General features: G+C 57.6%; 49 protein-coding genes, 5 tRNA genes and 1 pseudogene (1 of these 55 cut by a window edge). 31 read left to right on the top strand and 24 right to left on the bottom strand.

The annotated features are described in order from the left end of the window. Positions 1–1,466: the 5' portion of a Na+/H+ antiporter NhaC family protein gene (locus ACLEIV_RS09450; protein WP_410456399.1), read on the bottom strand. 16 nt of this gene lie to the left of the window's left edge; the window shows 1,466 of its 1,482 coding nt (coding positions 1–1,466); its start codon is at positions 1,464–1,466; the stop codon falls past the left edge of the window. 152 nt (positions 1,467–1,618) lie between these two features. Next, positions 1,619–3,061: a glutamine synthetase family protein gene (locus tag ACLEIV_RS09445; protein ID WP_410456398.1), complete on the bottom strand. Its 1,443-nt coding sequence runs from the start codon at positions 3,059–3,061 to the stop codon at positions 1,619–1,621. Between the two features lie 189 nt (positions 3,062–3,250). On the opposite strand from ACLEIV_RS09445, the gene puuD reads away from it, so the two are divergent. From puuD to ACLEIV_RS09420, 5 genes are all read left to right on the top strand, one after another. Next, positions 3,251–4,030: a gamma-glutamyl-gamma-aminobutyrate hydrolase gene (gene puuD, locus ACLEIV_RS09440; protein ID WP_410456397.1), complete on the top strand. Its 780-nt coding sequence runs from the start codon at positions 3,251–3,253 to the stop codon at positions 4,028–4,030. Continuing rightward, a complete protein-coding gene (gene puuR / locus ACLEIV_RS09435; protein WP_410456396.1) occupies positions 4,027–4,593 on the top strand; it encodes an HTH-type transcriptional regulator PuuR in 567 nt (188 codons plus the stop codon). Before puuD ends, puuR begins: the two co-directional genes overlap by 4 nt. 17 nt (positions 4,594–4,610) lie before the next feature. Further along, positions 4,611–6,095 (top strand): aldehyde dehydrogenase PuuC, encoded by a 1,485-nt coding sequence (gene puuC / locus ACLEIV_RS09430; protein ID WP_410456395.1) that lies wholly within the window; start codon positions 4,611–4,613, stop codon positions 6,093–6,095. A gap of 15 nt (positions 6,096–6,110) precedes the next feature. Beyond that, a complete protein-coding gene (locus ACLEIV_RS09425) occupies positions 6,111–7,385 on the top strand; it encodes an NAD(P)/FAD-dependent oxidoreductase (protein ID WP_410456394.1) in 1,275 nt (424 codons plus the stop codon). A gap of 509 nt (positions 7,386–7,894) precedes the next feature. Continuing rightward, positions 7,895–8,647, top strand: a complete 753-nt coding sequence (locus ACLEIV_RS09420) for an META domain-containing protein (protein ID WP_410456393.1) — start codon at positions 7,895–7,897, stop codon at positions 8,645–8,647. Between the two features lie 116 nt (positions 8,648–8,763). Here ACLEIV_RS09420 and ACLEIV_RS09415 read toward each other — a convergent pair whose 3' ends face one another. From ACLEIV_RS09415 to ACLEIV_RS09400, 4 genes are all read right to left on the bottom strand, one after another. After that, a complete protein-coding gene (locus tag ACLEIV_RS09415) occupies positions 8,764–9,105 on the bottom strand; it encodes a 4a-hydroxytetrahydrobiopterin dehydratase (protein ID WP_410456392.1) in 342 nt (113 codons plus the stop codon). A gap of 10 nt (positions 9,106–9,115) precedes the next feature. Beyond that, positions 9,116–9,910: a phenylalanine 4-monooxygenase gene (gene phhA, locus ACLEIV_RS09410; protein WP_410456391.1), complete on the bottom strand. Its 795-nt coding sequence runs from the start codon at positions 9,908–9,910 to the stop codon at positions 9,116–9,118. Between the two features lie 340 nt (positions 9,911–10,250). After that, complete coding sequence (gene pncB / locus ACLEIV_RS09405) at positions 10,251–11,441, bottom strand: nicotinate phosphoribosyltransferase (RefSeq protein WP_410456390.1); 1,191 nt, start codon at positions 11,439–11,441, stop codon at positions 10,251–10,253. Continuing rightward, a complete protein-coding gene (locus ACLEIV_RS09400; protein WP_410456389.1) occupies positions 11,434–12,081 on the bottom strand; it encodes an isochorismatase family protein in 648 nt (215 codons plus the stop codon). The genes pncB and ACLEIV_RS09400 overlap by 8 nt, the downstream gene beginning before the upstream one ends. 144 nt (positions 12,082–12,225) lie before the next feature. Here ACLEIV_RS09400 and ACLEIV_RS09395 point away from each other — a divergent pair, with 144 nt between their 5' ends. Then, positions 12,226–12,567, top strand: a complete 342-nt coding sequence (locus tag ACLEIV_RS09395; protein WP_410456388.1) for a DUF2750 domain-containing protein — start codon at positions 12,226–12,228, stop codon at positions 12,565–12,567. A 293-nt stretch (positions 12,568–12,860) separates the two neighbouring features. Here the strand turns inward: ACLEIV_RS09395 and ACLEIV_RS09390 are convergent, their stop codons facing one another. Beyond that, the gene (locus ACLEIV_RS09390) at positions 12,861–13,784 is read right to left on the bottom strand and encodes a LysR substrate-binding domain-containing protein (RefSeq protein ID WP_410456387.1); all 924 of its coding nucleotides are present in this window, start codon (positions 13,782–13,784) and stop codon (positions 12,861–12,863) included. A gap of 212 nt (positions 13,785–13,996) precedes the next feature. Here ACLEIV_RS09390 and ACLEIV_RS09385 point away from each other — a divergent pair, with 212 nt between their 5' ends. From ACLEIV_RS09385 to zapE, 4 genes and pseudogenes are all read left to right on the top strand, one after another. After that, complete coding sequence (locus tag ACLEIV_RS09385; protein WP_410456386.1) at positions 13,997–14,779, top strand: HalD/BesD family halogenase; 783 nt, start codon at positions 13,997–13,999, stop codon at positions 14,777–14,779. A 401-nt stretch (positions 14,780–15,180) separates the two neighbouring features. Next, a complete protein-coding gene (locus ACLEIV_RS09380) occupies positions 15,181–16,773 on the top strand; it encodes a BCCT family transporter (RefSeq protein ID WP_410456385.1) in 1,593 nt (530 codons plus the stop codon). After that, a pseudogene (locus ACLEIV_RS09375) lies at positions 16,712–18,310 on the top strand (HAL/PAL/TAL family ammonia-lyase). The gene ACLEIV_RS09380 and the pseudogene ACLEIV_RS09375 overlap by 62 nt, the downstream one beginning before the upstream one ends. Before the next feature lie 109 nt (positions 18,311–18,419). Beyond that, positions 18,420–19,520 (top strand): cell division protein ZapE, encoded by a 1,101-nt coding sequence (gene zapE, locus ACLEIV_RS09370; protein WP_410456384.1) that lies wholly within the window; start codon positions 18,420–18,422, stop codon positions 19,518–19,520. A 339-nt stretch (positions 19,521–19,859) separates the two neighbouring features. On the opposite strand, the gene ACLEIV_RS09365 is transcribed toward zapE, so the two are convergent. From ACLEIV_RS09365 to rsgA, 4 genes are all read right to left on the bottom strand, one after another. Next, on the bottom strand, positions 19,860–20,360 hold the full coding sequence (locus tag ACLEIV_RS09365; RefSeq protein ID WP_410456383.1) for a DUF4136 domain-containing protein: 501 nt from the start codon (positions 20,358–20,360) through the stop codon (positions 19,860–19,862). A gap of 118 nt (positions 20,361–20,478) precedes the next feature. Next, positions 20,479–23,811, bottom strand: a complete 3,333-nt coding sequence (gene mscM / locus ACLEIV_RS09360; RefSeq protein WP_410456382.1) for a miniconductance mechanosensitive channel MscM — start codon at positions 23,809–23,811, stop codon at positions 20,479–20,481. Between the two features lie 64 nt (positions 23,812–23,875). Then, positions 23,876–24,742 (bottom strand): archaetidylserine decarboxylase, encoded by an 867-nt coding sequence (gene asd / locus ACLEIV_RS09355; RefSeq protein WP_410456505.1) that lies wholly within the window; start codon positions 24,740–24,742, stop codon positions 23,876–23,878. Between the two features lie 21 nt (positions 24,743–24,763). Continuing rightward, entirely contained in the window at positions 24,764–25,798 is a 1,035-nt protein-coding gene (rsgA, locus tag ACLEIV_RS09350; protein ID WP_410456381.1) for a small ribosomal subunit biogenesis GTPase RsgA, read from the bottom strand. Between the two features lie 88 nt (positions 25,799–25,886). On the opposite strand from rsgA, the gene orn reads away from it, so the two are divergent. From orn to ACLEIV_RS09320, 6 genes are all read left to right on the top strand, one after another. Continuing rightward, positions 25,887–26,432: an oligoribonuclease gene (gene orn / locus ACLEIV_RS09345; RefSeq protein WP_410456380.1), complete on the top strand. Its 546-nt coding sequence runs from the start codon at positions 25,887–25,889 to the stop codon at positions 26,430–26,432. A gap of 144 nt (positions 26,433–26,576) precedes the next feature. Continuing rightward, positions 26,577–26,652, top strand: a tRNA-Gly gene (locus ACLEIV_RS09340). 51 nt (positions 26,653–26,703) lie between these two features. Next, positions 26,704–26,779, top strand: a tRNA-Gly gene (locus ACLEIV_RS09335). Positions 26,780–26,830: 51 nt separating this feature from the next. Next, a tRNA-Gly gene (locus ACLEIV_RS09330) sits at positions 26,831–26,906 on the top strand. Between the two features lie 51 nt (positions 26,907–26,957). Further along, positions 26,958–27,033, top strand: a tRNA-Gly gene (locus ACLEIV_RS09325). A 51-nt stretch (positions 27,034–27,084) separates the two neighbouring features. After that, positions 27,085–27,160: transfer RNA gene (locus ACLEIV_RS09320), tRNA-Gly, on the top strand. A gap of 182 nt (positions 27,161–27,342) precedes the next feature. On the opposite strand, the gene queG is transcribed toward ACLEIV_RS09320, so the two are convergent. Next, on the bottom strand, positions 27,343–28,470 hold the full coding sequence (gene queG / locus ACLEIV_RS09315) for a tRNA epoxyqueuosine(34) reductase QueG (RefSeq protein WP_410456379.1): 1,128 nt from the start codon (positions 28,468–28,470) through the stop codon (positions 27,343–27,345). Here queG and ACLEIV_RS09310 point away from each other — a divergent pair. The 10 genes from ACLEIV_RS09310 to ACLEIV_RS09265 all read left to right on the top strand — a co-directional run bounded on the left by ACLEIV_RS09310 (position 28,469) and on the right by ACLEIV_RS09265 (position 39,744). Beyond that, a complete protein-coding gene (locus ACLEIV_RS09310) occupies positions 28,469–30,004 on the top strand; it encodes an NAD(P)H-hydrate dehydratase (RefSeq protein ID WP_410456378.1) in 1,536 nt (511 codons plus the stop codon). The genes queG and ACLEIV_RS09310 overlap by 2 nt on opposite strands. Then, a complete protein-coding gene (gene tsaE, locus ACLEIV_RS09305) occupies positions 29,967–30,434 on the top strand; it encodes a tRNA (adenosine(37)-N6)-threonylcarbamoyltransferase complex ATPase subunit type 1 TsaE (protein ID WP_410456377.1) in 468 nt (155 codons plus the stop codon). Before ACLEIV_RS09310 ends, tsaE begins: the two co-directional genes overlap by 38 nt. Next, complete coding sequence (locus tag ACLEIV_RS09300) at positions 30,431–31,744, top strand: N-acetylmuramoyl-L-alanine amidase (protein WP_410456376.1); 1,314 nt, start codon at positions 30,431–30,433, stop codon at positions 31,742–31,744. Before tsaE ends, ACLEIV_RS09300 begins: the two co-directional genes overlap by 4 nt. A 1-nt stretch (position 31,745) precedes the next feature. Beyond that, entirely contained in the window at positions 31,746–33,587 is a 1,842-nt protein-coding gene (gene mutL / locus ACLEIV_RS09295) for a DNA mismatch repair endonuclease MutL (RefSeq protein WP_410456375.1), read from the top strand. Next, the gene (gene miaA / locus ACLEIV_RS09290) at positions 33,577–34,521 is read left to right on the top strand and encodes a tRNA (adenosine(37)-N6)-dimethylallyltransferase MiaA (protein ID WP_410456374.1); all 945 of its coding nucleotides are present in this window, start codon (positions 33,577–33,579) and stop codon (positions 34,519–34,521) included. Before mutL ends, miaA begins: the two co-directional genes overlap by 11 nt. Before the next feature lie 35 nt (positions 34,522–34,556). After that, positions 34,557–34,823, top strand: coding sequence for an RNA chaperone Hfq (gene hfq, locus ACLEIV_RS09285; RefSeq protein WP_410456373.1), 267 nt, complete (start codon positions 34,557–34,559; stop codon positions 34,821–34,823). Between the two features lie 75 nt (positions 34,824–34,898). Further along, entirely contained in the window at positions 34,899–36,185 is a 1,287-nt protein-coding gene (gene hflX, locus ACLEIV_RS09280; protein ID WP_410456372.1) for a ribosome rescue GTPase HflX, read from the top strand. 46 nt (positions 36,186–36,231) lie between these two features. Further along, positions 36,232–37,401 (top strand): FtsH protease activity modulator HflK, encoded by a 1,170-nt coding sequence (gene hflK / locus ACLEIV_RS09275; protein WP_410456371.1) that lies wholly within the window; start codon positions 36,232–36,234, stop codon positions 37,399–37,401. A 3-nt stretch (positions 37,402–37,404) separates the two neighbouring features. Beyond that, positions 37,405–38,295 (top strand): protease modulator HflC, encoded by an 891-nt coding sequence (gene hflC, locus ACLEIV_RS09270; RefSeq protein ID WP_410456370.1) that lies wholly within the window; start codon positions 37,405–37,407, stop codon positions 38,293–38,295. Positions 38,296–38,427: 132 nt separating this feature from the next. Then, positions 38,428–39,744, top strand: coding sequence for an adenylosuccinate synthase (locus ACLEIV_RS09265; protein WP_410456369.1), 1,317 nt, complete (start codon positions 38,428–38,430; stop codon positions 39,742–39,744). Between the two features lie 158 nt (positions 39,745–39,902). Here ACLEIV_RS09265 and ispB read toward each other — a convergent pair whose 3' ends face one another. Further along, positions 39,903–40,877, bottom strand: coding sequence for an octaprenyl diphosphate synthase (gene ispB / locus ACLEIV_RS09260; protein WP_410456368.1), 975 nt, complete (start codon positions 40,875–40,877; stop codon positions 39,903–39,905). A gap of 234 nt (positions 40,878–41,111) precedes the next feature. On the opposite strand from ispB, the gene rplU reads away from it, so the two are divergent. The 4 genes from rplU to folA all read left to right on the top strand — a co-directional run bounded on the left by rplU (position 41,112) and on the right by folA (position 43,488). Beyond that, positions 41,112–41,423, top strand: coding sequence for a 50S ribosomal protein L21 (gene rplU, locus ACLEIV_RS09255; RefSeq protein WP_188630616.1), 312 nt, complete (start codon positions 41,112–41,114; stop codon positions 41,421–41,423). Between the two features lie 17 nt (positions 41,424–41,440). After that, positions 41,441–41,698, top strand: a complete 258-nt coding sequence (rpmA, locus tag ACLEIV_RS09250) for a 50S ribosomal protein L27 (protein ID WP_104487426.1) — start codon at positions 41,441–41,443, stop codon at positions 41,696–41,698. Positions 41,699–41,817: 119 nt separating this feature from the next. After that, positions 41,818–42,987 (top strand): Obg family GTPase CgtA, encoded by a 1,170-nt coding sequence (cgtA, locus tag ACLEIV_RS09245; RefSeq protein ID WP_410456367.1) that lies wholly within the window; start codon positions 41,818–41,820, stop codon positions 42,985–42,987. 3 nt (positions 42,988–42,990) lie between these two features. Continuing rightward, positions 42,991–43,488 carry a type 3 dihydrofolate reductase gene (folA, locus tag ACLEIV_RS09240; protein WP_410456366.1) on the top strand — a complete coding sequence of 166 codons (498 nt, stop codon included), beginning with the start codon at positions 42,991–42,993 and terminating at the stop codon, positions 43,486–43,488. A gap of 85 nt (positions 43,489–43,573) precedes the next feature. Here the strand turns inward: folA and ACLEIV_RS09235 are convergent, their stop codons facing one another. From ACLEIV_RS09235 to lptD, 6 genes are read right to left on the bottom strand one after another with little or no spacing between them, the layout of a single operon-like run. Beyond that, positions 43,574–44,389: a symmetrical bis(5'-nucleosyl)-tetraphosphatase gene (locus ACLEIV_RS09235; protein ID WP_410456365.1), complete on the bottom strand. Its 816-nt coding sequence runs from the start codon at positions 44,387–44,389 to the stop codon at positions 43,574–43,576. Next, on the bottom strand, positions 44,389–44,763 hold the full coding sequence (gene apaG, locus ACLEIV_RS09230; RefSeq protein ID WP_410456364.1) for a Co2+/Mg2+ efflux protein ApaG: 375 nt from the start codon (positions 44,761–44,763) through the stop codon (positions 44,389–44,391). The genes ACLEIV_RS09235 and apaG overlap by 1 nt, the downstream gene beginning before the upstream one ends. Positions 44,764–44,765: 2 nt before the next feature. Beyond that, positions 44,766–45,572: a 16S rRNA (adenine(1518)-N(6)/adenine(1519)-N(6))-dimethyltransferase RsmA gene (gene rsmA / locus ACLEIV_RS09225; protein ID WP_410456363.1), complete on the bottom strand. Its 807-nt coding sequence runs from the start codon at positions 45,570–45,572 to the stop codon at positions 44,766–44,768. Further along, positions 45,565–46,554, bottom strand: a complete 990-nt coding sequence (pdxA, locus tag ACLEIV_RS09220; protein ID WP_410456362.1) for a 4-hydroxythreonine-4-phosphate dehydrogenase PdxA — start codon at positions 46,552–46,554, stop codon at positions 45,565–45,567. The genes rsmA and pdxA overlap by 8 nt, the downstream gene beginning before the upstream one ends. Continuing rightward, positions 46,551–47,867, bottom strand: a complete 1,317-nt coding sequence (surA, locus tag ACLEIV_RS09215) for a peptidylprolyl isomerase SurA (protein ID WP_410456361.1) — start codon at positions 47,865–47,867, stop codon at positions 46,551–46,553. The genes pdxA and surA overlap by 4 nt, the downstream gene beginning before the upstream one ends. Positions 47,868–47,891: 24 nt before the next feature. Further along, entirely contained in the window at positions 47,892–50,264 is a 2,373-nt protein-coding gene (gene lptD / locus ACLEIV_RS09210; protein ID WP_410456360.1) for an LPS assembly protein LptD, read from the bottom strand. A gap of 252 nt (positions 50,265–50,516) precedes the next feature. Between lptD and djlA the strand changes: the two genes are divergently transcribed. Then, entirely contained in the window at positions 50,517–51,320 is an 804-nt protein-coding gene (djlA, locus tag ACLEIV_RS09205) for a co-chaperone DjlA (RefSeq protein WP_410456359.1), read from the top strand. Positions 51,321–51,527: 207 nt separating this feature from the next. Here djlA and ACLEIV_RS09200 read toward each other — a convergent pair whose 3' ends face one another. The 5 genes from ACLEIV_RS09200 to ACLEIV_RS09180 all read right to left on the bottom strand — a co-directional run. Then, complete coding sequence (locus tag ACLEIV_RS09200; RefSeq protein ID WP_410456358.1) at positions 51,528–52,478, bottom strand: D-2-hydroxyacid dehydrogenase; 951 nt, start codon at positions 52,476–52,478, stop codon at positions 51,528–51,530. Between the two features lie 12 nt (positions 52,479–52,490). Further along, positions 52,491–53,267: a DUF3530 family protein gene (locus ACLEIV_RS09195; protein ID WP_410456357.1), complete on the bottom strand. Its 777-nt coding sequence runs from the start codon at positions 53,265–53,267 to the stop codon at positions 52,491–52,493. A gap of 2 nt (positions 53,268–53,269) precedes the next feature. Next, on the bottom strand, positions 53,270–53,929 hold the full coding sequence (locus ACLEIV_RS09190; RefSeq protein WP_410456504.1) for an RluA family pseudouridine synthase: 660 nt from the start codon (positions 53,927–53,929) through the stop codon (positions 53,270–53,272). 18 nt (positions 53,930–53,947) lie between these two features. Beyond that, complete coding sequence (gene rapA / locus ACLEIV_RS09185) at positions 53,948–56,821, bottom strand: RNA polymerase-associated protein RapA (RefSeq protein WP_410456356.1); 2,874 nt, start codon at positions 56,819–56,821, stop codon at positions 53,948–53,950. 45 nt (positions 56,822–56,866) lie between these two features. Further along, a partial coding sequence (locus ACLEIV_RS09180; protein WP_410456355.1) for a hypothetical protein occupies positions 56,867–57,061 on the bottom strand: 195 nt, incomplete at its 5' end.

Below are 57,061 nucleotides of genomic sequence, written 5' to 3'. Positions count from 1 at the left end.
CCTGCTGCCAGCAGGGCGACCAGGGTGATGGCACCGCCGATCAGGGCGTAGGGCAGCTGGGTCAGGGCGTGATCCATGGTGTCGCACCCGGCACCCTGGGCAGACAGCACGGTCGAGTCGCTGAAGAAGCAGGCGTGACTACCGAAGGCCGAAGCCGACAGCAGCGCGCCGACTACCAGCGGCATGGGGACGTCCATGGACTGGGCCAGGGGAACCACTATCGGCAGTGAAATCACGAACACGCCCCAACTGGAGGCCGTGCTGAACACCACCATCGCCATCACCAGAAACACCACAGCGGGCAACAGTGCCGGGGTGAGAATGGGGGTGACGGTATCGATGATGTAGCCGGTCATGCCCAGCTGGTCGTTCACTTCCTTCAGAACGAAGCCGGCGCAGACGGTAGCCAGCGGATACAGCATCACCTTGAAACCGTCCAGCGTCGCATCTACCTGATCCTTGAATGACAGCAGTTGCTGCACCGAATACAACAGCATGGTGAAGCCCAGCGCCACCAGCACCCCCTTGAGCAGATCAATCTCGTAGTAGACGCTGGCGAACACCAGCACCAGCATCGGCAGCAGAAAGTTCAGCAGCCCCAGCCAGGCGGGAATGGTTTTGTTGGGAACCTGCTCTTGCGGATCTTCCCAGCCATCGGGTACCGGTTGACCGGACCGGGCTCGGGCTTCGGCTTTTTTCATGGCGCCGAGATCGGGCAGACGATTGGCCGCCACCAGCGCGACCACCAGCAGGGCGGCCCAGCCGTAGAGCATGTAGGGAATGCTGTCGATATAGAGCGACATGCCCTTTCCGGCATCGGTGGCGCCCGAGTCTTCGAGCAAGGAGGCGAAGAACACCGCCCAGGTGGACACCGGCACCAGAATACAGATGGGGGCGGCGGTAGAGTCGACGATATAAGCCAGTTTTTCCCGCGAGATTTTATAGGTGTCGGTGATCTTCTTCATCGACGAAGACACGGCGAGGGAGTTGAGGTAGTCGTCGATAAACACCACCAGCCCCAGGCCGACGGTGCCGAGCATGGCGCCTTTGGGCGATTTGATGATACGGGTCATGAAGTTGCCGAAGCTGAAGACGCCGCCGCCCCGCGCCAGCAGGTTGATAAGACCGCCCATGATGCCGCACACCAGGATCAGCCAGGCGATGGTTTCGTCCATCATGACCGCCAGGGTGACATCTGCCAGCGGTGTTACCAGATTGGTGGGGTCGATCAGCAGCAGACCGAGCAGACTGCCTGCCAGCAGCGATTCTACCGTTTTGCGGGTCAGCACCGCCATGGTGATCACCAGTGCCGCCGGCAGCAGGCTGAGGGCGCGGTAACCGTCGCTGGTATCAACCGTAAAACCCAGCCAGGCGAAGCCGAGCGCGGCTAGCAGGGCCACCGCCAGGCCACGCCACAGCGGTGGCCATTTCTCGGTGGGCTCTAGTGCCAGAGTGTTGTCTTTCATTGCTATTTTCCTTGATCGAGGGGCCGACGGTCACGTCGGTCATGTCCCTATTGTTTGCAGTGGGCGGCTCGGGCCGCCTCTCGATATTCCGGCGTCGTGATTCCGCTCCTGACGGGCAGGATCAGGCGCCGAAAATTCGTGCCAATGCCGGATCAGGCATTTTTCAGCATCCATTCCAGTTCGATATCGGAGATCTGGCGCTCGAACGCCAGCAACTCATCGTATTTGCAGATGCGATAGACCTCGATGAAATCCTCGCCCAGATAGCGCTTGAGCGGCTTGCTCTGTTCCAGCACCTGCAATGCCTCGCTCTGGCGGGTCGGGAAGGGCACGCCGATCTGTTCCATGCCGTTGCCGATGACAGGCTCCGGCAGCGGCAGTTGCTTGTCCAGGCCGTGCAGCAGGCCGGCAAGAATAGTGGCCATCACCAGATAGGGGTTGGCGTCGGCGCCGGCTACCCGGTACTCGATGCGACGGGCATCCTCGTCGCCGCAGGGAATGCGCAGCGCCACGGTTCGGTTGTTATGACCCCATGAGGCCTGGGTCGGCACATACATGCCGGGTTGGAAGCGGCGGAAGGAGTTCATGTTGGGGGCCAGTAGTGCCATGCTGCCCGACATCAGATCCAGCATGCCGGACAAGGCCTTGTGCAGCAGTGGCGAGTCTTCGCCCTCGGCATCGGCAAAGAGGTTGATGCCGTTTTCATCCACCACGCTGATATGCACGTGCAGGCCGCTGCCGGCGTGTTCTTCGTAGGGCTTGGCCATGAAGGTGGCGTCCATCTCGTGCTGTTCGGCCACCAGCTTGATTAGCCGCTTCAGTGCCAGAGCCTGATCGCAGGCGGCCAGCACATCGTCGGTATGGTTGAGATTGATTTCGAACTGGCCCGGGGCGGCTTCGGCTACGGCGCCGTCGGCAGGCAGCCCCTGTTGTACCGCCAGACCGTCTATTTCGGCCAGGATGTCGGCGAAGTTGTTGAGGTTGTCCACCGAATAGACCTGGCTGTAGGTATCCCGCTTCTGGGTCAGGGGAGATCGGGGAGGCTGCAGGCAGCCGGTGTCGTCCCGTTCTCTGTCCACCAGATAAAACTCCACTTCCAGTGCCACCACCGGCGTCAGACCACGCGCCTTGACCTGTTCCCATACCCGGGCCAGCACGTTGCGGGGCTCGAGCGGGAAGGGCTGCTCATCTTCCGTCACCATGGTCAGCAGCAGTTGGGCCACGGTGTCGGGATCATTGGCCGAGGGCACCAGGGTGTCGGCAATGGGGAAGCAGGGCAGATCGGGTTCGCCGATATCCTGGCCGACGCCGGTTTCTTCCACCACGTTGCCGCGAAAGTCCATGGCAAACACAGATCCGGGAAAGAAGCAGCCCGCCTCCAGCTTGTCCAGCGCGCTTACCGGCAGCCGCTTGCCACGAAAGATGCCGTTCAAATCGGTGAGCAGCACGTCTACGTACTGGGTGTCCGGATACCGGGCCAGATACCCGGCTACCTCTTGTTCAAATTTACTCGGCGCGGGGGCCGCAACGGATTCGTTATGCTCCGGCATAATAGCCGCCACCGGAGACAGGGACTTTAATGATTCTGCTTGCATGTTAATACCGCCATGTGGTGTTTAAAATATTGAACATTAAGGAACATAGATTTGTTTATTTTGTTTTGCAAGTGTTAATAAATATTGAGCGATAAATTAACGTGTGCTAGCTTTTTGGCTTATATTTGACGAAAGGCCACCCATTTGCGGTGTCTGTTCAGAATTTAGAACATGTGTGAGGAGTTTGTTGTGGTTGATATATTTAACAATCCTGTGATCGGCGTCATCATGTGTCGGCAGCAGCTGGGGCCGCATCCGGCGATGACGCTGCAGCAAAAATATCTCGATGCCATTCTGGCCGCTGGTGCCTTGCCGTTTCCGCTGGCCCATGGATTGCTGGAAGACGAACAGAGTCTGACGCAGGCGCTGGCCATGCTCGACGGCCTGCTGCTCACCGGCAGCTACAGCAACATGGAACCTCATCATTACGGTGAAAGCGGTGATGAGCCCCACACAGATCCGGGCCGGGATCGGCTCAGTCTGCGGTTGATTGCAGAAGCGCAGGCGCGGCAGTTGCCGTTGCTCGGTATCTGCCGCGGCTTTCAGGAAATGGTGGTGGCCAGCGGGGGGCGCCTGCATCGTCGGCTGCACGAGACCGGTCTGTTCGAGGAACACCGGGAAGACAAGTCGTTGCCGCTGGAGCAGCAATACGGACCGGCGCACCACATCATCCCCAGCGCCGGCGGCCTCTTGAGCCGACTGGCAGGCCCGGACGCACAGCAGGTGAACTCGCTGCACATGCAGGGCACGAACCTGGTAGGTGAAGGTGCCCGGGTCGAGGCCACGGCGCCCGACGGCCTGGTGGAGGCCATCAGCCTGCTCGATCATCCCTTCGCCCTGGGAGTGCAGTGGCATCCGGAGTGGCAGAGCCGGGATAACCCCCTGTCGTGTGCCCTGTTCGACGGCTTTGTCGAAGCCTGTCGTGATTATCATGCTCGTCAGGCCCCGGCGGAAAGGGCACCGGCATGAAGGTACTCGACGAGACTGGCCTGGCCCCGGGGCAGCGTTTGGCCCGCTTGCGCCAGTTGCAGGGGATGAGCCAGCGCAAGGTGGCCGAGCTGGCGGGGCTGACCCACAGCGCCATCTGCACCATAGAGCAGGACAAGGTCAGCCCGGCGGTCAGCACCCTGCAGAAACTGCTCGGGGTCTATGGCCTGTCGCTGTCGGAATTTTTTGCCGACCCGCTGCCCGCCAAACGCCGCAAGGTGGTGATCAACCCGGAAGAGCTGATCGAAATCGGCAGTCAGGGGGTGTCGTTCAAGCTGGTGCATAACGGTAACGACAAGCGGGCACTGGGGTTTCTGATAGAAAGCTACGCCCCCGGCAGCAGCACCGGCGGTCATATCAAACATAAAGGCGAAGAAACCGGCACCGTGCTGGAAGGCGAAATCGAGCTGACGGTCGATGGCGAGCGCTATGTGCTGCGAGCCGGGCAGAGCTACGTGATTGACACCGGTCTGCCTCATACCTTTACCAATATTTCCGATCGGGAGTGTCGCATCATCAGCGCCCACACCCCGGCCAACCTGTAACGCATACGGAGAACAAGATGGAATCCAGAGACAAGGCCTACTGGCAGGCACAGGCGCAAGAGCTGACCATAGAGCACCGGTTGTTTATTGCCGGCGAATACCAGGAAGCCAGAGGCGGTGAATCCTTTACCCGCATCAATCCAGCCACCGAGCAGCCGTTGGCAGAGGTGAGCCGGGCCCAGACGGCGGATGTGGACGCCGCCGTGGCGGTGGCGCGCCTCAGCTTCGAGTCCGGCGTCTGGTCCGAGGCGGGCCCGAGCCGGCGCAAGGCGGTGTTGCTGCGTCTGGCCGAGCTGATGGACGAGCACAGGGAAGAGCTGGCGCTGCTGGAAACCCTGGATACCGGCAAGCCCATTCGCCACAGCCTGCGTGATGATATTCCCGGCGCCGCCCGCGCCATTCGCTGGTATGCCGAGGCGGTGGACAAGGTCTACGGCGAAATCGCTCCTACCGACCCCGGCGCGCTGGCGCTGATCAGTCGCGAGCCCATCGGCGTGGTGGCGGCCATAGTGCCCTGGAACTTCCCGCTGTTGCTGGCTTGCTGGAAGCTGGGCCCGGCACTGGCGGCGGGTAACTCGGTGATCCTCAAGCCCTCCGAAAAATCTCCGCTGACCGCCATTCGTCTCGGTGCCCTGGCCCGGGAAGCCGGTCTGCCCGATGGTGTGCTCAATGTGCTGCCCGGTCTGGGGCATGAAGCGGGCAAGGCACTGGCGCTGCATCAGGACGTGGACTGCCTGACCTTTACCGGCTCTACCGGGGTAGGACGGCTGCTGATGGAGTATGCCGGTCAATCGAACATGAAGCGCATCTGGCTCGAAGCCGGCGGCAAGAGCGCCAATCTGGTGTTTGCCGACTGCCCGAGCCTGGCCAGGGCGGCGAAGGCTTCCGCCGCCGGTATCTTCTACAACCAGGGCCAGGTGTGTATCGCCGGCACCCGGCTGCTGGTGGAGGAAAGCATCAAGGACGCCTTCATGGTCGAGCTGAAGAAAGCCGCCGAGGCGTTCAAGCCGATGGATCCGCTCGATCCAGAATCGATCATGGGGACGCTTATCGATGCCGATCACCATGGCAGCGTGTGCCGTTACATCACCGAGGGGCTGGAGCAGGGTGCCGTGCTGACCCTGGATGGTCGCAGTCAGAACGGCAACTTCATGGGGCCGACCGTGCTGGAGCAGGTTAATCCGCACATGACGGTAGCGAAGGAAGAAATCTTCGGCCCGGTGCTGGCGGTCACGACCTTCAGCGATGAGGAAGAAGCGGTGCGGCTGGCCAACGACAGCAAATATGGCCTGGGCGCCGGGGTCTGGACCTCGGATCTGCGTCGGGCTCACCGGCTGGCGGGCAAGCTCAAGGTCGGCTCGGTATTCATCAACAACTACAACGACGGCGACATGACGGTGCCTTTCGGCGGCGTCAAGCAAAGCGGTAATGGTCGTGACAAGTCGTTGCACGCGCTGGAAAAATTCACCGAACTCAAGACTACCTGGCTGGCGCTGGATTAAGGGAGCAATCACAACATGGAACATGTAAACAGCTATTACGCCGCTTCGGCCAACAAGCATGCGCCCTGGCCGCAACTGACCGACGATATCCGCTGCGATGTGTGTGTGGTCGGCGGCGGCTACACCGGGCTCTCTACCGCCCTGTTTCTGGTCGAGGCCGGATTCGACGTGGTGGTGCTGGAAGCCAGCCGCATCGGCTTCGGCGCCAGCGGCCGCAACGGCGGCCAAATCGTCAACTCCTACAGCCGGGACATCGGGGTGATCGAATCCCGTTACGGGCAGGATACGGCCCGTATGCTGGGCAGCATGATGTTCGAGGGCGGCGACATCATTCGCAGCCGCATCGAGCAGTACAAGATCGACTGTGACTTCCGCCCCGGCGGTATTTTTGCCGCCCTCAACAAGCGTCAGCTGGAAGAGCTGAGTGCGCAAAAAGCCGACTGGGAGCGTTACGGCCACCAGAATCTGGAGTTGCTGGATGCCGGCCAGGTGCGCGAAGAAATAGACACTCAAGCCTATGTGGGCGCGTTGCTCGATCACAGAGGCGGTCATATCCATCCGCTCAACCTGGCGCTGGGCGAGGCCGAAGCTATTCGCAAGCTTGGCGGACGCATCTTCGAGCAGTCGGCGGCCGTCGACATCCAGCACGGAGATCCGGCGACGGTAGTGACCAAAAAAGGCAGAGTAGAAGCCAATTTCGTGGTGATGGCGGGCAACGCCTACCTCGGTGATCTGGTGCCGAAACTGGCGGCCAAGGCCATGCCCTGTGGTACCCAGGTGATCACCACAGAGCCCCTGAGCGAAGAGCAGGCGTCACGCCTGATCCCCAACAATTACTGCGTGGAGGACTGCAACTACCTGCTGGACTACTTCCGCCTCACCGGCGATCGCCGGCTGATCTACGGCGGTGGCGTGGTCTACGGCGCCCGGGATCCGGATGACATAGAGCGGCTGGTGGTGCCCAAGTTGCTGCAAACCTTCCCCCAGCTGAAGGGCGTGAAGATTGATTATCGCTGGAGCGGCAATTTCCTGCTGACCCTGTCGCGCCTGCCGCAGTTCGGGCGGCTCGAGCCCAACGTCTACTACATGCAGGGCTACAGCGGCCACGGGGTGACCTGTACTCATCTGGCGGGAAAATTGCTGTCGGAGGTGCTCAAGGGCCAGGCCGAGCGGTTCGACGCCTTCGCCAGGCTACCGCATCTGCCCTTCTTCGGCGGGCGTCGTTTCCAGGTGCCGTTCAGCGCCATGGGGGCCGCCTACTACAGCCTGCGAGACAAGCTGGGCGTGTGAAGACGATCGTTGCCATTGGTTATTAACAAAAAGGAAAAAAGGGTCGGCTCCGCCGACGCGCCAAAGTAAATGACACTCACAGTTTCAGCCAGCTGCGAACATTCACTGGATGTTCGGTCAGGCTGAAACAGCTCGTCACGGCGAGACAAGCTCGCCCCATGTGAGCTCAGATATGCCATCTGACCGCCAGGGATGGCGGGAATGCCGAAATGGCAGGAGCATTTTTCGGCCTTGGAATATCATGGTCGCCGGAGCAGATCCCTTTATCCTTTCTATCTATCAGCCGGCTGCAAGGCTCTCGTTACCACGCGCCGTGTGGAGGTGTTCAAAGTCATATCATGTCGCGATCAGGCGGTTTCACATGGGTTAGGTGGTGCTCTGGGTGATAAAAGGCGAATCTGCTGTCTAAAGTCGTTACAGTATTCACGTTTTTACTCTAACTTTCGGGTCGCAATCGGATGCACCCCTTTGCTCAGGGACGATGTTTCCTTTTTGAATGAGGCGTTTTGATGAATCGACAGACTTCTTTCGCTCTGGCTGCCGTGGCGGCGGTGGCCGCCCTGAGCGGCTGTGTCGCACAGCATGACGTGAGCCAGCAGCATCGACTGACCGGATCGCTGTCTTATCTGTCCCGTATCGCGCTGGCGACGAACAGCATGGCTGTGGTGACGGTGCGTGATACCTCGGTGGCAGACGGTGCCGTTATTGCCGAGCAGCGTATCGATCTCGATGGCCGTCAGTTGCCAATATCCTTTAATCTGGCGGCGAACACCGAAGACATGACCAGCGGGGCCTACAGCCTGAGCGCCGTTATCATGGAAAACGGCCAGGTGAGCTGGCGTAGTGCGCCGACAGGCATTACCACCGAAGCGGGCATGACCGAGCTGGGCAGACTGGTACTGCAGCAGGTGAGCGAGGATGAGGGCCAGGTTGACGCGCAGCTGGCTGGCAGCGCATGGCAGGTGCGTAACCTCAACGGCGTGGACATACCTGCGGCGGCCGAGGGCAGCCTGAATTTTAGCGATGACGGCCGGCTTCACGGGCGAGCCTTCTGTAACGGCTTCAACGGTAGCTATCAGTTGCAAGGTGATAAGCTTGATACCGCCGAGCTGGCCACTACCATGATGTTGTGTACACCGAAGCAGATGGAGCGTGAGCGCACCATGCTGGATATTCTGGGTCAGAGTCGGCGTATCGAGCTGCATGCCGATGGTACTCTGGTGATCTTCGCCGCCGACGGTCGCACCCTGACCGCCAGCTGACAGCGGCTTTTTCCTGACGACAACGCCCGGCCTGCAGCCGGGCGTTGTCGTTTTATGCGCATGGTTCCGTCGGCACTGTGTTCAGGGTCTTCGCTGCAGGCCGAATAAATCAGACCTTACTCCGGCAGCAGCATATCGGTTCTGGCCGCCATGATGAAATCGTTGCGGTGCAGGCCGCCGATGGCGTGAGTCCACCAGGTAACGGTGACCTTGCCCCACTCCAGGGTGATGGTGGGGTGGTGAAATTCGCTTTCCGCCAGCTCGGCTACATTGTCGGCAAAGGCCCAGGCCAGCTTGAAGTTCTTGAATTTGAATTCCCGCTCCAGCTGCAGTACTCCGTCCCGGGCCCGTGGCGTCCAGTCCGGCAGGTTTTTCATCAGCGCGGCCAGCTCGTCGTCGCTGACTCTGGGGGCATCGGCCCGGCAGGCCTCGCAGTGTTGTTGGGCAAGTTCGGTCATGTTTACTCCTTTAACTGGCGTCTTGTCTGGCTGGAAAGGTGGGGGCAAACAGCCCCAGGCCGCGGGCTTTCTGCACCTCGGCCATGATGTCCATCTCGGCGATGGCAAAGAGATCGTCGATGGAGTCGAGTACATAATAGACGGGCTGCATGATATCGATGCGATAGGGGGTGCGCAGCACGTCCAGTATATTGAAGGGGCGAAATTCGGGCAGGTCCGACTCGAACACATGACGGGTTTCGCCCGGCGAAGACAAGATGCCGCCGCCGTAGATACGGTGCCCGCTCGGGGTGTTGAGCAGGCCGAATTCCACGGTAAACCAGTACAAGCGCGCCAGAAAACCCCGGTCTTGGGGGCTGGCGTCGCGGCCAAGCTGGCCGTAGGTATGGGTGAAGCGGGCGAAGGCCGGGTTGGTGAGCAGGGCACAGTGGCCGAACAGCTCGTGAAAGATGTCTGGCTCCTGCAGGTAATCGAGCTCTTCCCGACTGCGGATAAAGGTGGCCACCGGAAAACGCCGGTTGGCCAGCAGTTCGAAGAAGCGGTCGAACGAAATCAGCGCCGGCACCCTGTTGACCTGCCAGCCGGTGGCAGGCTCCAGCACCCGGTTGATGTCATCCAACTGCGGAATGCGGTCATGAGGTAGCGCCAGACGTGCCAGGCCTGCCACGTATTCGTCGCAGGCCCGGCCTTTTACGCACGCCAACTGGCGCTCGATCAGGGTATGCCAGATGGCATTTTCTTCATCGCTGTAATGGATAACACCATTAGTGTCCGGTTTTCGGGCCACATACTGGGTCGCGTTCATCGGGCGTTCCCACCTCTCAATCAATCTCAGTCTCTAATGTAGAGAGACGGCAGGCGATTGAGAAGGAAAGTGCCCAAGCCGGGTTTACAGTTGTTGTAACTATAGGTTTACACTTTGGTGGCGGGTCACAAATCAACGCATGGGATAAAGAGGCAGCCGAGTTGCCTACTCCGACACGTTGCAAGCAAATCCTTGTGACATTCAGTAAATGCCATCCCTGAAATGGTGAGTGACATTTCCAGCAGCGAGTCGGCGGAACGGGCCCTCTGGCCGAGGTGTCGGCTTTAGCTGAACACTCAGGCTCGGACTTGTGAGCAGGAGACAGTTTTACAGCATGCGACTATTTGACCGTGACCAGATCAACATCGAACACCTGCGCCAGATAAGCCAGGTAGCCGGGATCTTCACACATGGCCTTGCCCGGGCTGTCCGATAGCTTGGCCACCGCCTGGCCATTACAGCTGGTCATCTTGAGCACTATGTTGATGGGCGAATGACTCATGATGTCGTTGGTCAGGTGAGTACCGATACCGAAGGCCGGACGACACTGATGACGAAAGCGCTGGTACAGATCCAGGGCGCTGCGCATGGTGAGGCCATCGCTGTAGACCAAGGTCTTGCTGCGGGGATCTATGTTCATGTGGCGGTAGTGGGCCAGGGCTTTTTCGGTCCACTCCACCGGGTCGCCGGAGTCCTGGCGCAGGCCGTCGAACAGCTTGGCGAAGTAGAGATCGAAGTCACGCAGAAAGGCGTCCATGCCGACTACATCGGTCAGGGCTATGCCGAGCTGGCCCCGGTATTCGTGTACCCAGGCTTCCAGCGCCATCTTCTGGCTGTCGATAAGCCGCGGCCCCAGGGCCTGAAAGGCCTGCATGAATTCATGGGCAAGGGTGCCGACCGGCTTGAGCCCCAGCCGCCGGGCCAGATCCAGGTTGCTGGTGCCGGCAAATTGTACCGGTAGCTGCCGTGCCAGCTCGGCCACCACTTCTTGCTGCCAGACGCGGGAATAGCGGCGGCGGGTACCGAAGTCGGAAAAGCGGAAGTCTTCATTCTCCACGCTGTCCTGTACCAGGCTGATTTTGTCCTGCAGCCGCGCTCGTGCCTGTTGCCAGTCGGGGGAGGGGTGATGACGCCGACAGTAGACTTCGCTGATGATCGCCATCAGCGGCACCTCAAACAGTATGGTGTGCAGCCAGGGCCCCTTGATGTTCAGCTCCAGCTCACCCTGGTGGCAACTCAGGTGAATAAAGCGCCGATCCAGCCGGAACAGCCGCAAAAAGTGAATGAAATCGGGCTTGATGTATTCGAGCCGGGCCAGATAGGTCAGCTCGTCTTCGGTCAGGCGCAGCTGGCACAGCTGTTCGATTTCGGCTTCGATGTCTTCGACACAGTCGGCGAAGTCCAGCTGCGGATTGCGGCTGCGAAAGCGGTATTCGACCTCGGCGGCCGGGTACTGATGCAATACCGTCTGCATCATGGTGAATTTGTACAGATCGGTGTCGAGCAGAGAGCGGATTAGGGGTTCAGTCATCGGCCTGCTCCAGCTGGGCGCTGTCATGCACGAAATGAGCGCCGTGCTGGAGCATCTCGGCAATGGCATGACGACTGGACTCATCCGCCACACCTCGGATGGCGGAGCGGTTCACCACCACGCTGAAACCGGCATCCAGCAGCTGCAGCACGGTATGGCGCACGCAGTAATCGGTGGCCAGGCCGCCGACCAGCACCGTGCTGACTTCTCGATCGCGTAGATATTCAATCATGCCGGTACTCATGTTTTCGGCCAGATCGTGATAACAGGCGCCATAGGGATGCATGTCTGGCTCCACCCCTTTCCACACGAAAAAATCATAGTCGGCCGGGCGGGGCAGGCCGTCCAGCAGCTCGAAGCCACGGGTGCCGGGCACCGCATGGCGGGGCCAGCGAATGTCCATATTGGCCCCCGCTATGGGGCTTAGCGGCGGGTGCTGATCGCTGCTGACCCACAGAGCCTGAGGCGAGTGGGCATCCTTGGAGCCAAGGCGCCAGGCGGCCAAGGTTGCCTGCTGGTTGAGTTCGCCGGCAATGGTATCGCCGCCGGGCACCGGCAGTTCGTCCGGGCAGACCGGCGTAAAGGTATATTGGGCATCTACATCCAGGCTGGCGACCCGGTTTTTGGCAGGTAATTTCATACTCCACCTCCTATGGTAAGTGTGGACCTTTGGCCCTGCTGCTGCGCTGTATTAGTATTGTTTTTGATTGAGTCTAGGGGGGATTTGGTTCAGTATCGCCCCATCTGGGGTATCTTCCCCGTTATCAGCCCAAAGGTGAACAACATGAGCGATAGCCACCAGCAAAATTACCAGCGTTTTCTCGATGAAGTCACAGCCAACCGGGTGATGTGGGGGCTGCGTTTCGGCGATGAGTGGGTCGTTTGTGACTCGTCCGAGTTTGAAGATACCGAAGTCATGCCGGTATGGTCTACCGAGAGTGAAGCAAAAGCACAGTGTGTTGACGAATGGGCCGAGTATGAACCCTTCGAAATCACCCTGGCCGAATTTCTCGAAGTCTGGGTAGAAGACATGTCCGAAGACGGCGTACGCATCGGTCCCAACTGGGATGCCGAGCTGGATGGTATCGAACTGGATGTGCTGGAGCTGGTTAAAGCGCTGGCCTGATTGAATATCCCCTTGGGTTAACAGCCTGCCCGGCTCCGTCGGGCAGGCTGTTTTGTTAATGCGACGGAATACCTGTTTGGTATTGTCAGCGGGCAACTGGGTGTTCAGGAAGCGGCAACAGCGACCAACACCCACGACCGTGTAATGCCTTCTCTGGAAAATGCTCCTGCCGTTCCAGCATTCTTGCCATTTCTGTCAGACTTGTCTCTCCCCCCCTGAGGGCTGCTGTTCTGAAGCCGATTTACTTGAAGCGTAGCGAGGGATTATCCCAGCGCTTTCACCGTATTCGACACTCAATCACGTTCATATTCGGCCAGTTGTCGTAGCCATGCCTGCAATTCCTGCGCTTTGGGTTTGTTCATTACCCGTTCGGGATAAATCAGAAAATAGGACTTGGTGAGCGGCAGTGCCAGCGACGACAGTGCTACCAATTTGCCCTGTTGCAATTCTTCACGGATCAGCGAACGTTGTCCCAACAGTACTCCTCGGCCGTCAATTGCGGCATCTATTGCCATGGCCGAGAGATTGAAGGATGGTCCCGGGTTGGGTGGCCTTGAGATGATGCCAGCCGCCAAAAACCATTCATTCCAGTCAGGAAGAAAGCGTCCGTCAGGGCCCCAGTCCACATGAATCATAGGGTAATCGAGCAGCTGTTCCATATTGCCCAAGGGTAGCGGAGCCTGGAGCAAATCCGGACTGCAAACGGGGATAACCGAATCGCGAAACAGTTCTATTTTTTCCTGTAAAGGATAGTGCTCGTCCCCGAACGACAGATAGAAATCGGTAGGGTTGGTATTGAAGTCGGTCAGGCTGTGAGTGGCCTGAATACGAAGCTCGATTTCCGGGTGCTGGTCCATCCATTGATAGATACGAGGCATTAACCAGCGGGATGCCGGGGCGGAGAGTGCGGTGAGCGTGAGGCTGTGGTCACCCTGATACTGGGCCATTCTCTGCTGGGCTAGACGTAGGTTTTCGAAGGCTTCTTGGATGAAGCCGAGGTAGCAGATCCCCGGCTCGGTCAATTCGACGCCGGTTTTGGAACGAACGAACAGTTTGACTCCTAGATGCTCTTCCAACTGACGGATTTGCTGGCTGACTGCTGCCGGCGTGATACACAAGATGTCGGCGGCACTGGTTTGGCTGCCGGTTTTGGCGGCAGTTTCAAATGCCAGCATGTTACTTAATTTTGGGAGACGGTGGTGACGGGCCAGTTCCATGTTACATCCCTTGTTTTTTTGATCCGGGGCCATCGGCCGATGGCTTGATCATGCGGATTCGGACTGGAGGGGTCAAGATTTTCCAGACATCAAGAGGGTTAATGATTTGATGCAGTGGTGTTAAATTTATATTGATATCACCGGTCACCGGGGTTTTATAAAGTGTAGGCGTAACCCCCATTTGTTATTTCAACTGACCGGAGCAAGACGTTATGAGCACACTGAACACCATTCTCGACTTATCCGCTTACCCCATCGATGATCCGGACTTTCGCGCCGAATGTCGCAACACCCTGGCCCGTACGGGTGCTCTGGTGTTGCCGAGTTTCATGACGCCCAAAGCCGTGGAGCAAGTGAGGCAGGATGGGCTGGAAAAGCAGCACCTGGCTTATTACACCACCAACCAGCACAACGTCTACCTGTCGGAGTCTGACCCTGCCTTCGGGGAAGATCATGCACATAACCAGAAGGTGACCTCCTCCAAGGGCTGTATTACCGATGATGTTATCGGCGAAGATTCCCCTTTGCGTATCCTATATAACGCCGAGCGCTTCCGCGATTTCATGAGTTATGTGCTGGACGAAGAGCAGCTCTATGAGTTTGCCGACCCGTTGTCCTCCATCACCCTTCATTACGCCGATGAAGGGCAGGAGCTGGGTTGGCACTTCGACAATTCTTCTTTCGCTACCACTCTATTGATCCAAAAGCCCGTTGACGGCGGTGTCTTCGAGTATGTGGAAAACATGCGAGATGCAGATCGAGGCGAGATGAATTACGAGGGGGTGGAACGGGTGCTCAAGGGCGAGGTCAAGGTCAAGCAGTTGAGCATGGAGCCGGGCGCCCTAGTTCTGTTTCGGGGCCGTAATGCCATTCACCGAGTGACTCCGACTGAAGGGGATATTACCCGCATGCTGGTGGTGCTGGCTTATAATACCCAGCCTAATGTGGCTCTGTCGGAAACGGCACGGATGACCTTTTACGGCCGACTAGCCTGATTGATATTAGTTAAGCACCTTGGATACGTTGGATTCTCGCCGGCACCACAGGCTAAAGCCACCGGAGTTTTACAGCACGAACATTCACTGAGTGTTTGGTCATAAGCTATGTACAGGCAGCAAGTTTCTCTATGGGATATCTCTACATTCTGACCGCAGAGATGGTGTAAATATCGGAACAGCTGGAGCATTTTCTTGCCCAGATATAGAGGGAAAGAAAGGAAACGAACTTATCATTGAAGCAATTACGTCGGATAGTGACGAGATATGAACGACTGGCGAAAAGCTACCAGTCGATGTTGAGTCTGTATCGGCAGTTATTTGGTTGGCATAATTGAAAGCGCCCCTAGATACAGTATTTAAAAGGAATATGCCATGTCTATATATACAAGGAAGATGCCATGTCTATGAACGGAAAAAAAAGTCTGAATATAGGAGTGTTCATCCCGGCTTTCGTAATTGTGCTGATCGCGGTGGCTATGGGGATTATTAATAATGACTTGTTGGTAAAAGTAGCCAAGGATATATTCTACTTCTCGCTGTCTGATTTTGGATGGCTCTATCAGCTGCTGTCGGTATCGGCACTAGGAGTCGTGGGGTATATTTCCTTCTCCAAGGCCGGCAACATTCGTCTAGGTGGAGCCAATGCCAAACCTAGGTTCTCGATGGCATCTAACTTTGCCATGGCGTTAACCGGGGGGATAGCAACAGGTGTCGTTACCTATTCGGTGAATGAGCCCATCATTTACATGGGCAATATCTATGGGGAGATCAGTAACCAGTCGTTTGATGCAAACACTGCAGAAGCCGCAGTGTTTGCGATTGCCAGAAGCTTCCATAACTGGAGTTTCATTCCCTATGCCATCTATTCCGTCGTCGGTCTGATGATCGGCTATATGCATTACAACCGCAAAAAAGAGTTCTCCATTGCGTCAACTATATCCCCGGTTCTCGGTAACAAGGCCCAAAACCCAGTAGTGCGTTCCTTTATCGATATTATTTCGGTTCTAGCTATTGCTCTGGGTCTTGCTTCCTCGCTGGGTTCAGGCCTTGCCCTGATCAGTTCGGGAATAGAAGCCGAATACGGCATTGCATCGAGCCCTACCACCTGGCTGGTGCTTACGCTGATCATTTCAGCTATTTTTATTACCTCGGCGTTGTCCGGATTGAAGCGAGGCATCAAGTACCTGTCATCGCTCAATGCTTATATCTTTTATTCGTTTGTGGTCATACTTCTTCTGGTTGGACCAATAAGTTACATCTTCAGCTTGTCGGTTACAGGCTTGGGCTACTGGCTGGATAATTTCTTCCTGTGGGCATTCGATACTAAGGAGTCCGGTGGTGAAGCCTTGGTTACCTGGTGGACTCTGTTTGACTGGTCTATCTGGATTGCTTATGCGCCCCTGATGGGCTTGTTCCTGGCGCGTATTTCTTACGGGCGTACCTTACGTGAGTTTCTAATAGTCAATTGGGTTCTACCTTCTGTGTTCGGCATTGTCTGGTTTGCCATCTGGGGAGGAGCGGCCATCAAGTGGCAGTTGGATGGTACCCTGGACCTCGTTAAAGTTATTTCCGACAATGGGGCTGTCGCTGGCCTTTGGGGCTTCCTGCAGCACCTGCCCTTTTCCGCTGTGCTGGTTCCACTGGCGATTGTTACGTTGATCATCTCCTTTTCCACTGCCGCCGACTCCATGTCGTCGACCATAGCGACTATCTGTACCAAAAATATCAGTGCAGACGAAGAATCGCCCAAAATCCAAAAAGTCATCTGGGGCCTGTCGATAAGCGTGATCGCCTACATCATGGCGGCCTTCGGCGGCGGCGCCCAGGGGCTTGATGGTATCAAGTATCTTGCCGCGGCCGGTGGTTTCACTGTGTTGTTTCTGTTCGTACTGATTCTTGCGTCCTGTATCAGGGTATTTATCACAAAAAATGAAAGTAACAGTAGTGAGCAGTCAGAAGCGAACCTGCTGCCAGGAGGTGTGCATGAATAATCAACAAACTCCGGTTATTATCGGAAAACAGCAACTTGAATGGCAGGATGTAGTGCGGGTCGCGCGCATGGGTGCTCCGCTCTCCCTGTCTACCAGCGCCTGGGAGCGGGTTACCTCAGCCCGCCACGCGGTTGAGGCGTTTGCCGATTCCGGTCGGCCTTACTACGGCATTAATACCGGCCTGGGCGCCCTGTGCCATGTTGTGCTCGATCGCAGTCAATTGCAGAAGCTCTCCTGGCATACCCTGATGAGCCACTCCTGCGGCATAGGTGAGCCACTAAGGCGCGAGCAGGTACGGGCTATTATTTGCGCTGCTATCGTCAACTACAGTGATGGTTGTTCCGGAGTCAGCCCGACGGTGGTGGAGGGCTTGATACGCCTGATCAACGAGGACATTGTGCCCCGAGTGCCTGCTCAGGGCTCGGTCGGTTACCTGAGCCACATGGCACATATCGGTCTGGCCCTGCTGGGAGAAGGAGAGGTGGAATACCAAGGCCAGCAGGTGCCAGCCAGCCAAGCGCTGGCGGCCGTTGGTATGGAACCGGTGGCACTGGGACCCAAGGGTGGACTCTGTCTGGTTAACGGCACACCGGCCATGACCGGTATGGCTTGTCTGACGCTCGCCGATGCGGCCCTACTGGCCAGTTGGGCCGATATTATCGGTGCCATGAGCTTCGAGGCCTTGCGGGGTCAGCTCGACGCACTGTCGCCATTCGTGACCCAGCGCAAGACGCACAGCGGCGTGCAGCAAAGTGGATAAAATCTGCGTCAGCTGCTGCAAGGCAGCGAGGTTCTGGCCCGCAGCCAGGGAGAGCACCTGCAGGACGCACTCAGTCTGAGATCCATGCCTCAGGTGCATGGCGCCTGCCGCGATCAGTTCGATCATGCCGCCCGTCAGGCAGTAGCTGAACTTAATTCGGCTACCGACAACCCATTGGTTATCAAGGATGGTGACAGTTATCACGTCATCTCACAGGCCAACCCGCATGGTGAATCGGTGGCTATGGCCTGCGACCTACTCGCGATTGCCGTTTGCGAATGGGGCTCGATTTCCGAGCGCCGCAGCTACCGCCTGGTGACGCCTCAGGCCAACAAGTTGCCGCCATTCCTGACTCATGGCAGCGGCGTCAAATCCGGCATGATGATTGCCCAATACTCTGCCGCATCGCTGGTGGCCGACAATAAACGTCTAGCGCAACCGGCGGTGACAGATAACTATTTGACCTCCGGATTACAAGAAGACCACTTGAGCTTGGGTGAAAGTAGTGCCTTGAAGCTCGACAAGGCGCTGGACAATGCATTCTACATTTTGGCTATCGAGTATCTGCTGGCGGCCCAGGCTTTTGATTTTATCGAAGACCCTTCATTTGGTCTCGGTACCGGATTAGCCTGGCGGCAACTAAGAGAAAGAGTTGCCTTCTATCAAGAAAAGCACTCTCTTCATCTGGATATTCGTGCTACTTACAAGTGGCTGCGAGATGAGAAGTCATTAGAGACATTGTGTCAGTTATTTCCTCAACTAAAACTAGACGCCTGAGGTCTGCTCATACTCGATTTATCCATACCGCCGGCCGAGATTGTCAGTTTGGTGCAGAATCTGGCTTAATAGGGCCTGTTCTGTCGATCCTGTGCAGATAGAGGATGTGATGTCAGTCTTGTCTCCCTATGCCGCCTATCGGCAGGCCATTGAATCCGGTTTTAAAGACGATGCGGCCCAGTACAGGGCCGCAGAGCACCTGGAGTCTTGCTACCGGCAGTTGCAGGCGGGCGAGTCAGAGATCGACGGTGTCTATTTATGGGGGCCGGTGGGACGGGGCAAGACCTGGCTGATGGACCGTTTCTACCAGAGTCTGACGGTGCCGGCGAGGCGACAGCATTTTCATCACTTCATGCGCTGGGTACACAGGCGGCTGTTTCAGCTCAGTGGCACCGAAGACCCGCTTAGCGTGCTGGCCCGGGAACTGGCAGTAGAGGTACGGGTGTTGTGTCTGGACGAGCTCTTCGTCAGCGACATCGGCGATGCCATGCTGCTGGGCCGCTTGCTGCAACAGCTGTTCGAGCAGGAACTGGTGCTGGTCACTACCTCGAATCAGCCGCCCGATGGCCTCTATGCAGAAGGCTTTAATCGAGAGCATTTTCTGCCGGCGGTGGCGGCCATGAATCGTCATATGCAACTGGTGAGTGTGGACGGCAGCGAGGATCACCGGCTGCATCCGGGGTTACAACAACAGCGCTACTGGATAAACCAGCCCGATGCGCTGGCGGCGGTATTCGCGACGCTGACGCCGGAGGAGGGAAGTCCGGCGCCATTATTGCTCGGCCATCGGCAGATAAAGGTGATACGGCACTCGGACGGGGTGCTCTGGTGTCGTTATCACGACCTGTGCGAACAGCCGCTGGCGGCGCCGGACTTCATCGAGCTATGTGACCGTTTTCACCATATTCTGCTGGGCGATATACCCAGACTCACCGGCACCGGGCAGCAAACCGCCATCGCCCGTGGCACCGAGGACGGCATCAGGCAGGTGGCGGCGGGGGATCGTCAGTTGCCGGTGCTGTCCCGTCAGGATGACGGTGTGCGCCGTTTCATCGCCCTGGTCGACGAATGCTACGACCGCGGCATTCCGCTCTATATTGAAGCCGCGGTACCGCTGAGCGAGCTATATACCGAGGGGGCGCTGGTTTTTTCCTTTCGCCGTACCCTCAGCCGATTGCAGGAGATGCAGTTACAGTGCTTTGGTGAGTGAGCAGACCCTTTTGTGCCCTTGGTTTATCGTCACCTCAACTCTGGACAAAGAGTCTGCTCCACCGACCCGCTGCGAGTACTTCCATGTGGCGACCATCACATGACATTCCTGTCATGTGATGGTCGCTGGAGCAGAACCCTTCATCCTCACCAATGCTGTGGCGTCGCCTGTGGGAGCGCCCTGCAGACAACTTGGTGCTTAAGGAGAGGCAACAGAGATCGGCTCCCACGACCGTTAAATGCCATGGACGGCATTTCCGAGCCCCCAGGGATGGTTTATGGCGTGTCGTGGGAGGCGACTGTGTTGCCTCTGGAGCCTGGATCTAAAAGGCCTCACACCTCACGGCCGGGGCGGATAGTTGCTAAGCAGCTCCGCGACCTGTTGTTCTATGCGTCGGCTGCGCTCGGCGCCATTGATGTTCTCGGCGGGAAAGGCCTTGGGGTATTTGCTGCGCCACAGTACCTTGCCGTTGTGTGGCTCCGTCAGCCACAGCTCCAGTCTTTGCTGGCGCACGGCGCCATAAACCCGCTCCTCATCATCCCATAAGCTCCCATGGCGGGAGAGCATGCGTGGCATGGTCGTCAGCAGCCTGGTTTCCTGCCGCAACCGATAATGCAGCCATAGCGAGGCCTGATCCGGCGTGCTCAGGCGCAGGCCGCGTGCCGGCAGCATGGCCCTGGCCGCGGCGCCAATGCGGGCACCATCGAGCGAGTCAACATCGCCGTCCGGCGCCAGTGCGACGCTGGAGAAGCGTTGGAAGTCGGTGCCTTCGGCGTAATCGTAGGGGGCGGCGCAGCCACTCAGCAGCAGTGCCAGGGCGAACAGGCGCAAGGTAGACATGAGTCGAACTCCAATTGGGAGTGAGCTGTTATTTACGCCTATTCTGCTCGTTAAATCAACAGTTCATGTCGGGGATATACGGTAACTTCCGGGCGGCTATTGCGGCCCGGGATCAGGTTTATGCTTCGGGCTGTCCTCGGCTCGCTCTGTCTCCCCGCTGAGCTGACGACATGGGCTGTTCGCCAAGCAGACGGATATCAACCTGCTGGTGCGGTATCTTGATGTCGTGCTGGCGCAACCGGGTCAACAACAGGTTGTGCAGCTCATGGGTCATGGGCATGCGATGGCTCATGTCTTCCACATAGACTCGAACTTCGTAGACCAGCGCCGAGTCGGTCAGCTCCACCAGAAACACCTCTGGTACCGGGTTATCCAGGATCCGTCCGCACTCGTGGATGGCGTCATAGGTGAGGCGTTGCACCAGATCGACATCGGCGTCGAGCCGCACCCTGACCAGCAGCTTGACCCGGGTAATGGCGTCGGACAGCGACCAGTTGACGAACTGCTCGGTGATAAAGGCCTTGTTGGGCACTATGATCTCGCGTCTGTCCCAGTCCACTATGGTGGTGGCGCGGGTCTTGATTTTGGACACGGTGCCGGTCAGATCGCGAATGGTGACCGTATCGCCGATGCGAATCGGTTTTTCGAACAGGATAATCAGGCCAGATACGAAATTAGCGAATATTTCCTGCAGACCAAAGCCCAGACCGACCGACAGCGCCGCCACCAGCCACTGGGTTTTTGACCAGTCGATGCCGAGCATGGCGAAGGTGGTGAAGGCACCGATCATCAGCACCAGATACTTGGAGATGGTGGTAATGGCGAATCCGGTGCCCGGTGACAAGTCCAGGTGCTGCAACAGGCTCAGCTCCATCAGGCCGGGCAGGTTGCGGGCGGTGATCCAGGTCAGTACCACAGTGAACAGTGCTATCACCAGATCTTTGAGCGAGATGGGCAGCAGAGTGTCCTCTCCGGCCAGGGAGCTGGAGACCTGCCAGACCTCTATGCTGTCGAGGAAGCTGAAGGCGGTATTGATCTCCGACCACAGCAGCATCAGGCTGAGAATATAGCCCAGCATCAGCGCCGAACGCAGCAGTCCCAGCGACTGGGCGCTGATGATGTCCAGATCTACCTCGGCCACGGCGGCCGCTTCCGCCTCCGGGCTGGTGGTATGCTCGGTGGTTTCTTCTTTCTCTTTGCGTTGGGCCAGTATCTCGGCCCGTCGGGCCTTGGCCCGTTCAAACGCCAGTCGCCGCCGCTGGATCAGCATCCAGCGGCGCACCAGGTAGTAGAACATCAGAAAGCTCATGCCCACCAGTACCGAGACTTCCAGCTGGCGGAGCAGGGTGTGGGCGGTGAACAGGTAGCCCATTATGGTTGCAACCAGGGCCAGCAGGGGAGCTATGATGAGCAGTCCCCACAGCATATGGTTTACCAGGGTCAGTTGTTCCTGCCGGGGGGGGGAGACCAGCAGCGGCAGATCTTCCCGATACAGGCGCCAGGAAAACAGGCTGGTCAGCAGGCAAGTCACGACAAAGCTGAACCGCCCCAGGGTGTCATACAGGGAAAACTCCCGGTATTCATCGGCGACATAAAACAGCAGCAAGGCGGGCAGCAGCGCCAGCATCAGGGTCTGGAACTGGCGCCAGATCCGCCGCACCCGATCATGGGGCAGGTTGAAGTGCACTACCAGTAGCCCTTTGCTCATCATCAGGTTGCCGACAAACAGCAGAATAAATACCGGCAGCATCAGCCGATGCAAGGCATCCGCCAGGGCGACCACCACCTGCGGAGCCCAGGGAGAGTCGACCGCATTGCCGAGCAGCGACAGCAGGGCCGGTATCGGCATGGCGGTCAGTAGGCTGAGCAGCAGGGTGTTGAAGGTGTAGTCGTATCTGTCCTGGGTCACATTGCCGATATGTGGGCTGATTTTTTCCAGGTAGGCGCGCAGGCTGCGGCGGCTCAGGATCCACAGATAGACCACCAGCAGCGAGCTGAGTCCATAAAGGGTCAGGCTGGCACCGCCTTGTTGCAGCAGAGTCTGAGGCAGGGCGGTCCAGGTCGAGAGGGTCAGCAGCCAGCCCAGGGTTTCCATCAGGGCCGCCGGAAACTGGGTGCCGATGGGGCGTAAATCCGGCAACCAGAACAGGCGCTCGTCGGTGAGGGCGCGAATCTCCTGCAACTGGCTGTTCTGCCGGCTGTAGGCGACTTTCAGGCGGGTCTGTTCATGGATCTGATTGTCGGTGGCGCTGATCAGCCGCTCCAGCAGCCGGCGCTGGGTAGTCAGCAGCTCGTCGATCTGCATCCGCTGCAGCTGGGTGATTCCCTGGGCCTTGTCGCTCAACAATAATTCGGTGCGGTAGCTGTTGTTTCTCAGATTATCGAGCGATTCCTGATAGCCATATTTGTCGACCCGACTTTGTACGATACGGGCCTCGAGCTGAGGCAGGGAGTAGGGAGGGGGCAGCTCACTCAGGCGGTTACGCAGGTTTTCGCCGAAACCACGGCTGACCTGCAACCACTCTAACTGCTCCTTGAGGTTGACCTTCATATCAGCCAGTTCGGAGGCGGCTCGCTCCACCGCCTGATACTCCAGCTGCAGCGATTCCACTTCCCGGCTTTTTTCACTCAGCAGGCCGGACAGACGCTGGTTGGCCGTCTGTTGTTCGGCCAGCAGCAGTGAGTCGGTTTCCACTTCATCCAGCAGCCGATCACTTTCGGCAATGGCCGCTTCCGTGGTGGCGCGGCGTAATTCGTTCTGGCGATTCTGCAGAGCGTCTATGGTGACGTCCAGATCCTGTATCTGGCGCTGCAGAATATCCAGCCTCAGCCGGTTGATGCTGTCTCTGTTACCGGAAGACAGCTGTTCCAGCTCCAGCGTCTGGATCCGGCGTTGCAGGCTCTGCTCCCGCGCCATGGTGAGGATGCGAGAGGCGGTTTGCTGCCGGCCCTGAGCCTCGACAAATTGCAGTTTATCCAGAGATTGCTGGGTGTTACGCAGTTGCTGGCGCAGATCATCGAGCAGGTCGTGCAGGCCGCTGTTGCTCAGCTCCTGTAGATTGAGGGCATTGGTCAGTTCCTCACGCTGGCGCCTGAGCTCGAGCCGTTTGGCCTGCACATCCACCAGTGCCTGCTGCACCGCTTCTTCATCCAGCCGGGAGATGTCACCGGTATCCGTCGGCTTGAGGCCGGCCTGCTGTCGTTCCAGCTTCTTGAGCTCGGCCGGATATTCATCCATGAATTTTTTGAGATCTTTGGCCTGTTGTTGATAACGATCGCCTTCGCGCACCAGCTGCAGCGCCTGGTTATAATCGTCGCGCAGCTTCTTCAGTTCGGGTTTATCACCCTCGGGCACTTCCGACAGCAGGGCTTCGATATCGGCAACGCTCTGATCGGCCAGCAGGGGGGCTGGGAATAGTAATGCTAACAACAACAGAATGGGCGCAAACACGGTTGGCTCTCAACAAAAAGAAAACTCAGGCCGCGGCTACCGACTCGGGCCGCGGCTGTTCAGGTTAATCCTGATTCAGTCTGCCAAATTCGGTTCCCATACGAGTAGGGGTGCCGGGCAGCAGGCTTTCGGACAGTGTAACTTTGTCGGGAGCAAACAGACAGACCACGGTACTGCCCAGTTTGAAGCGACCCATTTCGTCGCCCTTGGCCAGGCGAGGAGCGGTGGCCGGGTCGTAATCCCAGCGCTGAATCCGCTTGCCGGCAGGCGGGGTGACGGTGCCGGCCCAGACGGTTTCGATGCTGGCAACGATAGTCGCCCCCACCAGCACCAGTGCCATGGGGCCGGCCGGAGTATCGAAAATGCACACTACCCGCTCGTTGCGGGCAAACAGCTCGGGCACGCGGGAGGCGGTCAGCGGATTGACCGAGAACAGCTTACCGGGCACGTAAATCATGCTTTTCAGCACGCCGTCGACCGGCATGTGGATACGGTGATAATCCTTCGGCGCCAGATAGATGGTGGCGAAGTCGCCGCCCATGAAGGGCTCGGCCAGCGCCTTGTCACCACCCAGTAAGGCGCGGGCGCTGTAATCGTGGCCTTTGGCCTGAATGATACGGCCCTGAGATATGGGCGCGAGCTGGCTGATGGCACCGTCTACCGGCATGGCGAGCACTTCGTCGTTCTCAACCAGTGGGCGGGCGTCTTCTTTCAGGGCGCGGGTAAAGAAGTCGTTGAAGCTGGCGTAGTGGGCCGGGTTTTCATGTTGGGCCTCGCTCATGTCCACCCGATACTGGCGGATGAAACGACGGATCAGCCACTGGGTCAGCCGGCCGCCTTCCATTGCGGCCAGGCGGCCAACGAGACGGGAAAACAGATGCTTGGGAAGCAGGTATTGCAGCAGAATTTTCAAATGGTCTGTCATGGTGATTCCGAAAAATGACGGTGATAATCAGGCCGTAGGATGATGGCGTGTTGGCTTGTCGGCCATGGCATCCATGATGCGCATGTAGCTTTCGAAGCGTTCGGGATGAATGTGGCCCTCTTCTTTCGCTTGCTGCAACAGGCAACCGGGATCGGTGCGGTGTTTGCAGTCGCGAAAGCGGCAGCCACCGAGGTAGTCCCTAAATTCGCGGAAACACCAGGCTACCCGTTCCGGTGCCAGATGCCACAGCGAGAATTCGCGAATACCGGGAGAGTCGATCAGTGAGCCGCCGGACGGGAAATGATAGAGGCGGGCGGTGGTGGTGGTGTGCTGACCCAGCCCGGAGTTATCGGACACGGCACCGGTCACGGCCTCAACTTCGGGCATCACCGCATTGACCAGCGACGATTTACCCACACCGGACTGACCGACGAAGATACTGGTGTGGTGGTTGAATGCCTGCTTGAGTTCTTCCAGGCCTTCGCCGGTATCGCAACTGACCAGCAGTACCTGATAACCAATATCGCGATAACGCTGCAGCGCCTGTTCGGCCTGCTGGCGCTGTTCTGTGCTGAGCAAGTCGACCTTGTTCAGCACTATCATCGGCGGCATTTCGACGTCTTCGGCGGCGACCAGGTAGCGATCGATGACATGACAGCTCAGTTCGGGCAGCACCGAGGATACCAGTACTATCTGGCTGATATTGGCGGCGACCGGCTTGATGCCGTCGTAGAAGTCGGGGCGAGTCAGCACGGTTTGCCGAGGGTGTACCGCTTCCACCACGCCGCTGATGCCCTGAGTGGTATCGAGACCCGGGCGCCAGACCACGCGATCGCCGGTGACCAGCGACGACAGGGTACGCCGCATGTTACAGCGATGAACCTGTTGTTCGCTGTCTTCGATATCCGCATGCTGACCGAACCGGCTGATCACCAGCCCATCCTGCTGGGGACCGAGCTGGCTGTCATCTATGGTGTCTGCCGGTTTGCGTTTCAGGCGGCGACTGTGATTATCACTGACCCGTCGAGACTGGCCTTTGCTGAGTTTTCTTCTCTTGGTCACGATATCCTCGAACCTGCTTTCATTGCCGGCTATGATACACTTTCCCGTTAGAACTTGTCCCTATTGCCACCGAGCTTCGAGAGATAACATGAGCCAAAACGCAGAAAACCTGGTCTGGATTGATCTGGAGATGACCGGCCTGGAGCCGGATGAACACAAAATTATCGAAATCGCCAGCATCATTACCGACAAAGAGCTGAATGTGCTGGCCGAAGGGCCGGTGTTGGCTATCCATCAAAGCGAGGCCGAACTGGCCAGGATGGACGACTGGAATGTGCGTACTCATACCGGCTCCGGACTGGTGGCGCGGGTACAGGCGAGCAAGGTAACCGAAGAAGATGCGGTAGCGCAGACACTGGCGTTTTTACGTGAGTGGGTACCGGAGCAGGCGTCACCGCTGTGTGGCAACTCCATCGGTCAGGACCGGCGTTTTCTGGTACGGCACATGCCGACGCTGGAAGCCTTCTTCCATTACCGCAATGTGGATGTCAGCACCGTCAAGGAGCTGGTGCGTCGCTGGCAGCCGGCATTACTGGATCAATTCACCAAAAAAGGCAGCCATCAGGCACTGGACGATATTCGCGAGTCCATCGCCGAACTGCAGTTCTACCGTGAAACGGTGTTCAAGATATAAGCGGGTTTTGCTCTTGTGCCGATGTTTTCGCCAAACGGAAAGAGAGTGAGAAAAAATTCTTGCATTCGATTAATCGGCTCGTATAATTCGCCTCCCGTAGCCAGTCGCAATTGTGAAGCAAGCCGCTGCCTACAAAAGAAATCTGCGGGAATAGCTCAGCTGGTAGAGCACAACCTTGCCAAGGTTGGGGTCGCGAGTTCGAATCTCGTTTCCCGCTCCAAATTGAAGACATGGGTTACCAGACCGGTGTTTTAAAAAGTTAAGAAATTTTGCGGGAATAGCTCAGCTGGTAGAGCACAACCTTGCCAAGGTTGGGGTCGCGAGTTCGAATCTCGTTTCCCGCTCCAAATTAAGATGGTATTGCTACCAGAGCGATATTGAGTATTGCAAAGTGTTTTGCGGGAATAGCTCAGCTGGTAGAGCACAACCTTGCCAAGGTTGGGGTCGCGAGTTCGAATCTCGTTTCCCGCTCCACATCAAGACGGTATTGCTACCAGAGCGATATTGAGTATTAAAAAGTGTTTTGCGGGAATAGCTCAGCTGGTAGAGCACAACCTTGCCAAGGTTGGGGTCGCGAGTTCGAATCTCGTTTCCCGCTCCAAATTAAGACGGTATTGCTACCAGAGCAATATTGACTATTAAAAAGTGTTTTGCGGGAATAGCTCAGCTGGTAGAGCACAACCTTGCCAAGGTTGGGGTCGCGAGTTCGAATCTCGTTTCCCGCTCCAAATACAAAAAAACCGACCTGATGGTCGGTTTTTTTGTATTTGTCTCTTTATCAGGTACTTACTCATCCACCTCATTAATGTAACGGAGCCGCCTGTTGGCGTCGCCTTCGGACAACTCGGTGTTGCCTCTGGAGCTGAAGTTCAACGAACAAGCAGATACTTAATTGGGTTGATACATGTCATCAACGGGCGTGTTTGGGCATGCCCTTGTCCACCGCCCGGATCAGCCGCTCTGTCTTGCGATCCACCTGTGCCAGTTTTGCCCGCTGCCGGGCCAGCGCCCAGTCGATATGCTCCTGTACCATCTCATCTACTGCCTCCCGTTTTTGCTCCAGTGCGTCGACGGTGGCCGGACTGGCCGGGGCATTGCCCAGTGCGATGGCGATATTGCGCTGCCAGCGACGATGGCCGATGCGGCGGATGGGACTGCCTTCGGTCTGCTTGAGGAAGTGGGCTTCGCTCCAGTCGAACAGTGCCAGCAACTCGGGGGTATGCAGGTTGTCCCGCGCGGAAAAATCCGGCTCGCGGCTGGCATCGGCGAAGCGATTCCAGGGGCAGATCAGCTGGCAGTCGTCACAGCCGTAGATGCGGTTACCCATCAGCGGGCGAAGATCTTCCGGTATGGGACCGTCCAGCTCTATGGTGAGGTAGGAGATACAGCGACGGGCATCTACCACATAGGGAGCGACGATGGCGCCGGTGGGGCAGGTGGTGATGCAGGCCACGCATTTACCGCAGCCTTCTTCCACTGGCTGGTCGATGGGCAGGGGCAGGTTGACCAATAATTCGCCGAGAAAGAAAAAGGAGCCCTGCTGGCGATTGATCAGCAACGAGTGCTTGCCGGCCCAGCCCAGACCGGCCTTGGCCGCCAGCGGTCGCTCCAGCACCGGCGCGGAGTCGACAAAGGGGCGGGCAACCAGATCGCTGGCCCGCAGCTCGATTTTATCGGCCAGCCTCTTCAGACGCTGCCGCAGCACCTTGTGATAATCCCGCCCCAGGGCATAGCGGCTGATATAGCCCAGATCCGGGCTGCTCAGCACCCGGGCGATGGCGGCCTGCTCCGGCAGATAGTTCATGCGCACCGAGATGACTCTCAGGGTGCCGGGCAACAACTCGTGGGGGCGTGCGCGCATCATACCGTGGCGGGCCATATAGTCCATTTCACCGTGATAGCCCTTGTCCAGCCAGTCGGCCAGCAGCGGCTCATGCTCGGTGAGATCGGTATCGGTAATACCCACCTGGTCAAAGCCTAGCTCTGCTGCCCAGAGCTTGATATCGTGAGCCAAAGTCTCAAAGTCGGGAGCTGTCATGGGCATCATCGGTCTGGAAAAGCCTCACAGCTTAACACAGTCACTGTGGACATCGGAGCAGATCCGGGCCGGAGAGCGGCAATCGGCGGCGGCCTGTGGTATGACGATGTTCGAGCTGATGAGCCGGGCCGGACAGGCGCTATTTGAACTGGCCCGTGCCCGCTGGCCCGATGCCCGGTACTGGTGGGTGTTGACCGGCGGCGGCAATAACGGCGGTGATGGCTATGTGGTGGCCCGGCTGGCCCGGGCGGCCGGCATTCGGGTGCAACTGGTACAAATGGGCGATGCCGAACGGCTGAGTGGCGATGCGGCCACTGCCCGGGATTATTATCGGGCCGATGGTGGTGCCATCGACAGCCTGAATGCATTACAGGGCACGCCGGATTTGATCATCGATGCCTTGCTCGGCACCGGTCTCGGCGGTGACGTAAGGAAAAGCGCCCGGCGTCATATTCAGCTTATCAACCAAACCCCCGTTCCGGTGCTGGCGGTGGACTTGCCGTCCGGGCTCTGTGCCGATACCGGCCGCATACTGGGAACGGCAGTCGAGGCGGAGGTGACGTTGTCTTTTGTCGGCTTGAAACCCGGTTTACTGACCGGGCGCGGGCCCGATGTGACCGGCCAGGTGCTGCTGGCTGATTTGGGTATTCAGCCGCTATTGAACCAGACACCGGTCGCCACCCTTATGCACTGGAAGCAGGTGCGACGGCAATTGCCCAGGCGCCGACGCGGTGCCCACAAGGGAGAGGTCGGACGCTTGTTGGTGGCTGGTGGCAATGCCGGTATGAACGGTGCCGTCCGCCTGGCAGGTGAAGCGGCGCTACGTTGCGCCACCGGACTGGTGCGGCTGCTCAGCCATCCGGTCCATGCGCATTTGCTTAATTTAACGCGACCCGAGCTGATGACGGCGGCTTTTCCAGACTTTGCTGACTGGCACTGGGGGGATGCCCTGGTGCTGGGCCCCGGACTGGGACGAGATGCCTGGTCTAAGGATCTGTTTGAGGCCTCACTGGAGACAGATAGGCCCATGGTGATTGATGCGGACGGGCTCTGGTGGCTGGCTCTCCGTCGTAACGACCTGCCGGTGAGACGGCCCTGGGTGCTGACGCCTCACCCGGGTGAGGCGGCGATGCTGCTGGGCTGCAAGACCAGCGATATCGAGGCAGACAGGCTGGCGGCGGTGCGGGCCATTCAGCAACAATATGGTGGCGTGGTGGTATTGAAAGGTGCCGGCTCTTTGATCGCGGATGAGCACCATGTCAGATTATGTCATTATGGTCATCCCGGCATGGCGTCGGGCGGGATGGGAGATTTGTTATCTGGTATAATCGGCGCCTTTATGGCCCAGGGACTGACTCCCTGTCACGCTGCCTCGGTGGCGGTGTGTCTTCATGGCCTGGCCGGTGACAGTGCGGCCAACGATGGCGGTATGCTCGGATTATTGGCATCGGATTTACTCTCTCCACTCAGAAGTCTTATTAATCAAGATGATGAACATGACAACAAACACTCTGACCCTGACGCTTGCCGATGAGCAAGACACCCTGGCGTTGGGCACACAATTGGCGCAGTCCTGTTGCGAGGCGCTCATTATTTTTCTGCATGGTGAGCTGGGGGCGGGGAAGACGACCCTGAGCCGGGGGATCATTCAGTCCCTGGGGCATGAAGGAAAGGTGAAAAGCCCGACTTACACTCTGGTCGAGCCCTACCAGGTGGGAGGCTGGCAAGTATATCACTTCGACTTGTATCGTCTGGCCGACCCGGAAGAACTGGAATACATGGGTATTCGTGATTATTTTACCCCCGACAGCCTGTGTCTGGTGGAATGGCCGCAACGTGGCCATGGCATGCTGCCGCCGCCGGATCTGGAAGTCACACTAAAATACGAAGGTGTGCAACGGCTGGCATTAATGGAAGCCCGCACCCCGGCTGGAGTGGCGTTACTGGAGAAAATAAAAACGTGAAGTCGATACTGGCATTTTTCTGTTTGTGGTTCAGCGTATCGGCCTGGGCAAACCAGCTTGAGAGTATCCGCATCTGGCCGTCGCCGGAGAATACCCGCATCGTGCTCGATATGGGGACGGTGCCAGCCTATGAATATTTTATGCTCAATGGGCCCCATCGGCTGGTGGTGGATCTGAGCCGGACCCAGAGCCGGGTCAAGTTTTCCGCCATCAACAACAACAGCGAGTTGATCACCAAAATTCGGGACAGCAAGCCCCCTGTAGCAAGCAGTTATCGCCTGGTCTTCGAGTTGAAATCCGGGGTCAAGCCGGTGGTCTTTCCGTTGGCTCCGGCCGGTGACTACGGTCATCGACTGGTGATCGATCTGCCTTATGCCGACAAGAGCCGGGCCCCGCAGCCGGTCGCGCGCAAGGCCGCTCCGGTTGGGCAGAGAGAAATTGTCATCGCCATCGATCCGGGGCACGGCGGAGAGGATCCGGGAGCCATAGGGCCGAGGAAAAACCAGGAAAAACACATTACTCTCTCCATTTCTCGCCGTCTGGCCGCTCTCATCAACAAGGAGCCGGGCATGCGGGCGGTGCTGACCCGTTCCGGTGATTATTACGTTAACCTCAACCGGCGCTCCGATATTGCCCGCAAGGGCAAGGCCGATTTACTGCTGTCCATTCATGCGGACAGCGTGGCCAACAGCGGCCCTCGCGGCGCCTCGGTCTGGGTGTTGTCGTCCAATCGGGCCAACCGGGAAATGGCCGGCTGGCTGGAAAAACAAGAACGTCAGTCGGAGCTTCTTGGCGGTGTGGGGGAGGTGATTTCCCAGACCGACGGCAACCCTTATCTGACCCGTACCTTCCTCGATTTGTCGATGGACAGGTCCCGGGCCGACAGTTACGCCATCAGCGAACATATTCTGTCCGCCATGGGCAAGGTGGTGAGATTGCACAAGAGCAGGCCTGAGCATGCCAGCCTGGCGGTGCTCAAGTCGCCGGACATTCCTTCACTGCTGATTGAGGCGGGTTTCATTTCCAACCCGGAGGAAGAGCGCCTGTTGCTTAGCGCATCACACCAGCAGAAGGTGGCCCAGGCAGTATTCAACGGAGTGAAATCCTATTATCGACAAAACCGGCCGGGCGCCCCCATGGTGGCCGGCCAGCCATCCGGCCCTGCACGTCAGCACAAGGTGCGAAGCGGCGAGAGCCTGTCACTGATTGCCCAGCGTTACGGCGTCAGCGTCAGCCGGCTGAAAGGACACAACAACCTGAAGTCCGATGTGGTGCGCAGCGGCCAGGTGCTGAATATTCCCGGGAGCTGATATGCCAATCCAGATACTGCCGGCCCGGCTGGCCAACCAGATCGCCGCCGGTGAGGTGGTGGAACGACCGGCTTCGGTGGTGAAAGAGCTGGTGGAAAACAGCCTGGATGCAGGGGCAACCCGCATCGAGGTCGATATCGAGAAGGGCGGCGCCAAGCTGATCCGTATCCGTGACAACGGCTGTGGCATCGGCAAGGACGAACTGACACTGGCATTGTCGCGCCATGCCACTTCCAAGGTCAGTACCCTGGAAGATCTGGAGCAGATCCTGAGCCTGGGCTTTCGCGGCGAGGCCCTGGCCTCGATAAGCTCGGTATCGCGGCTGACGCTGACCTCAAGACCGGCCGAGCAAAGCGAGGCCTGGCAGGCGATGGCTTCCGGCCGGGACATGGAGGTCATACTTCAGCCGGCGTCGCATCCTCTGGGCACCACACTAGAAGCGAGCGATCTGTTTTTCAATACCCCGGCGCGGCGCAAATTCATGCGTACCGAAAAAACCGAATTCGGTCATATCGATGAGGTGATCCGCCGCATTGCCCTGAGTCGCTTCGACGTCGATCTGGTGTTGCGTCACAACGGCAAGCAGGTACGCCAGTACCGGGCGGGTCGGCTGCCGTCCCAGCAGGACAAGCGGCTGGCGGCGGTGTGTGGCCCGGCCTTCATGAACTCGGCGCTGAAGCTCGACAGCGAGCACCACGGCCTGCGGTTATGGGGCTGGCTGGCGCCGCCGAGCGCGGCCCGGGCCCAGCCTGATGTGCAATATACCTATGTGAATGGCCGCATGATGCGAGACAAACTGCTCAATCATGCGGTGCGTCAGGCCTACGGCGATCGCCTGCCCGCCGAGGGGCATGCGGCCTTTGTGCTCTATCTGGAGCTGGATGCGCGGGAGGTAGACGTAAACGTGCATCCGGCCAAGCATGAGGTGCGTTTTCATCAGTCCCGGCTGGTGCATGACTTTATTTGCCAGGTGTTGCTGCAGGTACTGGAGCGGCAACAGCTACCGCAACCCAGCGTCGATACCGACACCGGCGAGGTGGAGGAATCGTTTGGGGTGACGGCCCCGGTATCTGAGTCTTCGGACACTCACCGAGAATCGGTCAGCTATCAGGCTCCTCGTCATGGCTATGGCGGCGGCATGTCTGCACGCGAGTCTCGGCCGGGTACTATCGGTCGTGGTGAATGGCAGGGCATCGATGGCCTGCTGACCACGGTGGCAGCCGAACAGGATACGGCCTCATCTGACGTGCAGACACCGTATTTATCGTCATCCGCGCATGATGCCGGCGTACTGCAGGCAGGCCTCGAACATGGCCAACCACTGCTGCTGGTCAAGGAGCGAGGCCTGGTGGTGCTGTATCGGCAAGGCCTCTGGCTCTGCGATCTCAACCGGGCCAGCGCCTACGCCGATGGTCTGGCCCTGCTCGAAGTCTGGCAACAGGGACTGACTCCGCAGCCGCTGTTGTTGCCCATCCGCATTGCCCTCGACTCAAGGCAGCAGGCGGCATTGGAACGGCATCAGGCGCAGTTGCAAAAGTTAGGCATAGAGTTGAAAACCGCTGCCGGCGACACCATTATTCTGACCCGGGTGCCGCAACCGTTGCGTCATGCGGATCTGGCTCGTCTGTTCCCCGAATTACTGGCGCGGCTGGATCGGGAGGCAGAACCATGGTCCCTTTGTCAGTGGCTGGCCGAACAGGGAACCTCTGACCGACAACCATGGTCCATGATCGAGGCGATGACCTTGTGGCAGCAACTGCAGCCGGACATGCCGGATGAGCTGCCGTTTCTGCAGCCGGTGGCGATAGAGCAACAACTAGACAGGTGGACAGATGGGGATTGAACCCCTTGCAATCTTTTTGATGGGCCCCACGGCATCGGGCAAAACCAGCCTGGCCATGGAGCTGTGCCGGGAACTGCCCTGTGAGCTGATCAGCGTCGATTCGGCGTTGGTGTACCGGGGGATGGATATCGGTACCGCCAAGCCCACGGCCGACGAGCAGGCCGCGACCCCCCATCGGTTGATCGATTTACTGGATCCTGCAGAGGCCTATTCTGCCGCCGATTTTCGGCGTGACGCCCTGGCAGCCATGGCCGAGATTTCGGCTGCCGGCCGGATTCCGCTGCTGGTCGGCGGCACCATGCTCTATTTCAAGGCCCTGCTGGAGGGACTGTCTCCCTTGCCCGGTGCCGATGCGACCGTGAGAGCCCAAATTGAATCAGAGGCCCGGCAATATGGCTGGAACAGACTGCACGATCAACTGGCCGACATAGATCCGGTGGCGGCGGCGCGAATTCACCCCAACGATCCACAGCGGCTGTCCCGGGCGCTGGAAGTTTTTCGTATTTCCGGTAAAACGCTCACAGAATTAACGCAGAGCAAGGGTGATCCCTTGCCTTACAAAGTGTTACAGTTTGCGATTGCACCCGGCGATCGGGCCGAGCTGCATCGGCGTATTGCCGAACGTTTTCGGCAGATGCTGTCTCAGGACTTCGAACAGGAGGTTCGGACGCTCCATGAGCGAGGTGATTTGCATCCCGATTTGCCGTCTATTCGTTGTGTCGGCTATCGACAGATGTGGGATTACCTGAACGGGGTTGTCGGCTATGATGAAATGGTGGAACGCGGTATTGCCGCCACCCGCCAGTTGGCCAAGCGGCAGCTGACCTGGCTCAGGGGATGGCCGGATCTGCAATGGCTGGATACCGATAATAAAGAGGTTTGCCATGACGTGATTGCACAGATCAGGCAGGCCCAACACGAAAGACAACAATAACAATTTTTATAATGACAAAAGATAAGGACAACAAGATGGCTAAGGGACAATCTTTGCAGGACCCGTTTCTGAATGCGCTGCGACGAGAGCGGGTCCCCGTCTCTATTTATCTGGTGAATGGCATCAAGTTGCAGGGACAGGTAGAGTCATTCGACCAATTCGTTATTCTGCTTAAAAATACCGTCAGTCAGATGGTGTACAAGCATGCCATTTCGACCGTGGTACCCGCCAGGCCGGTGCATTTAGTGACGCCACCAACCGGTGGCGCCGAACCCGCCGAACCGGAACAGGACCAGGATTGATCTTGATTCTCCATTCCCTGCTGCCTTGTTGCAGCCTCTTGCCGCGCGCATGCTCTGAAAGACGGAGGACACCCCTTGTTTGAGCGTTATCAAGGCGGCGAATCCGCCATTCTGGTTCATGTCGATTTTTCCGATGACAGTGAACGGGAAGATCTTGAAGAGCTGGAATTACTGACCGACTCCGCCGGGGTAACCACCTGTGCGGTACTGACGGGTAGCCGGGGTTCTCCCCAGCCTAAATTCTTTATCGGTACCGGCAAGGTGGACGAGCTGGCGGCTCTGGTGCAGATGCATCAGGCCGATGTGGTGATCTTCAACCATAGTCTGAGCCCGGCCCAGGAACGTAACCTGGAGCGGGAAGTGAAATGCCGGGTGCTGGACCGTACCGGTCTTATCCTGGATATTTTCGCCCAGCGGGCCCGTACCCACGAAGGCAAGCTGCAGGTTGAACTGGCCCAGTTGCGCCATTTATCGACCCGGCTGATCAGAGGTTGGACCCACCTGGAGCGACAGAAAGGCGGTATCGGCCTGCGTGGCCCCGGTGAAACCCAGTTGGAAACCGATCGTCGTTTGCTGCGTGAACGCATCAAGTATATTCAGAAACGACTGGAAAAAGTGTCCCGCCAGCGCGAGCAGGGGCGGCGCGCGCGCAAGCGTAACGAGATCCCGACCCTGTCGCTGGTGGGTTATACCAACGCCGGCAAGTCGACCTTGTTCAATAGAATCACTCAAGCCGGGGTTTATGCAGCAGATCAGCTGTTTGCCACCCTGGATCCGACCCTGCGCAAGGTTGAGTTGCCCGATGCCGGCTCGGTGATCCTGGCCGATACCGTCGGTTTTATCCGTCATCTGCCCCATGATCTGATCGCCGCCTTCAAGGCCACGCTGCAGGAAACCCGTGATGCGGATTTGCTGCTGCACGTGGTGGACTGTGCCGATGAGCAGATGCGAGAGAATATCGACGAAGTCAATTCGGTGCTTGAACAGATTGAAGCCGACGAAATACCCGTGCTGATGGTGTTCAACAAGATAGACAAGCTGGAGCAACCCAGCAGCCGTGTCGAGCTGGATGAGCAGGGGCAGCCCAGAGCCGTCTGGCTGTCGGCGCAAGAAGCACTGGGCATAGAGGAGTTGCTGGACGCCCTGAACCAATTGTTGGCCGGGGTGTTGGTGGAACATCGACTGACCCTGCCGCCATCGGCGTCCAGGCTGCGCAGTCGACTCTATGCCATGAACGGAGTCGTGAATGAATCGTTCGGGGAGCAGGGAGAATTTGTGGTTGATATCCGGTTGCAGCAGGCCGATTGGCATCGACTGCTTAAACAGGAAGATGAAGAGCTAGCGCGCTTTATAAGCGATTGATTGCTTGGTAAAGTTACTTTTATAAACCAGAAAGACGGAGAGACAAATGGCTTGGAATGAGCCTGGAAATGGTGGCAAAGACCGTGATCCCTGGGGGAATAACGGCAAGCAACAGGGTGGTCCGCCAGATCTGGATCAGGTTATTCGTAACCTGAGTAGTAAATTAGGTGGCTTGCTGGGTCGTAGTGGCACCGGCTCCGGCGGTGGTGGCATTGGCTCCTTCGGCATTGTGGTGGGTCTGGTGATAGCCCTGGTAGTCTGGGTGGTCAGCGGTTTCTATACCATAGGTGAAGCCCAGCGCGGCGTGGTACTGCGTTTCGGTAACTACTATCAGACCGTAGAGCCGGGCCTGAGCTGGAAGGCGACCTTTGTCGACCGGGTCTTTCCGGTAGATGTGGAAACCGTGCGTTCTCAGCCGGCATCCGGTTTTATGCTGACCCGGGATGAAAACCTGGTTCGCGTCGAAATGGATGTGCAGTACCGGGTACTTGAACCACGTGACTATCTGTTCAACGTAACCAATGCGGATGACAGCCTGCACCAGGCGCTCGACAGTGCCCTGCGTTTTGTCGTGGGTCACAGCACCATGGATGATGTACTGACCGTGGGTCGTGAACGCGTGCGTCAGGAGACCCGTGAGCTGCTTGAGCAGATTATCGAACCTTATCAGCTGGGTCTGGCGGTGCTGGATCTCAACTTCCTGCCGGCGCGTCCGCCGGAAGAAGTGAAAGATGCCTTCGATGATGCGATTGCCGCACAGGAAGACGAACAGCGCTTTATCCGGGAAGCCGAAGCCTATGCCCGTGAAATCGAGCCCAAGGCCCGGGGTCAGGTTCAGCGTCTGCTGCAGGAAGCCGAAGCGTATAAAGAGCAGATTTCCCTGCGCGCCGAAGGTGAGGTGGCTCGCTTCCGTGAGTTGCTACCCCAGTATCAGGAACAACCCAAGCTGACCCGCGACCGTATCTACCTGGAAACCATGGAAGAGATCTACAGCAAGGTCAACAAGGTGATTGTGGATACACCGGAAGGCAATAACAGCCTGCTTTATCTGCCGCTGGACAAGCTGGCCGAGCAGAATGCCAACCGTGCCACCCGGGTCGATCCCAATATCATCACTTCCGATTATCTGAACGGTAATGTGCCTGCCAGTCAGGACAGTGGACAACTCAGACCCGGTTCCGATAGAAGTTCCATTCGTCCGACAGGGAGAAACTAAGCGATGAAAAGAGTATTAATCGTTGTTCTTGCCCTGGTTGCTATCGTGCTCTACTCCTCGATATTTGTGGTGGTAGAAGGCGAGCGGGGCATAGTGCTGCAGTTCGGCAAGGTAAAGCGGGAGCAGGGCTCTGATCTGCCTACCGTGTATGAGCCGGGTCTGCACTTCAAGGTGCCGATGATCGATCAGGTACGCAAGCTGGATGCGCGTATTCAGACTCTGGACGATCAGGTGGATCGCTTTGTGACCTCGGAGAAGAAAGACTTGATCATCGACTCCTACGTCAAGTGGCGCATCGACAACTTCGCCAACTACTATCTGGCGACCGGTGGCGGTAATCGCCTGCAGGCCGAAAGCCTGCTGCGTCGTCGGATCAACAACAGCCTGCGTTCCGAAATCGGTAGCCGCACCATTCGCGACATCGTGTCCGGTGAACGGGGCGACGTGATGGAAAGCGCCTTGCGTGGTTTGCTGGAGTCGTCCTCTGAACTGGGGATCAAGGTGGTGGACGTGCGGATCAAGCAGATCAACCTGCCGACCGAAGTATCCAACTCCATCTACCAGCGCATGAGAGCCGAGCGAACAGCCGTGGCCCGTGAACACAGATCCCAGGGTCGTGAGCAGGCCGAGATTATCAAGGCCGAAGCCGACCGTCGGGTGACGGTGATGATCGCCGAAGCCCAGCGTAACTCTCGCACCCTTCGGGGTCAGGGGGATGCCTCTGCGGCGAGTATCTACGCGAATGCCTACTCGGCGGATCCGGAGTTTTTCAGCTTTATCCGCAGCCTGGAAGCCTATCGCAAGAGCTTCGAGCAGGGAGGCGATATGATGATCCTCAAGCCAGATGGCGATTTCTTCCGTTATCTCAAGGATCCTTCGGGGCAACCTCAGTAAAATCAAAAGCCCGGGCAACCGGGCTTTTTTCTGCCTGACATATTCAGCTAAAGCCGGGTTTATCATGTTCCGACCTTGGTTAAAATTTGATAGACTCCATTTTTAATAACTTAACAGTTAGTGAAAGGAAAAATGGGACAAAACGTTGTTGTACTTGGCACCCAGTGGGGTGACGAAGGCAAGGGTAAGGTCGTAGACCTCCTTACTGACAAGGCCCGTTATGTTGTGCGCTATCAAGGCGGACACAATGCCGGTCATACCCTGGTCATCGATGGTAAGAAAACCGTTCTCCATCTTATTCCATCAGGCATTCTGCGTGATAACTGTACCTGCATCATTGCCAATGGTGTGGTGTTGTCGCCGGAAGCCTTACTGAAAGAAATGGCCGGTCTGGAAGCCAGCGGTGTGCCGGTGCGCAAGCGCCTGGTGCTAAGCGAAGCGTGCCCGTTGATCCTTCAGTATCATGTTGCGATGGATGTGGCCCGGGAAGAAGCCCGTGGCGCCAAAGCCATCGGTACCACGGGTCGCGGTATCGGTCCGGCCTATGAAGACAAGGTCGCCCGTCGCGGTTTGCGCGTCGGTGACTTGTCCAACATGGACACCTTTGCCATTAAGCTGAAAGAAGTGGTCGAATACTACAACTTCCAGCTCACCGGTTTTTACGGTGTTGAAGCCGTCTCTTTTGATGACGTACTGGAGCAGGCCAAGGGTTATGCCGAGCTGCTGACTAGCATGGTAGTGGATGTGACCGACGTACTGGACAAGGCACGCATCAGGGGTGACAAGATCATGTTCGAAGGTGCCCAGGGCACCCTGCTGGACATCGATCACGGTACCTATCCTTATGTGACTTCCTCCAACACCACCGCCGGTGGCGTGGCGACTGGCTCCGGCTTTGGCCCCTGCTATCTGGACTATGTGCTCGGTATCATCAAGGCCTATACCACTCGCGTGGGCTCTGGCCCTTTCCCTACCGAGCTTTACGACGGCCAAGAGAAGCTGGATGCAGACGGTAAACACCTGGGTACTGTGGGCCATGAATTTGGTGCTACTACCGGTCGTTTACGCCGCACCGGCTGGTTGGACATAGTGGCGATTAAGCGCGCTATTCAGGTGAACTCTATTTCCGGCTTCTGTCTGACCAAACTGGATGTACTGGATGGTCTGAAAGAAGTGAAGATCTGCGTCGGCTATAAAATGCCGGATGGTTCTGTCAAGGATGTGCCGCCCATGGCCGCCGAAGACTATGAAACCGTGACGCCGGTATATGAGTCCATGCCCGGCTGGAGTGACAATACCTTTGGTGTGGTCACGGTTGAAGGCCTGCCTCAGGCTGCCCGTGATTATATCAAGCGTATCGAAGCGCTGACCGGTGTACCGATAGATATCATTTCTACCGGTCCCGACCGTGATGAGACCATGATCCTGCGTCATCCTTTCGACGCTTGATTTCAAAACTCAGTCGCTTATTAAAAACGCCAGCCTCAAGGGGCTGGCGTTTTTTTATTGGGCTCGATAAAGTGAGGGGAAAAGGGTGAGGCGTAAGGAGAAAGGCCTCTCAGCCCTGGCGCTTCACTCCTTACCCCTCACTCCTAACACTTCACAGCTTAACTGCTGCGTTCTACCGCCATATGGGCCAGGGCGATTAGCGCCGACTTGTGCTCGGAGTCGGGCAGTATGTCCAGGCTGTCGATGGCTTTCCGGGCTTCATCCTGCGCCCGCTGCTGGCTGTATTCCAGTGCCCGGGTATCGGCCAGGATAGCCATGATTTCGTCGAGATGATCCATGCCGGTCCGGTTGACGATGGCGTCGCGAATGCGTTCCCGTTGAGTGTCATTACCCACGGCCATGGCGTGCAGCAGCGGTAGCGTCGGTTTGCCCTCGGCCAGATCGTCACCCACGTTCTTGCCCATGTCGTGGCTATCCGAGCTGTAGTCCATGATGTCGTCTACCAGCTGGAAGGCGGTGCCCAGGTATTTGCCGTAGTCGAGCATGGCCTGCTCGATCTCGGGCGGCTGATGAGTGAGTACGGCGGCCAGACGGGTGGCCGCCTCGAACAGCTTGGCGGTTTTGCAGTAGATCACCTGCATATAGCTGTCTTCGGTGGTATCCGGATCGTTGCAGTTCATCAACTGCAGCACCTCGCCTTCGGCGATGATATTGGTGGCCTCGCTCAGGATATTCATGATTCTCATGTTATCCAGCTCGGTCATCATCTGAAAGGCGCGGGTGTAGAGAAAGTCACCGACCAGCACGCTGGCGGCATTGCCAAACAGGGCGTTGGCTGTATCCCGGCCCCGACGCAGATCCGACTCGTCTACTACATCATCGTGCAGCAGGGTGGCGGTATGAATAAATTCGATGATGGCCGCGAGGCTGATATGGGCCTCGCCTTCATAGCCAAGGGCTCGGGCCGCAAGCACGGTCAGTTGGGGGCGCATGCGCTTGCCGCCGGCACCGACGATATAGAAGCCCAGTTGATTGATCAGGGCCACGTCCGATTGCAGTCGGGACATAATCAAATCGTTGACCGATCGCATATCCAGCTCGGTCAATTGTTTTATATTATTTATATTTATCATAAAGTTATCAGCCGAATAATGCTGTCTAAAGCCATTGGTGCTAGGATTTTACACTATTTGCCAAAGGGATAAAGCCGCCCGGTCGCGCTTTGGATTTTATGCGGACGAGACTGATTTTTTTATGGTTGCGTACTTGTCTCGGCATATCAATCTGCGTACAATACGCGACCATTGTAGAACAGTTTTAGTGCACGGCCCGAAGAGGGTAAAAGTGCCAGAATCGGAGTTATAATCATGTACGCGGTAATCCAAAGCGGCGGAAAACAGCACCGAGTAGCCGAAGGGCAGGTGATACGTCTGGAAAAGCTGGATGTTGAAACTGGCGCTTCTGTCGAATTCGACAAAGTGCTGATGGTTGCTCAAGGTGAAGATGTTAAAGTTGGTGTTCCTTACATCGACGGTAGCAAGGTTGTTGCAGAAGTCGTAGCTCACGGTCGTGGCAAGAAAGTCAAGATCGTCAAGTTCCGTCGTCGTAAGCACTCTCGCAAACAGCAGGGTCATCGTCAGTGGTTCACTGAAGTGAAGATCACTGGTATCAGCGCCTAAGAGGGGAGTTAAGTTCCATGGCACATAAAAAAGCAGGCGGCTCAACTCGTAACGGTCGCGATTCAGAAAGCAAACGTCTTGGTGTTAAGCGTTTTGGCGGTGAAAATGTCCTGGCGGGCAACATCATCGTACGTCAGCGCGGTACCAAGTTCCACGCCGGCGACAACGTAGGCCTGGGCAAAGATCATACTCTGTTCGCCAAAGCCGACGGCAAGGTGAAGTTTGAGATTAAAGGTCCCAAGAACCGCAAGTTCGTTAGCATTGTAGCTGAGTAAGCTGCAAGCAGGACTTAAAAAAGCCCCGCCAACCGGCGGGGCTTTTTGTTTTACAGGAAAGCACATTCGGCTTCGAACCGGATAAACTGGGCTCAGAAAGCGAATGGGAGAGTAATACAATGAAATTTGTTGATGAAGCGGAAATCCGGGTTGAAGCCGGTGATGGCGGTAACGGCTGTGTTAGCTTCCGTCGCGAAAAATATATACCCAATGGCGGACCGGATGGTGGCGATGGCGGTGATGGTGGCGATCTTTATATGCTGGCCGACGAGAACCTCAATACTCTGATCGACTATCATTTCGAGCGTTTTCACCGCGCCGAACGAGGGGAAAATGGTCGTAGCAGTAACTGTACCGGCAAGCGCGGTCAGGATCTGGTGCTGAAGGTACCGGTGGGTACCCGCGCCAAGGATGAAATGACCGGGGAAATCCTTGGCGATATGACCCGTCATGGCCAGAAACTGCTGGTGGCGAAGGGAGGCTTTCACGGCCTGGGCAATGCGCGTTTCAAAAGCTCGGTGAACCGGGCGCCAAGGCAGAAGACCAATGGTACGCCGGGTGAAATACGCAATCTGTTGCTGGAGTTGCTGTTGCTGGCCGATGTGGGCCTGCTGGGCCTGCCCAATGCCGGCAAGTCGACCTTTATCCGCGCCGTCTCTGCCGCCAAGCCCAAGGTAGCCGATTATCCCTTTACCACTCTGGTACCTAATCTGGGCGTGGTGCGTTGCGATGGTCACAAGAGCTTTGTGGTTGCCGATATTCCCGGTTTGATCGAAGGCGCGGCCGATGGTGCCGGCCTGGGGATCCGTTTCCTCAAGCATCTGGAGCGTTGTCGGGTGCTGCTGCACATGATCGACGTGCTGCCGGTTGATGAGTCCGATCCGGCAGATAATGCGGACATCATCGTCAATGAGCTGATCCAGTACAGCGATGCCCTGGCCGCCAAGCCGCGCTGGCTGGTATTCAATAAGCTGGATCTGGTGCTGGAAGATGAAGCCGAAGCCACCATACAGCGTGTGATTGAGCTGTTGGACTGGAAGGGCCCCGTGTTCCGCATCAGCGCCATCGGTAAAGAAGGCACCAAGGAGCTGACTCAGGCGCTGATGAGCTTCCTGGATGAGAACCCTCGTACCCAGAAAGAGCTGGAAGATGCTCGTGAGCCGGTCAACTTCAAATGGGATGAATATCATCAGGCCACGCTGACCGAAAACACCGAATCGGCTGACGATGACGATGATGACTGGGATGATGAAGACGACGACGGCCATGTGGTCTATACTCGGGAATAATCCATGATAGTGTCGCTGATCGTGGCGATGACCCGGGAGCGGGTCATCGGTAAAGATAACCGTATGCCCTGGCATCTGCCGGCGGATCTGGCTTATTTCAAGCAAACGACACTGGGCAAGCCGGTGGTGATGGGGCGTAACACCTTCGACTCCATCGGCAAGCCGCTGCCCGGGCGGCGTAATATCATCGTCAGCACTCGCCTGACCGAGGCGCCGGCGGGGACCGAACTGGTTTCCTCTCCGGCCGATGCCCTGGCGCTGCTGAAGGATGAAACCGAAGTGATGATCATCGGTGGAGGCCAGTTGTATGGGGCCTTTATGCCGTTGGCACATAGGTTGTACCTGACCCGAATAGAAGCCAGCCTGGAAGGGGATACTTATTTCTTTCTGGTTGAATCAGACTGGCAGTTGGTATCGGAGCAGCTACGGCCGGCAGATGAGCGCAATGTCCATGACTGTCGTTTTCAGTTGTATGAAAAAGTGAGGGGTAAAGAGTCGTAAGGAGTGAGGTAAAAACGACACACAAACCTGATTGGTTCGGTTGGTGTCCTCATGTCCCAGCCCCAGATTTTTCCCTCAGGGGTTCTCAGGCATAAGCCGGGCAGGGAGTGGCGATACGCTCTCCGCTCTCCCAGTGCAATATCGTCAGACTTCCTCCCCAGACACAGCCGGTATCCAGTGCATGAATACCGGCTGTGTCGCATTTGCCTTCCAATGCCGCCCAGTGACCGAAGATCAGCGGCGGATCCCGGTGAGCCTGGCGTAACTTGAACCAGGGTATCAGTGCCGACGGTGCATCGGCCAATGCAGCCTTGTGCTCGAAGTCGAGACGACCATCCGGGTGGCACAGTCGCATGCGGGTAAAGGCATTAATGGTGTAGCGCAACTGTTCTGTATCGGACAGCCCCGGCTGCCAGTCATCCGGCTGGTTGCCATACATCTGTTGCAGCCGTTCTTGATAGTGGGTTGAGCCTAATTCGGCCTCGGCCTGTCGCGCCGCGGTGCGGGCCTGCGCTATGTTCCACCGGGGAGGCAGACCCGCATGGCTCATGGCAAAGCCATGTTGCTCATGTTCGGCCAGCAGCGGCCGATGGCGCAGCCAGTACAACAGATCGGCCCTGTCGGTCGCCTGTAATATCTCGTCGACCCGGTCGGCAGCCTTGGGCCTGCGGATGCCGTGAGCCACCGCCAGCAGGTGCAAATCGTGATTACCCAGCACTGTGATGGCGGCATTACCGAGGGAGATGACCCGGCGCAGGCAGCCCAGTGAGTCCGGGCCGCGAGCCACCAGGTCGCCGGTGAGCCAGAGCTGGTCTCGGGAAGGATTGAAGGCTACCTCGGCCAGCAGTTGATTCAGCTCCGTCAGGCAGCCCTGCAGATCGCCAATCAGATAGGTAGCCATCAGTTGATCAGGTTGGGCAGGGCGAGACGAAAGGCGTCGATCGGTGCCTGGAACTCGCGACCGTCTTCCCGGGTCATGGTATAGCTGCCTTCCATGACGCCAACCGGAGTTTCCAGGCTGACGCCACTGGTGTAGGTATATTCTTCCCCCGGCGCTATATTCGGTTGTTCACCCACCACGCCGTTGCCTTCCACTTCGATTATCTTGCCGTTGGCATCGGTGATCACCCAGCGACGGCTGATCAGTCTGACTCTTTCATCACCACGGTTACGAATGGTAATGGTGTAGGCAAACACATAATGCTGCTCATCGGGCACTGAGCGGTCGGCCAGATAGCGGGGTTGTGTGGTAATATGAATCGCGCCGGGGGTCATGGTTATTCCTTGCGTTGGGCCAGGGCGTTGGCCAGGGTCACGTACTGCACCAGAGTCAGCTGTTCGGGACGGGCCGAAGGATCCAGCCCCAGTGCGGTGAGTTGCTCTATGTTGAACAGATGACTCAGGCTGTTGCGAATGGTCTTGCGGCGCTGGCCGAAGGCGTCGGCCGCCACGCGGGACAAACAGCCGATATCCTGTGCCGGATGGGGCGGAATCTCGTAAGGCAGCAGCTTGACCACCGCCGACTCCACCTTGGGAGCCGGACGGAAGGCCTCGGGCCCTACTTCCAGTACCGGTACCACCTGGCAATAATACTGGGCCATGACACTCAGTCGGCCATAGGCCTTGCTGCCGGGGCCGGCAGCCAGCCGATTGACCACTTCCTTCTGCAGCATGAAATGCATGTCTTCGACATGGGCGGCAAACTCGAACAGGTGAAACATCAGCTGGGTGGAGATGTTATAGGGCAGGTTACCGAAGATTTTCAGTTTCTTGCCCGGCTCCTGAAGCTGAGTGAAGTCAAACTTCATGGCGTCGGCCTGATGGATGTCGAGCTTGTCCTTGAGGAAAGGGTGCTCGGCCAGGCGGGCGGCCAGATCCCGGTCCAGCTCCACTACGTTGAGGCGCTTGATGCGCTCACACACCGGGCCGGTGAGGGCGCCGAGACCGGGGCCGATTTCGACCATGGTAAAATCATCGCTGGGATGAATAGCATTGACTATCTGGTCAATGATGTAGTCATCGTGCAGGAAATTCTGACCAAAACGTTTACGGGCCTTGTGCCCCTGGTGAACCTTACTATTCATCGCGTTTTTCTATCATTTCAATGGCTTGATTAAGCGCGCACAGCATGCTGCCCGCATCGATTTTATTGGTTCCGGCCAGTTCCAGGGCGGTGCCATGATCCACTGAAGTGCGGATAAAGGGCAGCCCCAGGGTGATGTTGACCGCCTGGCCGAAGCCGATATATTTGAGTACCGGTAGTCCCTGATCGTGGTACATGGCCAGGAAGGCATCCGCGTCCTGCATGTATTTTTGCTGGAATACCGTATCGGACGACAGGGGGCCTACCAGATCCATGCCCTCGGCTCTGAGGGTATCGAGGGCGGGAATGATGATATCCAGCTCTTCCCGTCCCAGGTGGCCATCTTCTCCGGCGTGAGGATTCAGCCCACAGACATAGATACGCGGGCTGGGCAGTGCAAACTTTGTCTTCAGCTCGGCGTGCAGAATACGAATGATTTTGCTGAGCCGGTCTTCGGTAATGGCCTTGGCTACATAGGCCAGCGGAATATGGGTGGTCACCTGAGCGACGCGTAATCCAGGCGTCGCCAGCAACATCACCACGTCCGGTACATTGGCCTGCTGGGCAAAAAATTCGGTATGGCCGCTGAATGAGACCCCGGCCTTGTTGATGATGCCCTTGTGCACGGGGCCGGTGACCACGGCGGCAAACTCGCCGTTCATGTTACCGTCCGAGGCTCGCTTCAGGGTTTCCAGTACATAGAGACCGTTGGCTTCGTCGAGCACGCCGGGCATGGCCGGTCTGGCCAGCTTGACCGGTGCTATGGTCAGGGTGCCCGCCCGTTGGGGCCTAGGTGGCAGTTCGGGCCGGTAGGGTTGCAGGGTCAGTTGTTTACCCAGGGCATCCGCCCGGCTCTGGATCAGCGCCGGATCGGCGATCACCACCAGCTCTGCCGGCCAGTCTTGCTCGGCGAGTGCCAGCATCAGCTCGGGGCCGATACCGGCGGGTTCACCGGGCGTTATTGCGATACGTTGACAAATCACAGTTCACCGTTCGATAAATGGGTGTCGACAATACGGATGTAGGCTTCATCCCTCAGCTCGTCCAGCCAGGTCTGCACTTCTTCGGTAAAGCGACGGTTGAAAATCAGCTGATAGGCTCTTTGTTCGGTGGCCTGCTCGGTCGCATCCATCACACGCTTGTCCTCCAGCTGCACCAGGTGCCAGCCGTGCTCAGAGCGAAACGGCTCGCTGAGCTGACCCACTTTGAGTTGGTTGACGGTGTCACGAAAGCTGCTGACATACATTTCCGGAGCCGCCCAGCCCAGATCTCCACCGTTGATGGCCGACCCCGGGTCTTCGGAGAATTGCTCCGCCAACTGGGCCATGTCGGCCTCACCGGCGCGGATAGAGCGGGCGAAGCCGGCCAGCCGGGACTGGGCTTTCTCTTCACTCATGATGATGGAGGGCTTGAGCAGAATATGGCGGGCTCTGACTTCTACCGCCTGTACGGTTTTGGCCGTGCTGCCCTGGGTATCAAAAACAGTGAGAATATGCAGGCCGGCACCGGAGCGAATTGGCCCTATGATATCACCCTTGCGGTTATTCTTCACGGCCTCGCTGAACAGGGATGGCATCTCATTGATGCCCAGCATGCCCCAGTCACCTCCTTCCAGTGCCTTGGGGCCGGCGCTGTGGGCTATGGCAAGCTTGCGGAAGTCGGCCCCCTGCTCCAGTTGCTTGAGCAGTTTTTCCGCCTGGCGGCTTGCCTGACGCAGTTGTTCGGTATCGGGATTGCCTGGCAGTGGCAGTAGTATATTGCCGACCCGGTAGCGGGTCTGGTTCTGGCCCTGCTCCTTGATCATCTGTACTACCTGTTTGACTTCCTGATCGGAAATGTTGATGCGGCGGCGTACCTGATTACGCGCCAGTTCGCTCAGCAGAATTTCGTTACGCACCTGCTCGCGAAACTGGGCGTAGGTCAGGCCATCGGCCTTGATGCCGGCACGCAGTTGATCGGGCGTCTTGCCTTCACCGCGAGCGATGTTGGTGATGGCCTGCTCCAGTTGGGTATCGGTAATGCGTAATCCCAGACGTTCGGCCAGTTGTCGTTGCAGGCTTTCGAGTACCAGTCGATCCAGTGCCTGACGGCGCAGTGGCTGTTCATCCGGCAGCGGTTGTCCGGCGGCGGCGGCACTTTGTTTTACCTGATTGACCAGGCCTGCAAGCTGGCTTTCCAGCACCACATCCTGGTTGACGACGGCAACGACTTTATCCAGCAACTCCGCCGCCTGGCTGGTGGCCGATATAAGGCCCAGACTGGCGGCAATCAGCAGTTGTTTACATCTATTATTCATGACAAGTCCTGTGCGCAATGAGAATCAGTTATTGAGATTAAAAGGGCGATAATAGGGTAACAAGCTGGTACCCGGTGAAAAGTCGCCGGTGCCGGTGCCGAATGAGCTGAAGCCTTTCAGTTCGAAGCGCAGTCCTATCAGTGTTTCCTGCTGTGTTTCGGTCGGGTTGAGCAGCGAGTCTTCTTTTTGCGATTGTTCCCATACCAGGCTGACGGCCCAGCAGCAGGAGTCATAACGCAGTCCTATCAGGCTACCGATATTAGTATTTAGTTCAATATCCCGGTAATGACCGCCAATCAGCCGCCACTGCGGATCCAGCGGCCAGGAGAAAGTGCCACCCAACTGGTTGAGATCGTCCTTCAGGCTCGCATCCGGAAAATAGGTCTGGTTCAGGTGACGAAACCCAAGCTGGACCAGCTTGCCCTCGTTGTTGTATTCCAGGGTAATATTACCGGCGGCGAGTCGTTGATTGCGGGTATCCTGCTGGGCTTCGGTATGCAAAAACCAGCTGCCGTCGATGTTCAGGTCACCTTCGAAGGTCAGGAAGGATCGCTTGAAATCGCTGGGTTCAGCACCGGGAAACAGCCGTACACGTGGCGAGGTGAAGTTATAGGTCTGGGCCAGGGCCAGGCGCAAGCGCTCGATACTGTCTGCATCGTAAATGCGGCTGGTGAAGCCGGCGGTCAGCTGATTGGCGTCACTGATCCGGTCCAGACCGGCAAAACGACGATCGCTGAACAGGCTGTAGTAGTCCTGGCGCATGTCGGTGGTGTCGTACAGGCCGATATTGTCCTGATCCTTGAAGGGAACATACAGATACTGCAGTTGCGGTTCCAGGGTCTGGGTAAAGTCTTGTTCAAACCATTGGGCTTCCCGATCGAACACCAGGGTGCCGTTGAGGCGCAGGCGCGGCAACAAGCGGTCGACGCTGGAGTCAAGGCTGTCGGTGGTGAAGCCCAGGCCGTTTTCGGTCTGATTGCCATAATAAGAAGAGAGGGTATCGGGTATATCCTGCTCGTAGTGGGTGTAATAGGCGCCGACATCGGCGGTGAGTTTTGCCCCCGGCTGATTGACGACGGAATACACCAGTTTGGGCTCCGCATGAAAACGAGTCGCCTGATAGACATTCTGGTTGTCGTTGTTGAACCGGGTCAGCTCGGAGTCCAGCGCCAGATCGAAATCACCAAACCCCCGGTAACTGGTCAGCATCAGGCTGGGTGCCAGCTGGAAAGGCTGGGTGTCCAGATCGGGTCTGAGTATTTGATAATCCCGCACTTCGGTGGTCAGCTGCCAGTGGCGGTCGTAGTAACCGCCACCGAAGGACTGCATCAGCTGGTTATCGACCAGCAAGCCGACCGGTGGTGAAAAATCGTCAAAATAGCCTAGATCCCAGCCGGCGACCTTGGTGTAGTCGATATTACCGCGCCAGTGACCTTCGGTGTCGAAGCGGGCGTTGTGGCGCCAGTTGAACAACCAGCGCGCTTCATCCCGCCATTCGGTTTCCGCCAGTTGATCGTCGCTCGACAGATATTCGCCATAGAGGGTGCCGCTTTGCCCTTCAACCGGCAGATAGCGGAACTCGAGCTGGCCCATGGTGCCACGTTTACTCATGTAACGAGGCGTCAGGGTGGCATCGTAGTTGGGCGCGATATTCCAGTAATAGGGCAGGCTAAAGTCATTTCCGTTTGAGCCACCGAGTTCGATAGTCGGATAGAGCAGCCCGCTTTGCCGCTCGTCTTTGACCGGAAATTTGATGTAGGGAAAGTAGAACACAGGTACATCACCCAGCCAGAGCACCGCATTCCAGGCTTCGCCGAACACTTGATCCTGTTCGACCTGCACCGAGCTCGCTCTGAGCTGCCAGATTTCTTCGCCTGGTGGGCAGGTAGTGTAGCTGGCGCCCTTTAATTCGACCTGATTGGTGTTATCACTCAGCTGTACTCGTTTCGCCAGGCCGCGCCCCGGCTCGCCATGAAACTGGTAACGGGCCTCGTCCAGCTCAGTGTCCTTGGTGGTGAGGTTACCCGTCAGCCGTTGATCGCTGTCTACGCTGATGGTGCCGTCGGTGAAATGAATATTGCCTTCGGCCAAGACGTCGCGACTGAGTTGCTCGAGCTCGACGTAATCGGCACTGAACCGGCGTTGATCCTGCTCTACCTGTACATCGCCACGATAGAGGATCTTGCCGTCGCGAGTGGCATCCAGCACCTCGGCGGTGACGGTAATGGGCGTGTTGGGATCCCCCTGAGTGGCGTCCACCCGCAGCGGAACATGGCTGAAACAACGGCTGAAGTTAAGAGGGGGCGCGAACTCTTCCGCGGTGGTCACAGCCGCAGTCTGAGCCTGGGTGAGGCCCGAAATGAGCAGCAGGGGAAAGCCGATAATCCGTATTCTCATGGGTTGATGCTCGCATTCCTGGTGTGGCGACACCGCCCTCGGAGGCTGGTTGAGCTTTTGGTGTCATTACTTTATGGTAACGGGCTATGATAAAGCATTCTTGCGGCCAGCACTATGGCCCCGCTTTAGCGTCATTTTTCATCCAGGATCCCGTTCATGAGGTTAGTTGTTCCCCATTGGTCCCCGCTCCCGATGTGCTCTGATGTTGCCTGTCGGCAAGGTATTCAGACGAATGCCTCGGAGGCACAATAAATGTTGGCACATATCAAAGGCAAGTTGATCGGTTTTCTGCTTGGGCTGCTTATCGGTAATCTTCCGGGCGCCTTGCTGGGATTATGGCTTGGGCATCTGGTCGACAAAAAGCTGGCCAACGCCTGGCTGTTCAACAAGGATGCTCAGGCCGAGTTCCTCTATACCACCTTTGCCACCATGGGCCATGTGGCAAAGTCCAGTGGGCAGGTATCGAGTGAAGAAATTCGCCTGGCAGAACAGCTGATGACCCAGATGCGGTTGCAGGGCGAACAACGGGTTCAGGCCCAGAGCGCCTTTCGCGAGGGGAAAAATGCCGATTTTCCGTTAACCGAGACCTTGCGTCGCTTTAGGACGCGGGTTAAAGACAGTCGCAATCTGCTGCGTTTCTTTATGGAAGTGCAGTTACAGCTGGCCTTCGCCGATGGCGATTTGCACCCGGCCGAACGCCGGTTATTACTGACCATCGCCGTCGAACTGGGTTTTTCCGAAGCCGAGCTGGAACAGTTACTGGCCTTTGCCGAGGCCCAGTTGCATGGTTTTCGACAAGGACATGGTCATGGCGCCGGTGGCCACAGGCAACCGCCGGCGGAGCGCTTGCGCGATGCCTACCTGATCCTCGAAGTGGAAGAAGGTGCCGACGACAGCACGGTGAAACGCGCTTATCGTCGACAGATGTCCAAGCATCATCCGGACAAGCTGGCGGCCCAGGGCCTGCCCAAGGAGATGATGGACATGGCCAAGGAAAAGGCCCAGGACATTCAGCAAGCCTGGGAAACCATCAAGGCGGTGCGCAAGATCCGCTGATTGTTCTGTCTCTCGGGTATAAGCTCAATGTTGGCACATACAAGAAAGGGCCAGCTTCGCCGACTCGCCGTGAACCCTTAGGGGCGGATGGTCGGCGGAGCTCCCTTTGTCCTCCTTGACGCTCCGGCGTTGCCTGTTGGTGATACCAACGGCTAGCACGGGCGTTAAGAAGAGGCAACGCTGTTGCCTCTTTATCCGCTAGCGTATCTAGACCAGGCGGTGTTGTGGCTGGCCGGCAACGAAGGCCTCTATGTTGTCGATCAGCTGATCCGCCAGTCGTTGCATGGCGTTTCGGCTGGCCCAGGCGACATGCGGCGTCAGTATGAAATTGGGATACTTCAATGCCTGCATCAAGGGGTTATCCGGCGCCGGCGGCTCCTGGCTCACCACGTCAATACCGGCGCCACCGATGCGGTTTTGCTCCAGAGCCGACAGCAAGGCGGCTTCGTCCACCAGGCCACCGCGGCCCACGTTGATGAGCAAGGCATCTTCCTTCATCAGTGCCAGCTCTCGCTCCCCAATCAGATACCGAGTCTCAGGAGTCAGTGGACAATGCAGACTGACCACATCGGCCTCGGACAGCAGTTGTTCAAATCCGACACGGCCTTCGCCGACGGCCTGACCTTTTCGGGCCGCGACAATTACTTTCATGCCCAGCGCCACAGCCAGTTTTTCCAGATCCCGGGCTATGGTGCCGTAGCCGATTAGGCCCAGGGTCTGGCCGGCCAGATCCCGCACCGGATAGTCGAAATAACAGAACTGGCCGCTTTGCTGCCAGCGTCCGGCAACAACGGAGGAGTGATAGGCGGTGAGGCTGCGATTAAGCGCCAGGATCATGGACAGTGTATGTTCCGGCACCGAGTTTTTCGAATAGTCCTGAATATTACAGACGGCAATGTCGGCCTGACGACAGGCCTCCAGATCGACGTTATCGCTGCCGGTGGCGGCAATGACCACCAGTTTGAGTCGGGGCAGTTGCGTCAGGATATCGGCGTTGAGCCGTACCTTGTTGATGATGGCGATATCCGCATCCTGCAGGCGCTCCAGCACCTGGTGGGGGGCGGTTTTTTCATGGCTTTGCCAGCGGTGCTCAAAGGCTGGTGTACGTAGTTTTATCTCCGGTGCCAGGGTCTTTCGATCCAGAAATACCAGTTTCATGGCGTAGTTCCTTTAGTAGTTCTTTTCGTTGTTTTTTAGTTGTTCTTTTAAGTAGTCCGGTGCACTGGGTGGCAAGGGTAACCAGCCAAGACGGATCAGCCAACCGGCCATTTGTTTTTCCAGCATGCCTTGTCCGTCAAAGCGTTGCACCAAATAATCGTTTTTTTCCCTTCTGCCAAGCTGTAGCCGGCGCCGACGCTGGTTGTGCCAGGCCAGTGGGCTGTCCGGGCGACTGTAGATATCCAGTACCGGATAGGGGCTGCGGGCCAGGCTCATGGCCAGCATTTGTTGCTGGGCAAGTGAGGCTGGCAGGGCATCGATCAGGATCAGGGCTTTCGGTGGTGGCAGTGTTGCGCTGTCGACCAGCTGTTGATACCAGAGTGCAGCACTGCCCTGCACGACCATCAGCAAGGGAAAGGAGGACTCCTGTTCGGCCAGCACGTCACTCAGTCGAGTGGCTGATTTTTCCTGCCATTGTCGTTGTTGCTCGCTTGGTTGCTCGCTGGCGGGGTTGAAGGACTGCTGCGAAGGCTCTGGTAGCAATACAATGCAGTCCCAGCCCCGTTGCTGCCAATATTCTGCCATTGTCAGCCAATGATGAGTCTGGCCCAATTCGGGCCAGATCAACAAGGTACCGACGGCGCGACTGTTGCTGGCGTTGAAGCGCAGCAGTTGGGAGGCCGGACTATATTGTTCGAAGCTTGGCCAGTCGATACGGGCCAGGCTGGCCGGTGTCGCCAGCAGGCTAGCCACCAGGGCACAGCCTGGCCACCATCTTGACCGAGACATCATTATTCCATGGCGAAGGGGGCGGATGCAGTGAAGCTCAGCCATTCCTTGCTTCTGGGATGACGAAACTCCAGCTCGGCGGCATGCAGTTGTAAATGCGGTGCCATCTCCAGCGCTTCCCCTTCGGCATAGAGGTTATCTCCCAGAATGGGATGCCCTATGCTCAGCATATGCACCCGCAACTGATGAGATCGGCCGGTGATCGGCGTCAGCTTGATCAAGCTGCGGTCTTCCAGCCGGCGCAGGCAGCGCCAGTGGGTGAGGGCCGCTTTACCGTTCTCATGATCAACCATGTGCCGTGGCCGATTGGGCCAGTCGCAGCACAGGGGTAAGTCAATGCTGCCCGCGCTTTGTTTGGGATTACCGTACACCCAGGCGTAATAGCACTTGGCGGTTTCACGCTCACGAAACTGCCGACTCAGCTCTCGGTGTGCTTTGGGGTGCAATGCCATCACAATCACCCCCGAGGTCGCCATATCCAGCCGGTGGACCACCTGAACAGTGGGATAAACTCGTGCCACCCGGTAAGACAAGCTGTCGTGATGAACAGGATCTCGACCGGGTACGCTGAGCAGGCCACTGGGCTTGTTCAGCACGATCAGGCTGTCGTCTTGATACAGGACTTCAAACTGGGGATCCGTCGGTGGATCGTAACGCAGCAAAACCATGATGGTATTTCCTTATTGGTGGCTGACTACGATATACCGAATCGCGTCCAGTTTTAAGCGTGTATGACTCAGTAGGCTGTCGAGTTCGTCCTGCAACTCCTGCACATGGGTAATTTCACTGGCTCGTACGTTGGGGTTGACCTTGGCCAGCTGCTGAAGACGCTGCAATTCCTGACCAATAGATTCCTGCATCCGCCCCCGAGCCTGTTCGACCAGGGTGTGCATCTGTTGCTCTGCGACCGGCTGGGCCTGTTGCAGCAGCTGATGGATAATACTCTGAGAGGCATTCACCAGCTTGCTGGCCAGGTGACGGTTGACCGGACTGAGCTGGCGATCGAACGACTCGAAGCTGACCTTGTCCGCCAGATCGTTGCCATTCTTGTCGAGCAGCAGACGGATGGGCGCGGGCGGCAGAAAACGATACAGCTGGGCATGATGAGCCGACTCGGCCACGAAAATCAGCTCCAGGAACTGGGTGCCGACCGGCAGCGCCTTGTTCTTGAGAATGGCTACCGAGGTGGTGCCGATTTCCGAACCCAGCACCAGATCGATACCTCCACGGATCATCGGGTGATCCCAGCTCAACAGGTGCAAGTCGTCCCGGCTCAGGGCGGTGTCCCGGTCGAAGGTGATGCTGGCGCCGTCTTCTGGCAGACCGGGGAAACTCGGGATCAGCATCTGCTCGGTGGGCCGCAGCACGATGGCGTTTTCACCGCGATCGTCCTGATGCACGCCCACTTCGTCAAACAGCTTGATGGCGAAGATGGCCAGGGTTGGGTCTTCGTCGATCTCGGTCAGCTCAGCAACCAGATCCCGGTCGAGAATGACGCCGCTGGAGTTCAGTTCCAGCAGTCGATCCCGGCCTTGCTCCATCTGGCTGTTGAGTTCCTGGGTGAGGGTACGGGTCTCGGCAATCAGCTGTTCCAGTGCCGCTTCGTCCTGGCCGTGATCGGCCAGCAGTGCCAGCAGGCGCTCTCCGACTTGCTGATAGACCGGCTGGCCGACCGCATTGGGCTTGCTGAAGGCATCCATTCCCTGATGATACCAGAGGGTCAATGCCTGTTGGGCCGTGCCTTCAAGATAAGGCACATGAATATCGATGTTGTGCTGCTGGCCGATACGGTCGAGGCGACCGATACGCTGTTCTAGCAGATCCGGGTTGAGGGGCAAATCAAACAGCACCAGCTGATGCGCAAACTGGAAGTTCCGGCCTTCCGAGCCGATTTCCGAGCAGATCATCACCTGAGCGCCGCCTTCCTGCTGAGCAAAGTAGGCGGCAGCCTTGTCGCGTTCCAGCAGTGACATGCCTTCGTGAAAGACGGTGCCGCGAATACCTTCCCTGACCCGTAGCACTTCTTCAAGTGCCAGGGCGACACCGGCCTTGGCGGTGATGATCAAAATCTTGTCGTTACGTTTGGTTTTGGTGTATTCCAGCAGCCATTCCACCCGGCTATCGAACTGGGTCCAGGCACTGTCGCCGCCTTCAAACTGGCGATAAATCTCTTCCGGATACAGGGCCTGTAACGCCTGACTGGCCTCATCCTGCCGGCTGCCCATCATGCCCGCCACGCGAATGGCGGTTTTGTATTGGCTGGGCAGAGGCAGGGGGTGCAGCTGCAGATGACGGGCGGGAAAGCCCTTGATGGCCTGACGGGTGTTGCGGAACAGCAGACGACCTGTCCCGTGGCGGTCGAGCAGTTGAGCCAGCAACTGCTGGCGGGCAGCCGGCTCGCTCAGGCTGCAGTTATCCAGCCTATCCATAAAGGGAGCTAAACGGGCCTTGGCCGTTTCATCCAGCGGAGCGTCGGAGAGCAGGGCTTCCGCCGCCGCGGCCAGCGGTTGGTATTCTTCTTCTTCGGCCAGAAAGGCGTTGTAATCATAGAAGCGCTCGGGATCGAGCAGCCGCAGACGGGCAAAATGACTCTCGTGACCTTGCTGATCCGGCGTGGCGGTCAGCAGCAAGACACCGGCGGTATCTTCGGCCAGCGCTTCCACCACTTCATAGGCACGGCTGGGTTGCTCGGCATCCCACATCAAGTGATGCGCTTCATCTACCACCAGCAAGTCCCAGTCACTTTCATGCAACTGCTCGAAGCGTTTGCGCTTCTTGGTAATAAAGTCGAGGCTGCACAGCACCAGTTGTTCGGTATCGAAGGGGTTGGCGGCATCGGCAAAGGCTTCGACACAGCGCTCTTCATCGAACAGGGCAAAATGCAGGTTAAAGCGACGCATCATTTCGATCAGCCACTGATGGATCAGAGCATCGGGTACCAGGATCAGAATGCGACTGGCGCGGCCCGACAGCCATTGCTGTTGGATGATCATTCCCGCTTCGATGGTCTTGCCCAGGCCGACCTCATCCGCCAGCAAGACGCGGGGAGCATAACGGCTACCCACTTCCTTGGCGATATGCAACTGGTGCGGGATCAGGCTGACCTTGCCGCTGGCCAGACCGCGCAATGGCGAACGGCGCCGGTTGAACTGGTGCATCAAGGCCTGATAGCGCAGATTGTAGCGGCCGATTTTATCAATCTGGCCGGCGAACAGCCGTTCCTGGGGTTTATTCAGCTTGATAAAGTGGTTGAGAAAAGTTTCCCTCAGGCTGGCCGGCTCGCCGGTATCCAGACGAGTGCCATGGTAGGTTAACAGGCCGTTTTGTTCTGTGACGGAAGCGACTTCCAGTTCCCAGTCTTCGTGGCTGCTGATGCTATCACCGGGATTGAACATCACCCGGGTAATAGGCGCTTCGTCCTTGGCATACATGCGGTTTTCACCACAGGCAGGAAAAAGCATGGTCACCATACGCACATCGATAGCGACGATGGCGCCCAGTCCAAGATCGGTTTCGGTATCACTAATCCAACGTTGGCCGAGGGAAAAAGGCATTCAATTCTCCAAGCTGAAGAGGGGGAATAAAAAAGGGGCGCTATCTTACCCCAAGCCCACAGAGGGCGCATCCGTCAAAGCGGTCTTGATGAGCCAGGCCATAAGAATAGAAGCGAAAAAGGCATCTATATAGGCATAAAAGCGGTGAAAGAAAGCAGATTGTTCAATACGTGAGCGAACGGTTTTTTTTATCAAAAAAGCCCTTGCGCAAAATCGGCCGCTCCCTATAATGCGCATCCA

The sequence above is a fragment of the Oceanisphaera submarina genome (assembly GCF_046521305.1).
GTDB lineage: Bacteria > Pseudomonadota > Gammaproteobacteria > Enterobacterales > Aeromonadaceae > Oceanimonas > Oceanimonas submarina.
The sequence above is the reverse complement of the archived record's forward strand: the minus strand, read 5'-3'. Positions and strand labels throughout refer to the sequence as shown.

What these genes read in the sequence shown, in the direction of transcription:
- ACLEIV_RS09445 (WP_410456398.1), bottom strand. Translation starts at nt 3,061, where the DNA reads ATGCAAGCAGAATCATTAAAGTCCCTGTCTCCGGTGGCGGCTATTATG.
- puuR (WP_410456396.1), top strand. Translation starts at nt 4,027, where the DNA reads ATGAAGGTACTCGACGAGACTGGCCTGGCCCCGGGGCAGCGTTTGGCC.
- puuC (WP_410456395.1), top strand. Translation starts at nt 4,611, where the DNA reads ATGGAATCCAGAGACAAGGCCTACTGGCAGGCACAGGCGCAAGAGCTG.
- ACLEIV_RS09425 (WP_410456394.1), top strand. Translation starts at nt 6,111, where the DNA reads ATGGAACATGTAAACAGCTATTACGCCGCTTCGGCCAACAAGCATGCG.
- ACLEIV_RS09420 (WP_410456393.1), top strand. Translation starts at nt 7,895, where the DNA reads ATGAATCGACAGACTTCTTTCGCTCTGGCTGCCGTGGCGGCGGTGGCC.
- ACLEIV_RS09415 (WP_410456392.1), bottom strand. Translation starts at nt 9,105, where the DNA reads ATGACCGAACTTGCCCAACAACACTGCGAGGCCTGCCGGGCCGATGCC.
- phhA (WP_410456391.1), bottom strand. Translation starts at nt 9,910, where the DNA reads ATGAACGCGACCCAGTATGTGGCCCGAAAACCGGACACTAATGGTGTT.
- pncB (WP_410456390.1), bottom strand. Translation starts at nt 11,441, where the DNA reads ATGACTGAACCCCTAATCCGCTCTCTGCTCGACACCGATCTGTACAAA.
- ACLEIV_RS09400 (WP_410456389.1), bottom strand. Translation starts at nt 12,081, where the DNA reads ATGAAATTACCTGCCAAAAACCGGGTCGCCAGCCTGGATGTAGATGCC.
- ACLEIV_RS09395 (WP_410456388.1), top strand. Translation starts at nt 12,226, where the DNA reads ATGAGCGATAGCCACCAGCAAAATTACCAGCGTTTTCTCGATGAAGTC.
- ACLEIV_RS09390 (WP_410456387.1), bottom strand. Translation starts at nt 13,784, where the DNA reads ATGGAACTGGCCCGTCACCACCGTCTCCCAAAATTAAGTAACATGCTG.
- ACLEIV_RS09385 (WP_410456386.1), top strand. Translation starts at nt 13,997, where the DNA reads ATGAGCACACTGAACACCATTCTCGACTTATCCGCTTACCCCATCGAT.
- ACLEIV_RS09380 (WP_410456385.1), top strand. Translation starts at nt 15,181, where the DNA reads ATGTCTATGAACGGAAAAAAAAGTCTGAATATAGGAGTGTTCATCCCG.
- zapE (WP_410456384.1), top strand. Translation starts at nt 18,420, where the DNA reads ATGTCAGTCTTGTCTCCCTATGCCGCCTATCGGCAGGCCATTGAATCC.
- ACLEIV_RS09365 (WP_410456383.1), bottom strand. Translation starts at nt 20,360, where the DNA reads ATGTCTACCTTGCGCCTGTTCGCCCTGGCACTGCTGCTGAGTGGCTGC.
- orn (WP_410456380.1), top strand. Translation starts at nt 25,887, where the DNA reads ATGAGCCAAAACGCAGAAAACCTGGTCTGGATTGATCTGGAGATGACC.
- ACLEIV_RS09310 (WP_410456378.1), top strand. Translation starts at nt 28,469, where the DNA reads ATGGGCATCATCGGTCTGGAAAAGCCTCACAGCTTAACACAGTCACTG.
- queG (WP_410456379.1), bottom strand. Translation starts at nt 28,470, where the DNA reads ATGACAGCTCCCGACTTTGAGACTTTGGCTCACGATATCAAGCTCTGG.
- tsaE (WP_410456377.1), top strand. Translation starts at nt 29,967, where the DNA reads ATGACAACAAACACTCTGACCCTGACGCTTGCCGATGAGCAAGACACC.
- mutL (WP_410456375.1), top strand. Translation starts at nt 31,746, where the DNA reads ATGCCAATCCAGATACTGCCGGCCCGGCTGGCCAACCAGATCGCCGCC.
- miaA (WP_410456374.1), top strand. Translation starts at nt 33,577, where the DNA reads ATGGGGATTGAACCCCTTGCAATCTTTTTGATGGGCCCCACGGCATCG.
- hfq (WP_410456373.1), top strand. Translation starts at nt 34,557, where the DNA reads ATGGCTAAGGGACAATCTTTGCAGGACCCGTTTCTGAATGCGCTGCGA.
- hflK (WP_410456371.1), top strand. Translation starts at nt 36,232, where the DNA reads ATGGCTTGGAATGAGCCTGGAAATGGTGGCAAAGACCGTGATCCCTGG.
- hflC (WP_410456370.1), top strand. Translation starts at nt 37,405, where the DNA reads ATGAAAAGAGTATTAATCGTTGTTCTTGCCCTGGTTGCTATCGTGCTC.
- ACLEIV_RS09265 (WP_410456369.1), top strand. Translation starts at nt 38,428, where the DNA reads ATGGGACAAAACGTTGTTGTACTTGGCACCCAGTGGGGTGACGAAGGC.
- ispB (WP_410456368.1), bottom strand. Translation starts at nt 40,877, where the DNA reads ATGATAAATATAAATAATATAAAACAATTGACCGAGCTGGATATGCGA.
- rplU (WP_188630616.1), top strand. Translation starts at nt 41,112, where the DNA reads ATGTACGCGGTAATCCAAAGCGGCGGAAAACAGCACCGAGTAGCCGAA.
- rpmA (WP_104487426.1), top strand. Translation starts at nt 41,441, where the DNA reads ATGGCACATAAAAAAGCAGGCGGCTCAACTCGTAACGGTCGCGATTCA.
- cgtA (WP_410456367.1), top strand. Translation starts at nt 41,818, where the DNA reads ATGAAATTTGTTGATGAAGCGGAAATCCGGGTTGAAGCCGGTGATGGC.
- folA (WP_410456366.1), top strand. Translation starts at nt 42,991, where the DNA reads ATGATAGTGTCGCTGATCGTGGCGATGACCCGGGAGCGGGTCATCGGT.
- ACLEIV_RS09235 (WP_410456365.1), bottom strand. Translation starts at nt 44,389, where the DNA reads ATGGCTACCTATCTGATTGGCGATCTGCAGGGCTGCCTGACGGAGCTG.
- apaG (WP_410456364.1), bottom strand. Translation starts at nt 44,763, where the DNA reads ATGACCCCCGGCGCGATTCATATTACCACACAACCCCGCTATCTGGCC.
- rsmA (WP_410456363.1), bottom strand. Translation starts at nt 45,572, where the DNA reads ATGAATAGTAAGGTTCACCAGGGGCACAAGGCCCGTAAACGTTTTGGT.
- surA (WP_410456361.1), bottom strand. Translation starts at nt 47,867, where the DNA reads ATGAATAATAGATGTAAACAACTGCTGATTGCCGCCAGTCTGGGCCTT.
- lptD (WP_410456360.1), bottom strand. Translation starts at nt 50,264, where the DNA reads ATGAGAATACGGATTATCGGCTTTCCCCTGCTGCTCATTTCGGGCCTC.
- djlA (WP_410456359.1), top strand. Translation starts at nt 50,517, where the DNA reads ATGTTGGCACATATCAAAGGCAAGTTGATCGGTTTTCTGCTTGGGCTG.
- ACLEIV_RS09200 (WP_410456358.1), bottom strand. Translation starts at nt 52,478, where the DNA reads ATGAAACTGGTATTTCTGGATCGAAAGACCCTGGCACCGGAGATAAAA.
- ACLEIV_RS09195 (WP_410456357.1), bottom strand. Translation starts at nt 53,267, where the DNA reads ATGTCTCGGTCAAGATGGTGGCCAGGCTGTGCCCTGGTGGCTAGCCTG.
- rapA (WP_410456356.1), bottom strand. Translation starts at nt 56,821, where the DNA reads ATGCCTTTTTCCCTCGGCCAACGTTGGATTAGTGATACCGAAACCGAT.